Genomic DNA, 57,671 nt, shown 5'->3' with positions numbered 1-57,671 from the left:
AATTTAGATACTGACCAGCTTGAAATTCCACCTTTGATCATTCAGCCTTTTGTAGAAAATGCAATTTGTCACGGTTTGCTCCCAAAAGAATCAAATGGACATTTATCCATAAGCCTTTCTTCACAAGGTGATAGTCTGGAAATAATAATAGCTGATAATGGAATAGGAAGGGCAAAAGCGGATTCTTATAAAAGTACAAGTTCTCCAACGAGGAAATCCATGGGAATGAAGCTTACCGAGGAAAGGCTTAAATTAGCTGCCGAGAATTTAGAAAAAGCAGGATCTCAGAAAATTATAGATTTGTTTGACGAACAGGAAATCCTTCTGGAACAAAAGTAGTATTAACGATACCAATATAGAATCATGATTCAGGCGCTTATTATTGATGATGAAAGGAATTGCATTGAAATGCTTGAATGGCTTTTACAAACCTACTGTCCCGACGTAGCTATTCTTGCAACTTGTAACTCAGGCGAATCTGGAATTGAAGCGATAAGCAGGTTGCGTCCCCAATTGGTGTTTCTGGATATCGAAATGCCTAAAATGAACGGATTTGATGTGCTTGAACATTTAAAGGAAATTTCTTTTGAAGTTGTGTTTACCACAGCTTACGACAATTTGCAGTGCGGGCTTTTAAATATGCGGCTTTAAATTATTTACTCAAGCCTATAGATCCTGAAGACTTGCAAGGCGACGATCAAGCGACTTCAGGAAAAACTTACGATGCCCTCCAAAGAACAAATGGATCTGTTATTTCAGAATTTGTTAAATCCCAAAACACAAGTGGAGCGGATTGCCTTATCAACTGATGACGGCCTGGTTTTTGTCCAAACTTCAAAATTACCTATTGCAAGGCAGAAAGCAATTATACATACGTAGCGATGTCTGATGGAAGAAAATACTCGTTGCTAAAACCCTTAAAGAAATAGACGAGACATTGTCCGGTAAGGATTTTTTCAGAGTGCACAACTCGTATTTGGTGAATGTAAATCACATTTTAAAGTTTGTAAGGGTGATGGGGGTATATTGTGATGCCCGATAAAACCGAGATCACCATTTCAAGGAGTAAAAGGACGAATTTTTCGACTTTTTGCCAAATTTTAAGTTTCGCACAGCCTTCCACTAAGGAATCCTGTAAACTACTCATAATTTAAGCCATTCACTAATTGATAAGCCGGAAGGCTTGAGGCACCACCCTACCTTTGACTTATGAATTGCAGATATCATATCAAAAGAATAAAGGAGATACTCGGAATTAACCGGTATGACCTGTTTTTCTGGTCACAGTAGTGTTTATTTTGTTTTTGATCCTTTATTTATTTAAATGAAGGTGGACCTTGCTTGGGACCGGAAGCAGCTTCATTTATCCACTTTTATGTGATGCAAAAGTTCTTTAATGCTTTCGAAATTTGTGACGAAATAATTAAATCTAAACTTATAAAAATGATCTTACAATCAAACAATCAAACTCAGAATTTAAATTCACTTACAACTCATGGGCAAACCTGAACCCCGCGGGTATCCAGCCAAAAAAACAAACCAATTGTCGTTTCGCGAGGAAGCATGAGCACGTTCAATATCAAGTTTCCAATAACTGTGCTTTCATCACTTTAAACAGAGCTGAAAAAATGAATAGTTTGCACAGAGGATGTTGGTTCAAATTTCCGCCTACCTCGATCAAGCTGAATTGGATCAGGAGGTAAGGATCATTGTGATCAAGGAAATCAGAAAGCTTTTGTACAGGACAGGATCTTGGAGAATTACTTGATGAAAATCCACCAACTGTTGAGGAGTTATTAAAGAATTACCACGATCCGATCGTACTAAAGATCAGTAAATCCTCAAAACCTGCAATAGCCGCTGTCAACGGAGTAGCTGCAGGTGCCGGAGCCGTTTTTGCAATGGCATGTGATATTGTTGTAGCCAGTGATAAAGCCAGTTTTATTTTTGGTTTTTCTCAAATAGGATTGACATCCGGAAGTGGAAGTTATTTTTTAACGAGAAAAGTCGGACTCAAAAGCAGCAGCATTATTAATGTTAGGTGAAAAATGAATCCACAAGAAGCAGAGAGGTGGTATGATATATAAAGTGATCCCCAGGATACATTTGAAGCAGAACTTGGAGTGATGGTCGCTAAAATGGCGCAATTGCCGGCACTGAGTCTCAACTTACCAAACAACTAATTTCTCATTCATCTCATAACGATTTGGATGCACAAATTCTTTTAGAAAGAGAAGCAAAATGTCGTGCAGGAAATAGCCCAGATTTTGCAGAAGGAGTCAACGCTTATTTTCGGAAACGAAAGCCCGTATTTAATCAGAATAATGGAATCCCTCGTCCTGCGGATTGCATTACAAGAATAAATATTAATACTAATAAGGAATTCCTTAGTAAGCAATCATGTATCACTGGATAAATTCTTATTAATAAGTCAAATTTTATGGTGTCCATTCAATCAACAAATATTTATCCGCAACTTGAAAAGAGCTCTTCTCTGGATTCCTTATCAATAATGGGGATTCTAATAAAAGAGTTGGAAAAATTGTTTGCCTTGTATGGAAGGAATGGAGCGGAGTTCTGAAAAATTGCTTTCCCACTATAATCATTAAAGCGCTCAATAAGCGAATATGTTCAAATGTAATAGACGAAAATATCTCACGAAAAATGCTATGAGATCCCCAGATTCGAAGTTATTTAATATACTTATTGAGAAATTCCCATTTGTTAAATACAGTCAGCAAATTACCAACACAGCTATTGCTAATTTAATTCAGAATGAAAGGGAAGCAACTATTATAGATATAGGATAGGTCAAGGGACTCAGATTCTGAATATTCTTGATTTATTGAAGCATTCTGAAAAACTTGAAAATTTGGTTGTCGTGGGCATTGAGCCTTTTTCTAATGCATTGGCAACAGCGCAAGAGCGCATCATGTCGTTTAGCACTGCACTCTCTTTTGAAGTTGAATTTATAGCAAGACAAGAATACATTGAACAAATGGATTTTGCATCTCTTCACCATTTGCCTGGAATGATTGTTGTCAATGCATCTTTGGCTTTACATCACATTCAGTCTGAAGAACAAAGGCTAAAAACGATTGAGAGCGTAAAGAGCTTAAATCCGGCAGCATTTGTTTTGATCGAACCAAATGTCAACCATTTTGAACCAGATCTGATGAAACGACTCAAACAATGTTTTCATCATTTCACAGCATTTTTAAAGTGATTGATAATTTGGAAATAGAGGAAACAGATAAAAAATGCACTCAAATTATTCTTTGGCAGAGAAATCGAAGATATTTTAGGAAAACAGAAGCTGATCGATACGAAAAGCATGAGAAAGCTACACAGTGGATCGATCGCCTGGTAAAAAGCCAGTTTAATATACCTAAGGATGTTTTAAAACTTCCATTGGAATCGCATTTGGGTGTAAAAATGAAGTACCATCTGGAAGGCTTTTTTGGATTTACCTATGAAGATGAAACGGTCTTAGCAGTCATTTATGCAAACTAAAATTGGATCTGTAATGAAATCATTTTTAACGACTATTTATTAGCAGCAAAACAAGAATTTCTGATGTGAATCAAAAAATAAATTGCTTCTTGATAAAAATGAACAAACTATAGATATCGATTTGCAATGGAAGGAAATGGTTTTGGATGAACTCAGGGCTGCTCATGGAACAGGTATCCGGACGCTGATCATAGCGATATCGAATCAAAATTGCAGATTATTGCGGCCTTAAACGTGAGAATATTGTCCTAAGTCCGGGATCTGCATCTATCATCACGACTTTACTGAACTACTTTGCATTGAGTCAAAAAATATATTTATCACCTAACCATCCTATTCCTTGTTTGATTATCATTGTAAGACTTACAACATTCGATATCAACCATGGTTTCTAACAGATAAATTAAGTATGCTTATGACAGGCTACCTGAGCTTGGAAAAAATTCAGTATTGATTATTACGTCTCCAAATAACCCAGTTGGAAATTCATTTGATATTAATTACCTTGAATTTCTATTGAATTTGTATCCAGAATCCATGATCATTGTTGATGCTGTTTATTGTGAATTTGGAAATGTGGATTATACACCGCTAGTCATGAAATATAAAAATCTGATTGTTCTCCTATAATGAAGATTTGTTCTCAAAACTTGCTGAGAGTCTGGCCTCAAACGGGATTAAAGTATTAAATGCAAACAACTTTTCGATGTTGGAAAATACATTCAGAGTTTCTATAGGCACTCTAAGAAAATCAAATGTTTTTAGAAATTCTGAAAAACATCATTGATAACATAATCCAATCCAAAAGTATTCAAAACCAGATATTGACGGTAAATTGATACTAAAAACTAAAGGTATGTAAGTTCCTAAATAAAAAATCCTATATCAATTATTTTCACCGAATACTGTATATGATTCGAGTAAAAATTTACACAAAACGGTCAACCCTATTTAGGCATTGACACTCCATCATCTATAATCCATAATCCATAATCCATAATCCATACTCCATCCTCCATCATCCAAACTCCATCCTCCAAATTTCCATTCCACTAAATCAACATCAATTTATGCTACCTTTAAGGCATGGCAGAAATACATTACGACTACATCGTAATTGGCTCCAGGCTTTGGAGGTTCAGTAGCGGCTATGCGGCTTTCTGAAAAAGGATATCGCGTGCTTGTATTGAAAAGGGCAAAAGATGGGCAGCCTCCGATTTTCCAAAATCTAATTGGAATTTGAGAAAGTTTTTGTGGATTCCTTTTTCTCAGATGTTTTGGAATTATGCAAATGAGTTTTTAAAAAACTGTTTGTACTAACAGGTGTAGGTGTTGGTGGTGGATCTTTGGTTTATGCTAATGTGCACATGATGCCACCGGATTCATTTTTTGAGGACCCCAGCTGGGGTGTTATCAAAGACTGGAAGTCTGTACTGAAGCCTTTTATGATAAAGCCAGATTTATGCTGGGCAGTACTCGTTATGATAAAGAGCACTATGAAGATGAAATATTGAAACAAGTTGCTCATGACATGTGGAGTTGGACAAACTTATAGGCATGTGGATCGCATTGGTGTCTACCTGGGTGATTCAGATGGTGATCCCTATTTTAATGGTTTGGGGCCCCGTTCGGAAGACCATGCATTGAATGTGCAGGCTGCATGGTGGGTTGCAGGCATGAAGCCAAAAATAGTCTGGATAAAAATTATTTGTGGTTTGCTGAAAAATATTTTTGGCGCAAGCATCATCCCCCGAAATGAAAGTTTTTAAAATTGAACAAGCTGCGGATGGATCATATGTTGTGTATACCAGATCTGCAACAAATGTTTTTCAAAAAATAAAGTATTTCATACCAAGGAATTGTATTAAGTGCCGGCGTTATAGGTACACTGGATTTGTTGTTCCGTCAAAAATTTCAATACAAAACACTAATAAACCTGAGTCCTACTCTTGGAGACCAGCTGCTTACCAATTCAGAAATGATTTCGGGAGTCACTGTATTAGATCAAAAACTAAACCACGGGGTAGCCATCAGTACCATGTTTAATCCTGACCAACATACATTTGTAGAATTGTGCAAATACCCCGATGGTTCCGGTTCCATGTTTAGATTGGCAGGCCCTGTAGCTTCAGATGGGAATAGGTTTCAAAGAATAGGAAGTTTGTTATCTCATTTTATTCGTCGGCCTTTAGCACATTTGAAGGTGATTTTGAATAAGGATCTTGCCCGCCATTCCTTAATTTTCTTGATTATGCAGACTTTACCTTATAGCCTTCAGATGAAATGGCGTAAAACATTATAGGTGCGGGCATGCGACTTATTGATCCGGGACTAAATAAAAATTCGGAATTTATAAAAGTGGGTCAGAAGGCTATGCTAGACTACGCTGCCAAAGTCAAAGGAATTCCTCAAAATGCACTCACTGAAGTCATGTTTGGGATGGCAACAACAGCCCATATCTTGGGTGGTTGTAAAATGGGTAAAAATTCAGTGCAAGGCGTCATCAATGATCGGATGCAATTACATGGTTATGCTAATTTTTATGTATTGGATGGATCGATGATTCAGGCCAATCCGGGTGTGAACCCTTCATTGACCATCACCGCCATGAGCGAATATGCAATGAGTATGATAGACGTCAAGCCCGGACATACACAGAAGACTCTCGAAGAATTAATGTTTAGCCATAATTCCATTTAAAGCTAATGTGAAATTCGGTATAGGCGTACTTGTATATCAAGCATTGGATTATATTTACAAAGCCTAGGGTTGCTGATAAATTGTTTGTTATCCGGAAATGGTAATACTATGGAAATTTTCTTCATTTCATTGATTGCTTTGCAGCTGCGATTTTGACTTTTTTTCCGGTTTTGGTTTGGGAACTTTGCTGACACCTGTATTTTTAATTTACCTTCCCGTAGAAACCGCGGTCGCGTTTACGGCAATCGTACATTTGGAAATAATATTTTCAAGCTCTATTTAACGGGAAGTCAAATAAATAAATCGATTCTCTTATATTTTGGACTGCCCGCTGTTCTCGCTGCCATTTTTGGATCCTGGATACTAATCTCTATTCCTGATAGCCAAGCTTTGTATTCATACACTTTATTCGACAAAAAATTCTTTATTTATCCTTTAAAGTTGATGATCAGTTTCTTGCTTATCATTTTTGCACTCATGGACTTATTACCTGCTGTAAGAAGCTTCAATTTTCAAGTGACAAATTGATTTGGGGCGGATTGATAGTGGATTTTGGCGGATTATCTGGCAATCAGGGTGCCTTGCGCAGTGCATTTCTCATTAAAACGCGGATGCCAAAGGAAACTTTCGTAGCAACCACAGTCGCGATATCAAGTCTTGTAGATGTAAGCCGCTTAAGCGTTTATGCAAGTCAATTTAATGCGATGACCACAAACCTGGATTGGAGCTGGCTTTTGTTTCCTAGCCTTTCAGCTATGTTAGGCGCATTTATTGGCAATAAATTATTGAAGAAAATACTTTAGAGCAGATTCAAACCATAGTTGCCATTATGGTACTTTTGTTGGCTTTGGGTATTGGACTTGGCTGGGTCTAGTGTAGTAATAGCTTTATTTTTTGATCTATTGGTTTCTAAGCAAATTCATCATTTCTTGAAATTATAAATTTCTTTGATCTAAGCTGCTAAAATTTTGAGTTTAATTTGATATTGGACTATTACTGTTTCAAGTTTTGCTTACTTTTTTTTAAATTATTAACTGAATCTGCTCTTATGGTTCAGCTTATTGGAAGTTCCCAAAGTAAAGCATCACTGTAAAGTTCAATATGTGCGCTGTTTTTCCTACCTTCGCTTTTTACTTTACGAAACTCAAAATATGCCCGTTGATGCAATTCTTGGTCTGCAATGGGTGATGAAGGGAAAGGAAAAATCGTCGATTACCTAGCAGATCAATACCAGGCCGTTTGCCGTTTTCCAAAGGCGGACCCAATGCCGGACACACTTTATATATAAATGGACAAAAATTTGTGCTCCATACACTTCCTTCCGGAATATTTAGGCCTAATACTTATAATTTTATCGGAAATGGAGTCGTCATAGATCCAATTACTTTAGCTGCTGAAATTGCTAAAACCATTGGGACGGTAGCTGATTTAAAAGATCGACTACTTATTTCCAAAAGTGCTCATCTTATTGTGCCCAGCCATCGATGGATTGATCTGGCTTCTGAAAATGCAAAGGCAAATCCAAAATTGGATCTACTTTGTAGGTATTGGCCCTTGTTACATGGACAAGACTGGGCGTAATGGTTTGCGTATTGGCGATATACAGTTGCCGGGGTTTCTATCCGCCTACAATTCATTAAAGGAAAAGCATCTGCAATTTTTAAAACAATTTCCTCTTGTGGAATTTGATATCGAAGCAGAGGAAATCAAATGGTTTGAAGCCATTCAAAACATTTCTCAATTACAAACAACCAATGGAGTGTATTGGCTAGATAAGCTTTTATCAAATGGCGCAAATATTCTGGCGGAAGGGCACAAGGCTCCATGTTGGATGTCGATTTTGGTACCTATCCATACGTTACTTCTTCAAATACGATTGCTGCTGGTATTTGCACGGGACTTGTGTTGCACCAAATAAAATTAGAAAGATCATTGGGATTACCAAAGCTTATTGTACCCGGGTTGGATCGGGGCCATTTCCATCTGAATTACTTGATGAAACAGGTGAGCGTCTGAGAAAAGCTGGTAATGAATTTGGATCGACCACTGGTCGCCCAAGGCGCTGTGGCTGGCTTGATTTGGTACAATTGAAATATAGCAATATGATCAATGGAGTGACCGACTTATGCATGACTAAAATTGATGTACTCAATGAATTTGAGACCATTCAATTGGTCAATAGCTATAAAACACCTAACCATCCGGAAGATGTAGAACTTCCTTTTGATCTCAGCACAATTGACAGTATACAACTCAAACAATTTGATGGCTGGATGCAGGATGTCAGTCATTGTAAAAATTTTTCAAACCTGCCTTTACAAATGAAATCGTATTTAAAATTTACAGAACAGTTTTGTCAAACAAAGATCAGCTTACTTTCCAATGGTCCCGGACGAGATGAACTCATTGTGCTTTAAGGATAGCTATAAATTTTTTGCGGTATATTTAAGTTGGACTTAGGTCTTCAGTGGTTTGGTTTCTAATACTAAATTGATTATTGTACGCAGATTATCTGCTGAAATGAAATTCATTGTATAGGTAACAACTTCGCAATCTTTGAAGACTCAAAAGATGTTTATCCTTAACATTGTAATTTCAAATTTTACAAAATTTTAGAGCCCAAAACTACCATCTGTTAGGCTTATTTTAAAAGATAATACCCGTTTGTCAAAGTTTGTGTTTCCATTAATACCTTAGCAGATTCAACTTGAACAAAAGGAAGAGAATTTTTCTTTCCATTTAGATCATGTGATCAATTCTCGAAACCTGCGAGGGATTTTCAAACTTCAGGTAAGCCTAGTCAAAACAAGGATTCGGATATCTTGATCAAATTTTCGATGTTTGGATCTTCATTGGCGACCGCACAATCTTTACCTCTGGTTTGGAAATATAAGGTAAAGGGTTTTGAAAGTTCGTTCAAACAATTCGCGCTTACTTTTGGTTGATATTTACTGCAACTATCGAGAGCATTCAGCTCAGGAATTCTTGAATGCGTTACTCCTTTAACCCAATCATCTTGATACAATTTTTCGATAAGCGTATTCGAATTCGGATGCAGGATGAGAGCTCAAAGAAATTGGGCAGAATTCGTTTTTAATTCTAGGAGGTCCACATTATTTATAGCTGGGCACAATCCTTCGAAATGTAAACGCAATATTCTTCATATTCGCCAAATTCAAGAGGTTGAAAACAAGCCAGGGGAGTGCTGGAAGAAAATTCAGCAAATTTCAGAATCACCCTCATTCGCGTCCAACCCGAACGAGCGTTAGTTGGTATCGTGAGCGAATAATTTATTTGATATTTAAATTGTAAAGTGGGAACTGCATAATTTTCTGCATCATCAAATAAACCGTCCTGGTTCCAGTCAATCCAGGCTGCGGCTACCATAGTACTTGTATCTGATAGATGGCCGGTCTTCAAAAGTAATTTGATATTTTTCGATTTTTCGAATGTCCATTGTTGATTTACTACCTACATAATTACCATAACCTGCATTGTTGCCACTGATAAAGATTCCTGGTCCACTTCGATCGCATGCAGCCACTCAAGTTCTGAAGAAGGTCTGAATCTTCTGCAATAATCCAGATTGGTGCAAGCCTCACATCCGTTCGTAGTAAAATATAAAGTCTCGAAGCGGCACTTAATTTGCCATTGCAATGCGAATAGACGAATAATTCATATGCAGTACAAATCTCAATTGATCGAATTTTAATAAGGATGATCCCGATTGAAATAAAAAGTATCCCATTGTGAAGTTCCCGATTTTGAGCAAAGCTGTATAAAGCGCAACAGCTGTGGGATCTGTAAAACTAAATGAAACAGCTGAACCTGTGTTTTGAAATAATTTTATATTAGAAATCGGATCACAGCAGCCCGCACTTCTGACGATTCTGATATCTGAAAATGCTCAGCATATCGCGGGCATAAATTTTGATTTGCAACTCATAATCGGTACAGGATTCAAGTTTGGTAAAAATGATAGCGTTACCCTGATAAATTATAGTATCCTTCCATAAGGTCTGTCCTAGTTTTCGATACCTGAATTGTATCGGATAAATCGCAGGTTCTCGCCAGCTACATTCCAACTGATCCGTTGCAATGGATTGAATTTGTATTGGACTCGTTTTATTTATTGCGTTGAACACATTTAAAACACCACCGCTGACCGTAATGCCATTTAAGGAAGCGTTGCTTTTTACGGATTGCATGATAATGGATTTGACTTCCAGAGCCGCTTTTGCAGGCTCAGTTAAGGCTAACTCATCAAGATGGCTACAGGGCAAAGAATACAATAAACCAACGGTACCGGTAACCTGAGGAGCTGCAGCACTTGTACCACCGAAAAAGCGATACGAATTATTGATATAAGTGGAATAGGTGGACTCTCCGTATGCTCCTATGTCAATAGACGTTTTTCCATAACCTGCATTTACTTTTTTGACATTTTGGTCAGTGACATTGGTCGTCGCAAGCAAATATTCACTGATGCATGTTGTGGGCATATCGCCCTCAACATCTACATCTATGTTTTGATTCGTTGTGAAGCTATGTTTAGAATGCCTTCTTTGCCAAGACTATCATAAATGGCACACCAAATAGGCGAGTCTTCAGCTTTAACGAGATCAGCGCCCCAGGATGAATTGGTAGCAACCACAAAAGCGCCTTTACTACCCTTGGATTGATTGTAGAGTCTTCTGAAATAGAGCGGGTAGGCATAAGATTCAATGGCATTGGCTTCATCACCGCCTCCGGCAACAAACATCATTTGATTATGCCATGCTATACCACTGATTCCCATAGAATTATTGCCCTTAGCTCCTGCGAGTCCGGCTACCGCAGTGCCATGTTTTTCGCTATCAATTTGGTCATTTTGCTTAAAACTATTCCAACCTAGAAAATCATCAATATATCCATTGCGATCGTCATCTATTCCGTTTCCGGGAATTTCTGCATAATTCCTCCACATATTAGGTGCAATATCTTCATGTTGAATTTCGAGGCCATCGTCAATGATGCAGATGACAATACTGTCCATGTTTTCTGTAAGTCCTCCAGTGCACAAATCCCAGGCTAAATCCGTATCAAAATCGGCATCTGCGACACCTCCCGAAGAAGCGTCATTAAAATGATGCCATTGTAATTGAAATAAAGGATCATTCGGCTTCACGCGATATTGTAGCAGGTGATTTCTCTGAATGTTTAAAACGAAATCATAAGTTGAAATCGATTCCATCAGTTCGGCTGCCGAGTACCTGGTATGGTCAAATTCAAAAAGCCAGATATTCCAAACATTTCGAGTTGCTTTTGAGGGCTTAGTAAAATCCAATCATTTCGTAATCTTTTGTTTAAAGTATTAATATTCAATACATTATAATCAGATTTAAACTGTATAATCAACTCGCCCTGGCGGTGGCGAAGCTCCTGAGAAGAACCGTTTAATATTGGGAAAATCAAGCACAGAAAGCTTGCAAAAAATAGGTTTTTTAAAGAATTTTTCAAGACTGTCATGGAAGGGATATTTCCGGGATTTGTCCCGCAATATCTAAAACGTTTGGAGGAATCAAAAATATATTAATGATTTTTATCATATTTATAATAGATTATAAAAAATCTTTATATATTAGCGCTTTAATAACAAGATTCTATCTATTTTAACCAAAATTCAAAGTATGAAAAAATTATTGATTCTATCAGGTGTGCTCCTATTGTCTCAACTGATTGCTCAGAGCTCATCCCAAAGCAGTACTTTGAAAGAAGCCTTTCTTCATTTTGAGCATAAAAACTACAGTGAGGCCATTCCCGGATTTGAACTTGCGCAAATTAGCGAACCGGCTGATGTGGGTTTGTTGAATGCGCTGGCTTTGTGTTACAAAAGAACAGCTCAATTTGAAAAAGCAGATATTTTGTATTCCCAATTGCTCCAAACTCCGCAGTCGGATCCCGATGTTTTTTACGAATATGCAGATATGCTAAGAGGGCAGGGAGATTTTATGAAAGCGAAAAAATATTTTCTGGAATACGCCAAGCATAATCCTGTGATTGGAAATTATTTTGCGGAAACTTGCGATTATGCTTACCAACAGCTCCACAAACCTAACAATTGTAAGTTGACAAATCTGGAAAGTAATACTTCTCATGCAGATTTTGCGCCCGTAATCGTAAACGAGCAACTGGTTTTTGTTTCCGGACAAAAAAATGATTTTAACATTAAATCCGGTGAAGCAAAGACAATACAAACCGGACTAGCGGACTTATTATCCAGAGAAGCAAGGGGTTTTGGAAATATTTCTGTTACAGAGGATAATAGCTTTTGTGTGTTTAGCAAAGCCGGAGATTACGAATTGCAGCGCATTTTGATGCATGATATCAAATTGGAAATACATATGGCTGATATTAATGCAGCGGGATCCTGGACCAACATTCGTCCTTTCACATTCAACGTGGCCGGTTATTCCGTTGGTTTTCCATGTCTAACAGAAAAAGGAAGAGTACTCTATTTTGCTTCCAACAAACCCGGCGGTTATGGCGGATATGACATTTATGTTTCCTTCTTAAGTGAAGAAAACAACTGGACCGAACCTGCAAATTTAGGTGCTGTTATCAATTCTGGTGGAAATGAATTGTCTCCTTTCTTCAAAAACGGCACTTTATATTTTTCATCAGATTGGCACACAGGTTTTGGTGGTTTAGATGTTTTTAAAGCGCAACTTTCAGAAGGCAATGCAGGTCTTGTAGAAAATATGGGTTCTTGTGTGAATTCATCTATGGACGAATATTATTTTATTTTAGATAAGGAAAATGAAGGGTATTTTACTTCCAATAGATATGGCGGCAAAGGTGCGGATGATATTTATCATAGCTTTCAATTAAAACAAAATCAGGATCAAAAAGCTCCTGTAATAAAAACTATAGAAACAAAGGAACGTGCAATTATTGAAAATCCTGCCCGCATTACAGAGGAGAATTTAGTCTCTCAAGAAACGCTTGTTGCAGAGGAACAAGTGACGCAGACTAAAAAACTGGCCCAAAATCCGAAGTTATATTTTATTCAAATCACTTCTTTAACGAAGTATAACTCCAGAATGGATGAGCGTTTTGTAAAATTTGCAGCGTATGGGGATGTCTATAAAGTAAAAGTGGACGAGGTTATGAAAATTCGCATAGGCGGTTTTGCTGATATTAATGAAGCCATAGCTGCGATGAAAATTGTAAAAGCCAATGGTGCGAAAGATGCCTTTATCGTAGCTGATATTGCCAAGGATGATAGAGCAAGCCTTATTGCTAAGGCCTTGAGTAAATCTGAAGCTCCGAAAATAGGTGTACAAAAAGAATCTGAAAAGACGATTCCGGTTGAAGAGGAAGAAGAAGCCGGAAAATACAAAATTCGCGTATCAGAGTATAAGGCTCCGGATTGGTTTGATGTTAGTAAAATCAGCGATTTGGGCAAAATCGAACATTGGACTAAAAATGGATGGACCATCATCGTTCTGGGAAATTATAAATCAGAACCAGCTGCTAAAGAAGCTTTGGTCAAATTAAAATCACGGGGATTTAAAGAAGCTTATCTTGTAGTAGAAGAAAATGGAAAATTATATCGCTTGTAAGAGTTTTTAACTATCCTAGGAAAACATAAAAAGGCCGGTCTTGCACCGGCTTTTTTTGAGTGATTATTACTTCGTGCAAATATCTGTAATGCAAATCTTCTGACTGTTATTAAATTGTGTTGTACGTTAACTTTATGCAAGGTATAAGAACCCAACCGGCTGTGAAAATTTGGATTGTTTGGTTTTGCATGGAAATGACAATTAGGAATTAGCGCGCTAAGATGACACCATTTACTTCAACGAGACTATCCCGTTCATAGGCTGCAGAAAATTTAACTTGCCCAAGACTATCAAATTTCATTAGCTTACCATGCTTCAATCCATTTTGGAAGTTCATTACCGCAGTTAGATTCCCGTTTTCGTCCCAACTACTATCAGCCTGAACCTGCAATCCTTCACTATAATATTGGACTTCTTTGAGTATCCCGGTATTGTAGTAATAGATATTTCTACCTTCCTGATGATCGTTTGCAAAATTTCGGATTGATTTTATTTTGCCATTGGAGAAATAATCAACCATGGTTCCATGTTTTTTATTGTTTTTGTATTCAGTAGTTCTCGATAATTTTCCATCGGGAAAGTATTGTTTATCTATCTTAATTTCTCGGCAAGAAAATAGGGAGCTGATGAAAATGATCACAGTCAATTCTGTGAGTACCGAAATTGAACATTTGCAAGTTTTCATAGGTATCCTAAATTTAATAAAAAATGTTTATTGGTTTAAAAAACAAAAATACCTCTTTAAGTCTTCACTTAAAGAGGTATTCTAATTGAATAATTTCAGTACTTACTTCCCTAGTATTTATTTGAATTCATCATGAATGAGTAAGTTCATTATTTTTTCCAAGGGAGTGCATTAATTTTACGGCCAATAACAGTCCCATAACGAACGCCTTCGTCACAATCCATTCTCCAGTGTACTCCTAACAAAACTCTTGACCAGGCATTTTCAAGTGCCATTTCATACAAACTTCCAAAAGTTCTTGGGACGCCTTCAAATTCTACACGGCCTTCATGACAACGGTCAGTCATGCTATAGGAATATCCAAAAACGCTGGCTAAAGCTTCTGCACCAGCGGCTCCCATGGTTGAGTGACCTGAAGGATAAGCGGGGAAAGGTGGCGTAAATCCTACATCTCCAGTAAGTGGATTGTCCAAATTTGGTTTGTAGTTTGGATCAATCACTTTTTAATATAGGTGTCAGGTCTTTCAATATTGTAATAATACTTTGAGTTCCAACAACCCACCGCAGCATCATTCAATGCCATCCCGCATTTTGCATAGGCTTCAATTGCCGTTTCTAAATTTGATTTTTCAATGTTGATGATTTGATTAGCGACAGCAATCCATCTTGGTCCTGGACTAAAAGTTAAATTTAATAAATCGTCGCTCCAGTATTCCCCGATCCATTCAACAAGGTAACTTGATGCAGCATTTTTAGTATAAACCTGTAAAGCCTGAGAATAATATTCGGACTTTGGGTCTTCACTATATTGCATATAATATGCACTTGGCGGCAAACAGATTTTATCTGTTTCAGTAATAGCAAAGGTTCTCACTTTGCCATATACCGCTCCCATTGGCTTGTCTGGTCCAGGTTCTGTAGGTTTCCAGTTACCCGGACCTTTAAAATTAGCTTGCCAGCTGTAGGTTCCAAAAGGATCTTTGTAATGATCATGGCCCACGGCATCTGTTGTTGACCAATCCCACATTTCAAGTCCAACAGTCTGACCAAATTTATAGGATCTGTTATACAATTCTTCGCCAGCCTCAGCCAGGTACTTACTGTTTAAAGAACTAATAAGTCCGCTTACTCTGCTCGAAACACTCGAGTGAATATTGGGAAAGAAGCGCGGAATCATGGTTGAATAAATAGCATGAACAACAGTTGGCCAATGGTACTCGGTATCGGCTTCAGCCTTGGTAATTGTCAAACCTGAATATCTGCTTGCTATGGAGTTGTAATCAGGCATTCCAGAAATGCACGCTTCATAAGTAGCAAGACCCATAAGACCCAAAGCTCTTGGAGCTGGCCCTGGTCTGTAGCCGGCGGCAAATCGTTCAATTTCGAGGAACATTTTGTTCCATTCTACAGCAACTTCAGCAGGATATCCTGATACGAGGTTTTCATTTATCTTATCATCTGGTACCTTATCGTCGGTATCTTTGCTACACGATGCTATGAAAAGTGATGAAAAGGCAGTTAAACAAAATAAGTAACGTTTTAAATAGGGATTCATAATTTAACTTGATTTGATGAAATATAAAAAATTACATAGGCAAAGGTAGAGTGGGGCTGTGGCTGCGCTGTCTCCTTAGAACAATTCTAATATTAAAATTTGCTTAGAATTGACGAAACTGCCTTAGTTGATGATGAAAACAGTTGAATAATCTGTAATTATACAGCCTCTATGAAAATACTATTAATTGAAGATGAAATAAAAGCTGTTGAAACACTTAAAAGGGATTTGTAGAAAATCAATTTCAAGTGGATGTTGCTTATGATGGTGAAGTTGGATTTAATCTCGCAACGTCAGCAGAATACGATGTGATTGTTTCAGATGTCGTGATTCCAAAACTTAACGGTTTTGATTTGGTAAGAAAGATTAGGGATACAGGCAATTCCATTCCTATATTGCTATTAACAGCTTTGATTGGCACTGACAATACAGTCGTTGGATTGGACTGTGGGGCGGATGATTATTTGACCAAGCCATTTGAATTTAAAGAACTTATGGCAAGAGTTAAAGCGCTGGCCAGAAGAAGTCAGTCGGGAAAGAGACAGCCAGCGGTTTTAACATATGCAGACATCATCATGGATGTTGATTCGAAAAAAGTGATGCGAGCTGGTATAAAAATTGAACTTACTCCAAAGGAATTTGCCCTATTGATGTATTTTATCAACAACCAGGCTAGGGTTATTCCTAAATCGGAAATCACAGAAAAAGTTTGGGATATAGATTTTGATATCAGCACCAATGTGATTGAAGTTTATATTAATTATTTGAGAAATAAAATTGATAGACCCTTTGCGAATAAATTAATTCACACCGTATTCGGTTCAGGGTATATCTTTAAAGAGGAAAAGTAATTTCAGACCAGTACGTGTTATCCTAGTTTATGCAAATCAGAAGCCGATTAACCATGCAGTTTATATTGATCGTGGCGGTCATAATGGTCTTTGCCTTGGTTTTTATATACTATGAATTCAGTTTGAAAGTTAACAATGAATTTTACGGCAATCTGAAATCCAAAGCCATTATGACTGCAGACATGGTTATAAGCTCTGGCTTGGTCATTCAAAAGAGCAAGCATGTTTTGGATAGTATTAATGATATTCCTCTTTATACTGAAAATATTTCAGTTTATAATGATGAGTATAAGCGGGTATATAGCTTTAATCCATTGCCTGATGATATCCCAGTTCAAATTTTAGAGCAAATTAAAGAGTCAAAAGATCTTCGGTTTGAACATAAACATTACAAGGCATTGGGAATGTTATACAAAAACAGACAGGATACCCAATATACTATCATAGCTGAGGCTGTTTTTACTTCCGAAAGCTTGCAATTTTTACAGCGCATTTTGTGGATCGTTTTCTTTATTCTCATAGCGTTAGTAGCCTTAGGTGGTTGGATTTTTGCCGGTCAGGCTCTTGCTCCGATCAATAATATCATGAATCAAGTGGACGCAATTTTGCCGGCAAACATGAATCAACGATTGAGTTTATCCAATCAAAAAGATGAATTATCGAGATTGGTTGATACGTTCAATAATTTGTTATCCAGAATTGAAAAAGCGTTTTCAAATCAAAAAATGTTCATTTCACATTTGTCGCATGAGTTGAAAAATCCAATCAGCGTTATCGCTAGTCAGGTGGAAGTAACTTTGCAAAAAGAGAGAGAAAAAGCGGACTATGTGCAAACTTTAAAATCTATTTTGGACGATACAAAAGGCTTGAATGATGTAACTAATAATTTGATGCAATTATCAAGAATTACCCTTGAAAACAATGATGTTGAATTTAAATTTCTTAGGATTGATGAAATGATTTGGCAGGCAAAGAAGAATTACTTAAAAATCACCCGGAATATAAAATTGTAGTTGAAATAGAAAATTTACCTGAAGATGAAAATGAGTTATTGATTGTGGGTAATGAATCACTTTTAAAAACGGCTTTTAAAAATCTTATGGATAATGGATGTAAGTATAGTATGGATAAGTTAGTGGAATTGAGAATGAAATATCAAGAAAAGAATGTTTTTGCAGTAGATATTGAAAATCGGGGAACAGGAATCACAAGTGATGAAGCAATACATATTTTTAAACCATTTTACAGGAGTCCACAACATGCTTCCATAAATGGGTTCGGTATAGGTTTGTCTCTAGTCCATCAAATTTTGGATTTGCATAAAGTTAAAATCAGCATTGATCAATCATTTGAAAATAAAACAAGATTCAGGTTGATCTTTGATTCATCCCAAAGGCAATCCCAGAGTTTGGTAAATATTAATTTTAATTGATTTAAATTTTTGAATAAAATAGGAGATTACTTCATAAATGAAATTGAATATATCATTTCTTAAAATTGTTCCATTAAATGTGATAAGTCTAAGGATGGGTATGATTGTTGGAGTCATTATCCTAGTTTTAGGTTTTTTCATATTCAATTCAAATGGAATTAAAAAAATAAGCCCATGGGAGAAACAGGCAAATGAATTGCTTTTGGATTGGGTGGGTTTATTTTTGGAAGCGGATAGATTTACAGAAGGGTATAGGGCGCCTATTTCAGCAAGAACTTTCGCTTATATATCACTTGCCGCATATGAGGTCGGTATGCCAACGATGAAGCAAACACATCAAAGTTTGGCAATGCAGTATGGATTGAAAATCCCATCCTATCCGATCAGTGGCGATTATAATCTTTCAGCAGCTTTAAATGTGACTTTCAAATCCTTATTGGACCGTTATTTTGTAACCGCACCGGTTTTTATTAAAAACAAAATAAATCAATTGTACGAAAATAAACGGCATCTGTTAAGCAAACAGTTTAACCATGAACTGATTGATAAGTCAGAAAGTTTCGGGCTTGAGATCGCAAACATGGTCTATAATTACTCCGCATCTGATACCATTGGACATATGGCCTTTCTTCAAATCTATGATTTAAATTATAAAATACCTCGCGGACATGGCAAATGGATACCATCTGAAGAACACCCATTGCCACCCTTGTTGCCTTATTGGGGTAAGGTCAGACCATTTGTAATTGATGTTTCAAAATTGCATTCAAAGCCTTTACCAGAATACAAATACGATGCAAGTTCTATTTTTTATACGGACGCTTTAGAGGTGATGACCGTGAGCTCACCACTAACATCTGAAAACAAATGGATCGCCGAATTTTGGAGTGATGATCACCAGGGATTAACTTTTGCACCATCTTCCAGGTGGATTTCCATTACCAATCAGATCATTAATTTGGAAATGCCCGAAACTGCAATTGTTTTGGAGACCTACCTTAAAGTAAGTTTAGCATTGGCAGATGCTGGCATTGTCTGTTGGAATTCAAAGTATATTTATAATCTGGAGCGACCGGAAAATTACATCAAAAAAGTTTTAGATCCCGATTGGAAGCCACTTTTTCCTTCGCCTAATTTTCCAGCATACCCATCAGGTCATTCAACATTTGGTGCTGCAGCAGCTGAAGTATTAACCCAATTGTATGGTCAGGATTATAAGATGAAAGATATGTCACATGCTTCCAGAGATGAGTTTAATGGAAAGCCCAGAAGTTTTAATTCATTTTATGAAATGGCTTTTGAAAATGCATTTTCGAGGATCTATCTAGGGGTGCATTTTCGAACTGATTGTGAGGAAGGTCTGGTTTTAGGATTTCAAGTAGGAAAAAAAATCTCTGCCTTAAATTTACGATCCAAGGATTTTTCTATTAAATAATTCATTATTCAACTGCGAATTTGGCCAAACTGACCAAAATCATGATAAGATATGATGAATGGCAAATTTGTTTCTCATAATATGTTTAACTTTGTCCAAATCCGCGCCAGAAAAAGATGCGTTTAAGTATCTGTTTATTAGCATTTCTAATTGCCTTTTCCGGATCCCGGGAGATTGTGAATATCGTATTTTTTCTATATCATCAAAACACTATTCAAACGACTATTTGCATCAACAAGAAACTCGTTTCCAAAAAATGCAAAGGCAAATGTTATCTCGCGAAACAATTAAAACAAGATCAATCTTCAAAGGATAAAACGATACCCCCTATTGATTCAAAACATAGCTTTGAGTTTTATATGCCAGAGCAGTGCTGGACGGCTGTTCATTTGACTGGTTCTGTGGAGAAACAGAATTTTAACTATTTAGAACCAGAGTCCGGTAATTTTGTTGAAAATCGTTTTATACCTCCGGATGTTTGCGGTTGAGCTTTCGCAAATATATTTTTTATTCAATTAAAATTTTATGAAACGAGGAATATTACTCCTTTACGCAAGTATTGGAGTCCTAAGCGTAGTTGCAGCTTGTGATAAATGTGCATGCAATATGAGTGGGCCATCTGGAGGGATTTCAGATCTGGTTTATAAAAATGGCATGAGCCTTCAGTATGCAAGTGCTTATTACAAATCAAATCATATGGGAAAATCTACGGATGTTTTTCATACATGCCTGCTGGCTGGTAATTATTATTTGAATGAGAATTTAAAATTCAATGCGCAAATACCCTATCAGCTGAATACCAGAAATTCTGAAGTTGGTAATAGTCAAAATCAGGGATTTGGAGATGCCCGGGTAATGTTGCATGCAATTTTAATGAAGGCTAGGGATTTGGGAAAGGGATATTTGGCAGAAGCACAAGTAGGACTTGGCTTTAAACTTCCTACCGGTAAATATTTGACGGATTTACATGCGAGTAATCTTCCTGAGAATTTTAATACCGGGAACGGCGCGTTCGGCATAAATGCACAAGCATCAGTCGCCATATCAAAAGACCAAATGGGAATATATTTAGGATCCTATTACCTTCAGTATCTCAAATCAAAAGATGATTATCATTTTGGAAATCAGCTCAGCTTGAGTTCTTTATTCTTTGTAATTAAAGAATGGAGTAACGGATTCGCCTTAACTCCTCAAACTGGATTTTCATGGGAACATTCATGGAATGATCGGGGCGTAAATGGATTTCAAATTGAAAATACGGGTGGATGGGGTTTATTATGGCCAATAGGTTTGAGCATAAGAAAAGATGCGTTGTTATTAAATTTGCAGTACTCAATTCCACTCGAGCAAAATTACGCCGGAGGGGATAGCCAACTTCGAAACAAAATGGCTATTGACTTACATTATTTTTTTTAAATTAAAATTAAAATCAAAAATTATGAAATGGACTTTATATTTATTAGCATTGATTGTTGTGCCTTTTATAGGTTGCGGTGATGATGATGATCACGGGGATGAATTCGAATATCATGCTCATATTCATTCACCATCTGATAGTGCGTTTTATGATCTAAATCAAAATCTCGAGATTGAAGTTGAGTTTGAAAGTCATACTGGAAATACAGTACATCACATCAATATCCAGATCATTGACCTAAGTTCAAATGCCGTAATTTATAACAAACCTGATGACGCACATGTACACGAAACATCAGGTAATTATAATTATTTAGCAACGCTGGGTCTATCAGCCGCCAATGGATTCACTGCAGGTAAAAGTTATAAATTTGTAGCAAAAGTTTGGGGTCATGAAGATGGAGAAAGCGAAGAAATCAGCGAAGTAGTGTTTCAAATAAGAAATTAAACTAATGATCTGTTATTTCTAAAGCCGCACAGTTCATTCTTCTGTGCGGCTTTTTTAATGTCCCTAATACCCTCTTTGATTTATGTACTTTCATTTGTTAGAGGCATTATTTATGGGATTATACCTTCCATTCGGAAACATGATTCATCGCATTAAATTTATTGGATATGAAGAAGCTAGACATAATTCAGACAATAGCTGTTATGGTAGCGAGCTCGGATTATTATTGCAGTGAGTAAGGAATGGGGATCAAGGATTATAGCGAAAAGAGTATAGAGTAAGGATTAAAGATTATAGAGTAAGGATTATAGAATAAGGAATAGAGCGTAAAGGCATTGAAGTCTTGACATCATGAAATTATTCAATAAAAAGATGATGATTTTGTCGCCTCGACATGAAGAACTTATTCAATAAAATAGTGATTATTTCGTCTGGAGGAATAAAAAATATGTATACCCTAAAAGCCAAAATAATGAAGATTTCAGTTTGATATTGACTAACAGACTAACAGACTAACAGTCTATAGGACTTTGTTTACAAGCCTACAAGCCTACAAACCTAAATGCCTACATTCCTACATGCCTACATGCCTACATGCCTAAATGCTCAAACCCTACAAAATTACGCTTCCGCCATCACAACCCTCTTCTGCGCTTTTTTGCGCTCATTTTCATCAAGGATGATTTTGCGTAGCCGTATTGATTTTGGAGTTACCTCTACGTACTCATCTTCCTGAATATATTCGAGTGCTTCCTCAAGACTAAATTGAATTTTTGGTACAATTTGAATGGTTCCATCAGAACCTGATGCACGCATGTTTGTGAGCTTTTTACCTTCGACGACATTGACGATAAGGTCACCAGGTCTGATTTGCTCGCCGATGATTTGCCCGATGTATATGTTTTCGCCTGGTTCGATAAAAAATTGACCACGATCTTGTAAATAAGCGATAGAGTAAGCAGTAGCCGAACCAGCAAGTTTTGATATGAGCACTCCGTTGGATCTTGATGGAATATTTCCTTTCCATGCCTGGAATTCTTTAAAACGGTGTGCAACAATAGCCTCACCAGCTGAAGCCGTTAAAAGTACGTTTCTCAAACCGATTAATCCACGGGCAGGAATTTCAAATTCTATATGAATGAGATCACCACGTGTTTCCATGACAGTTAACTCACCTTTACGCATGCTCACTTGCTCGATGATTTTTCCGGAAAAAGCTTCCGGTACATCCACAGTCATGACTTCGATTGGTTCGCATTTTTGCCCTTCAATTTCTTTGATAATAACTCTTGGTTGGCCTACCTGCATTTCATAACCTTCTCTGCGCATGGTTTCTATAAGAACTGATAAGTGAAGTATACCCCTGCCATATACCAAAATGGAATCTGGTGATTCGGTATCTTCTAATCTTAACGCTAGATTTTTTTCCAATTCTTTTTCCAGTCTTTCACGAATGTGTCTGGAAGTCACATATTTTCCTTCTTTTCCAAAGAAAGGTGAATTGTTGATGGTGAATAACATAGAGATGGTGGGTTCATCAACCTGGATAGGAGTCAGACCTTCCGGAGCTTCAAAATCCGCAATTGTGTCACCAATATCAAAATTTTCGAGACCAAATACTGCACAGATATCCCCGGCATCTACTTGTTCCACTTTAATTTTTCCAAGACCTTCAAAGGTGAATAACTCTTTGACTCTTGATTTGACTTGAGAGCCATCCCGCTTCACTAACGTTACCGGTTGATTAATGCGAATTCCCTGACGTAAAATTCTTCCGATCGCAATTCTGCCTATATATGAAGAGTAATCAAGGCTGCTGATCATCATTTGGAGATTGCCCTCAGGTATCTGGGGATTAGGAATATGTTCGATGATCGCATCCAAAAGATAAGTAATATCCGTTGTTGGTTCATTCCAATGTTTGCTCATCCAACCGTGTTTGGAGGAACCGTAAACGGTGGGAAAATTCAATTGCTCTTCTGTAGCTTCAAGGTTGAAAAATAATTCAAATACGGCATCGTGTACATCATCAGGTCTGCAATTCGGTTTATCAACCTTATTGATTACAACAATCGGTTTTTTACCCATATTTAATGCCTTTTGTAAGACAAATCTGGTTTGTGGCATGGGCCCTTCAAAAGCATCAACTAGCAATAATACACCATCGGCCATATTGAGCACCCGCTCTACTTCACCTCCGAAATCAGCGTGACCCGGAGTATCTATAATATTAATTTTCGTGCCTTTATAATTAACGGATACATTTTTGGCCAGGATCGTAATCCCTCTTTCGCGCTCAAGTTCATTGTTGTCGAGAATGAGTTCACCGGTCTGTTGATGATCCCGGAACTGCTTGGTCTGATGTAGGATCTTATCGACCAGGGTAGTTTTTCCGTGATCTACGTGTGCAATGATGGCAATATTTCTAATGGACTGCATAAAGTATTTGAAATGAAGATACAAAATTAAAGGGAAAATCTGGTTGAAATACCTCGTTTTGAATTGATAACATATCATTTACAATTAATAATAAATAATTTATACATTAAAATAATTATAATATGAATATTTCGTATTTCTGTTTTTCGTCAGAGTATCGATCAAAAAAGTGAATAGATCATCATAATCCTAAAATGAAATTCAGATAAATCCATTTGAATATCCAGTAAATGTTGGTAAAAGCACTCCTCACTTAATTTATAAAATAAAAATAAATCAACTAAAAAACTGTAAAACAGTAGAATATATATTATAAAAATATATTTATAAATAAATTTAGACCATCAGGCAGCAACTTGCCGGTTCAGCGTATCTATATTATTGTAGACCGGTTATATAAAAGAGATTGTTTGACTTCAGAATTTTAACCATAGCTATCATTTACTTTTAACAGGTAGTGATAGGTAAGGTTAGCTTCAAGAACCCGGGTTTTGAAGCATTTATCGAAATGCTTGTCTTTTAAAATAATTATACATTACCTACTACTGTCTTACAAACTATCCGCTTGAACGTGCAAGGGATAGTTTTTTTTTAATCAAGAATTTCATCCTGCCAAACTTTTGGATTAACTCCAGGAGTAAAACCCTTTTCGAAAAGCAAAGGACTGCCCATGAGTATTCGTTGAACTCCCGGTTCATGAAGCTATGTAATTGCTTTAATTGGCATAATTCAAAGAGTATTTAATAATATTTGCTCTCAGCCCCCGCCCTTATTGAATCTTAGTTAATATAGCCTTTAAGCTTTTAGCTTTTGGCTTTACGCTTCCATATTTAGCTTGTACCTTTGCCCGCCTTAGTACAATATCAAGATATTTATGGATCGGAATCAGATAATTGGAATAGTACTCATCATTGCAGTACTGTTTGTATGGAATCAATATTTTTTTCAACCAGAGTTGGAAGAACAAAAACAACGTCAGCATGTCCAGGATTCAATAGCACAATTGCAAAATGTAGCTCCTCCTTCAGAGCCCATGAAATCTTTGGATACGATTCAGAAAGTCCAACAAGATTCAAGCAAGCCGATTGTAATTGTAGAAGAAGAAAAATCAGTAACGCTCCAAAATCAAAAACTCAGCCTTCAATTTTCAAATAAGGGCGCTCGGATTACGGCTGCGTTGATCAAAGCTCAGTTCAAATCCTTTGGAATACAGGAAGGGCAGGAATTGCTGGAGCAAGTCAAATTGCTTGAAGACTCTAAGAATGTTTTTGATTACAGATTTAATCATAAAGGCAAAGAATATCAAACGCAAAATTTGTATTTTGACGTGCAGCAACCGGATCCTTTGTCTTTGGTGTTTACGGCGGTCCTTGATGACGGTGTGAAATTTATACAGCGCTATAAACTTGTTGAAGATGACTATACCATTCAATATTCCATTACGGCGGAAGGATTGGATGCTTCCATTCCAATTAAATTACATTGGGAAAATTACCTCGATAAAATTGAAAAAAACTGGGAGTACGAAAGGTATAACAGTACCGTTTATTTTAAAGAAAAAGAAAATGACCCGGACTACTGTTCTTGCCGTTCAGACGATAAGATAGAGAGTCTTGAAAAACGCGTGCAATGGATTTCTCATTCCCATCAATTTTACAATTCAACGCTCATTGCGAATGCAGGTTTTTCTAAAGCAACTTATGAAACCATTTTGCTTGCTGAAACAGATTCTGATTTGAAAAAATTGGTAACGGATGCTGAAATTCCAGGATCGGATGTTTCCGGTAAGGAATATGCTATGTTATGGTTTATTGGTCCGAACGAATATAAAAAACTGGCGGTTTTTAATCAGGACCTCCAATACATCATTCCCTATGGCTGGAGCATTTTCGGGACGGTCAACCGCCATGTCATTCGTCCCATGTTTGTTTTTCTCGAAGATCTTGTAGGAGCTAAAGGCGTGATCATTTTATTGATGACTTTAATAGTAAAGTTGCTTGTTTTTCCATTAGGTTATAAAATGTTGCACTCACAGGCAAAAATGATGGCTTTAAAACCGGAGATCGAAAAAGTAAAGGCCAAGTATAAGGATGACATGCAGAAGCAGCAGATGGAAACGATGAAAATGTACAATGAATTCGGTGTTAATCCACTGGGAGGTTGTTTTCCACTATTGCTCCAAATGCCCATCTGGATTGCCTTGTACCGTTTCTTTCCGGCTACCATAGAATTCCGGCAGGAGTCCTTTTTATGGGCTGCGGATCTGACTTCTTACGATGAGTTCCTCAGACTTCCGTTTGAATTGCCCTTGTTTGGCGATACGATGTCTTTGTTTGCATTTCTTTGGATGGTTTCAACGCTTATTTTTAGTTATTATTCGTCAAAGTCCATGGATTTCTCAGCCAATCCGGCCATGAAATACATGCAGTACCTTATGCCGGTTATCTTCTGGTTTATGTTTAACAAAACAGCTGCGGGCTTGACTTGTTATATGTTTTTCAGCAACATTTTAAATATCTTTCAAACCCTGTTGGGTAAATATTATTTGTTTGATCAGAATAAGATCCGGGCCGAACTTGAATTAAACAAAGCCAAACCAAAAAAGACCGGTGGTTTCCGCGAACGACTCGAACAAATGATGAAAGAACAACAAAAAGCACAACAGGAAAAAGCTAAAAATTTAAAAAAATGATGCTTTCTTATTTTAATTTAAACATACTAACACTCGTTTGTTTTGTAAGCATCTGTTCTTGCAACAGGAAAGCTTCAAACGGTGGCAATGTTAATGGTAAATCTCAGAAACCTGCGCCCGAACTTCCCATTTTTAAAACAACTTTCACGGCTACTGATACTTTAGTGGACAAAGTGGATACGATATTATATTATCAGCGCTCAGCCTGTTTCGGTTTTTGTCCGACATTTCAATATACTGTTTATGAAAATGGTATTGTTAAATACGAAGGACTTCAGCACGTAGATAAATTAGGTTGCCAATATGCATTAGCCACAGATGCCTGGTGGGATGAAGTCAAAAAACAAATCGCAGCTTCCAGATTTTTTGATCTGGCACCCGTTTATCCCGTTGAACCGGAACTCTATATTCCGGACCTTCCCAATACGATCGTCATTGTTAAAGAATTCGGACTTTACAAAAAAGTAACCGACAACCATCATGCTCCTAAACCTTTAAAAGATTTTGAAATATTTCTGGAGAGCCATTTTCAGAAATTGGAATTTAGGAATGCGTATTAAAGAAAGCCTTACGCCTTGAGCTCAAAGCTTAAAAGGGAAAAGACTAAAGGTAATCAGACCTGGAAATTTAACAACCAGCAACTAACAACAAACAATCTAAAGCCTTCAACCTTTTCCCTTTAGACTTTAGCCTTATTAAAACTGCCAACTGAAAACTGCCCACTTCCCCCTCTTCCCAAACTTCCTTTCATTTTCCTACCTTTGTCCTCCCATTCAGTATTACTGTGCCAAAGGAAAAGAAAATAGTAGGAGTTGTAGGCGCAGGCAGTTTCGGTACCACCGTAGCCAGTCTGCTGGCACATAATGTTGATGTGTTGATCTTTTCAAGGCAGCAAGAAGTTGTAGACCGCATCAATACCGTACACGAGAATCTGGGGTATAGACTTGATCCTCGCATACATGCGACCAAATCTTTGGAAGAGATTTGCGAACGCGCTTCTTTGATATTCCCTGTTGTTCCTTCTGAGAATTTTCGGGAAACTTGCGTTTCAATGTCCCCGTACCTGAGTCCGGCACATGTTTTGATCCATGCGACAAAAGGCCTTGATCTGGCAGGTATTAAGGTTAATGATATTGCCCGGGTCAACATTTCCCGTAAGAATATTCATACCATGAGCGAGGTGATCCGCCAGGAGACTTCGGTTTTGAGAGTAGGTTGCTTGGCAGGCCCCAATCTTTACCGAGAGATCATGGCTAATCAACCGGCAGCTTCTGTCATTGCCAGCGAATACGACGAAGTCATCAAAGCCGGATCTGATGTCTTGTCCAGTCGGTTTTTCTTTGTTTTTGGCTCTTATGATCTGCTTGGAGCTGAAATGGCAGGTGCTTTAAAGAATATTATTGCTTTGGGTTCAGGAATGTTATCCGGCAAAGGATTGGGCAAAAACCTCGAAGCCATGTTGATCACCCGAGGATTGAGGGAAATGATCGAGCTGGGTCGCTGCATTGGTTCCTCATCCAAGTCTTTTCTGGGTACAGCTGGGATAGGCGACCTCATAGCTACAGCTACCAGCCCCAATAGCCGCAATTTTAACTTCGGTTACCGTTTGGGCAAAGGTGAACGCCTAAAAGACATCATCAGCAGTCTCGATGAAGTTGTAGAAGGTGTTAGAACCGTCCGAATTGCCAATCAATTAGCCAAACACTACCACCTGCGAGTACCCATCATAGATATGATCTTTAGCGTCGTTTTTGAAGACTTTCCCATTGAAAAGGCGATCCAGTTTCTCATGCGTTATCCCTATTTGCCGGACGTAGACTTCCTGTAGTCGATAAAATCGATTAATTTGACGCTTCTCATAGGCAATTGCCTTACAACACATTAACTTTGACGCCAGTTCACAATCACAGTAATTCATAGTTAATCAAAGTAAATCATATTCAATCATAGTCAATCATATTCAATCATAGTCAATCATAGTCAATGAGTACAATGAACACAGGTCCCGGATTCGATAAGCCAAAAGGCTTCTGGAGCAAACCCGAAGGAGTGACCGGCTCCGTAGTTTTAGGAGGTCTGCTGCTTGGTGGTGGATATCTGCTCTATAAAAACCTTCCCTACATCATAAGCCTTACTTCAAACCTCATTTATTTGGGCGGTATGTTGCTGGTGCTAGGTGCTGTAATTTATATGATCCTAGATCCCAAAATGAGAACGCTCATAGGCTATATGTATAAAAGCATCATGCGGTGGTTTACCGGAATTTTTGTGACCATCGATCCTATTGGTATTCTTAAAAATTATATAGACGACCTGGAAAAGAATTTGTCGACCATGAGCGAACAAATAGGAGTCTTGAAAGGACAAATCCGAAAGCTGCAAACCAATGTAACAGAAAACAGCAAAGAAATTGAACAGCAACTGCGCATGGCACAGGTAGCCCGCACCCAGGATCAGGAATCACAAATGGTTTTAGCAACACGCAAAGCTGCCAGGTTGCAGGATACCAATGAAAAATACCAGCACCTGCTTTCAAAAATGGATATCCTGAGTAAAGTGCTCACAAAAATGTATCAGAATTCAGAGATCCTGCTCGAAGACACCAAAGATCAGGTGAAGTTGAAGGAACAGGAACGCAAAGCCATTCGGGCTTCACACAGCGCCATGAAATCAGCCATGAACGTCATCAGTGGCAATGCGGATCAGCGAATCATGTTCGACCAGGCTTTGGAACATATCGCCGATGACGTAGCCTACAAAGTAGGGGAGATGGAAAGATTTATGGAACTCTCATCCAACTTCATGAGTTCAGTAGATTTACAAAATGGCGTTTTTGAAGAAGAAGGATTGAAGATGCTTCAGCAATACGAAGAAAAAAGTAAACTCTTGTTGATGGGTGGAAAATCAGAAAATTTATTAGAATCCAAACAACCCGAACGACAGACCCTGGAGAAAGGATCTGGAAAAGACAACCATTACGACGGCTTATTTAATAGTTAACGGCCGGAGGCCACATTTAAAATCGACTATGTTTGTTTATTTAGGATATATACTTGTTCTTGCAGGCATTTATTTGTTTGCGAAAACTTTCGGCTGGATTCAAAAAAAGCAAGAACCAGATACAAGACCTGAAGAGGCCCGAAAAATTGATCGAATAATTGCATTAGCACTTGCAACGATTTGTTTGGCAGCGGGTATTTATCTCAGTTTGAATAATGCTGAGACTCCTAAAACGAGTGTTCAGGCACCACAAAAAAAATCAGCTGCTTTTACTGGTGAGAATCTTCAATATTGGGATGCAGAAATGAAATCATTGCTCATTCAACAATGTCTCGAAAACGGAAAACGCACAGCAGAAAAATATCCCGATCTCGTACAGGATTATTGCAAATGCGCAACCGAAAAAATAACCCTTGCATATACGCCCGAGCAATACGGAAAACTCATCACCAAACCGGAAGAAGAACAAAGACAATCCATTGCACCGGTTGTTGAATCCTGTGTTGCCATCATGAGCAAATTGATCGAGCTTAGTCAGGATGTTCAAACGCAGAAATTAGAACAGGTGAAGTAAAAACTTGTAAATCGTCCTGATTTTGTAAGTGTTCAATTTTTTTCAATGCATCCGATCCCCACGCAATTCCAAAGACCGCATGATTTCCGCTTCCTTGTTAAGATACTCCTGCCATCTTTTGCGGACAGTAGTTTAGTTGGCTTATAATTTTATGCGTTTAGTATCCTATTAAATGCAATCGAAGTAAGGACCATATTCTTCATTATTTGGGTTTTTATTTCAAGTTCATTTATGTTCTTGAAGTGTTGATTTTGAAATTATTTATTTAGGAATAGTGAGTAAATTATTTAGAAAGTTTTAAAGTAGATCAAAGACAAAAGAATTTGAGAAATTACTTATTATACGAAGCCCAATGTCTGCATAATTTGGTTAAAATTATGTTAAAATTTACTCTTTGTTATACAGCCTATATAGATATAAATATATTGCAACGGAGGAGGATGATTTAGACATTCCGGATTTTAATAGAAAGGAATGCGTGGAGATTAATTAACCACAAAACCCCCATCGATATGGAGAACACTGAATATATACCACCCGACAAGAGTTGACCGGATGATTCTTATTTTGAATCTAATCTCATTAGAAATTAAAGATATGGATTCTAATTAAAAAATATTGATCAAAAGAATTTCCCGGTCAATGATTTCACTTTCATGCCCTTAATATTTTAAGGAGTAATTGACCATGTTTTTTTATTACAAAACTAAATAAAATGAGACTCAATAATTTGTATTATATTTTAATTTTCACGGTAGGATTTTTCTCCTGTGAAGTAACCAACTCCGAAGACTCCCGTTTTACGGATGAAAAATCGAATACCAATCTTACCTTAAGATCAGATGAATACTGTTTTGACGAAGAGGAACAGGAAGACTGCGTAAAAACGGCAACAGCTGCGGTCCAATTGCTTAATGTAGAAGGCTATTCACCCTGTCAGGTTTATGCGACCTACGATTTATGGAGATGTCAGGATCAAGGCGTTTTATCAAAATTTGTCATAACGAATTTTGAAATTTCTCTTTTGACCAATGGATGCGACTCCCTGTTGGATAGGTGGGACTCCATCGCCGCAGTGCCGGATTATGCCACACTGGTAGCCGAGATGGATTTGTTTTATGCTAAAGCGAAAAAATCCCTGGAAAGATATCTGGTAGGACAATTATTTGCAAATACTGCTTACAGAGACACATTTGCTTGTGGAGGTAATTTTGGTGTTTTTGCAGTGACTTTTACTCAGCACTTTGTTATATTTGGTGCGTAATAGAATATCCAAATGAGGAGCCACCCCGCACAGAATGGAGCCAATTGATCTGTGGTACCGCTTGTTGCAAAAAGGAAACACCCTGGTGTTGGACGGGTACTACTTATCAGGAAGGAACTCCCTCCTTTACTGATTTTGGAGATTGTGCCGAGGATACCCTGGATCCGTGTTATGGTGGTACGGAATACGGCGATTGCGATGACCATAGCTGTCAGTGACAAATGAAATTAGTTTTAATTATAAACGAATTATTATGTACGATTCCAAAGTTAAATATGTAAGTTTTATAGTCCATTTACTTTCATTCACCAGCCTTTTTGGTCAAAGAGATCCATTAGCTGATATTTTTTCAAATAAACAACCGATATGGGCCCATGCTGCCATTGACTCTTCTGCCATTGGGTACAAGGGAAGGACTGGAATGGATTGGTATTGTTGTCTCGCTGAGCGAAAAATACTGATTCATGAAGGTGCATTATATTTGGTTTACTTAAATGAAATTGAAGATATATCCGGAAATTTCATAGAAAAACTGGACTTAAAAACTGGAAAATCATTGTGGAGCAATGCCTATGATTTAAGACACTCTCCTAAACGGGAATACACCAACCGATATTTTATCAATGAAGAAAATCAACTGGAATTGTTGAATTTCCGGTACAATTATGACACAGTTTGGTGGTTATACCCCATCTGGGATAATGGCAAACTCAGCATACGCAAATATGATCTGGATACGGGAAAGGAAATATATAAATACCATTCTCCTATTGAAGATTCAATATTTCCTGCTTTTAAAGTCCATTTATATCAACACTCTTACTTGCATAAAGATAATAATGGTGATTACTTTGTTTATACGATGAGGGAGAAGGTTAGTATCCCTGCATTTGATATGGCAAAAACAAGATTGGATTCTATTGGCAAATACAAGAATTTGGAAAACGTACATACCATGGTTGGTGCGTATAAAAATGTAATACCTTACACTGAAATTCCGATTTTAAATAATCATAGTTTTGACACTATTGTAAGGTTGCTTCACACCTTTAAAAACAATCCATATATAACAGGGGATAGTATGGAGTTTAAAATATTTCTGCTCGACGAAAAATTAAATGAACTGGCTTCATTTGATGTCACTAACCAAATGTCAAACATTAGGGAGTATTATTTGAACAAAGTGGGTGATGGAATCATTGGCGTAATAGGAAGGGAATATACTAAAAATGAATATCCATTGCAACACATTTTTATTTTTGACTTTGAGGGTAATTTAAAGGAAGAAATTATATTGCCAACAAGAATTAATAAAGGTTATGGAATTTGTAATGGTATTTTGAAACTTAAAAATGAACCTGGTGTTTTGTTATCTTGCGATGAAACTGAAGAAAAGACCAAAACGGGATTTGCATTTTATAAATCCGATGGGAATGGAAATATTATACTGCATTCGGAAATCATAACGAAAGACAGTTTTAATACTGGAGGTTATATGAGTATGTATGAAATTGAACCCAATAAAATTTTAACAGGAACCAGATATCGACAAGCACATTTAAAAGTTGGTGAGTATGAGCAAACGGAACGTTTCATTACAGCTCTATGGGATCTTGATGCATTGACAAAAACACAACAAGGAAATGAATTAAAAAAGTCGATGATTCTAATGCCAAATCCAGCAGTTGATTGGATCAAAGTTAAAATTGAGGAAGAGGGCCTTTTCAAATTAAATCTTTATGATTTGAAAGGACAGTTGCTTTTGCAAAAGGACTTATCAATCCAAAACAATATTATAAATATTAAAGAGCTGCCCGAAGCAAGCTATATTGTGGAATTGAGGAATGAATTGAATGTGTTGATTTACGCTGGTAAACTAATCAAGATAAAATGAACAAGGTGGCTCTTATTCTGTCTTCATGTCCTTATCTATTTTTGCTAAATTCTATACAAGCCCAACAATTTCGAAACGGGGATTTTGAAAATGTAAATGCTCAATCATGCGTATTTAATTTGTCGGATAAAGATTTCAATAAACGTATGGCTTATGTGTATGCATTTGGAAAAAACAATACAGGCAGGATGGATCCCGGTCAAATTGATATCCATACGTTTGATTGCTTCGTGGATCCTCAAAGCAATAAGTTTTGTATAGGATTGGCTGGTGAGAGTTATACCGGCCTCACATCGGATGCTGTGGCCCTTGAATTGGACAAAGAGCTGGAGCCGGGTGAAATGTATGCCCTCCGTTTTTATTTATTCGGTAACACTACGAATCACGATACAATTGCCGAAGTTTATATTGGGGAATCTTTATCAGACACATTATTTGGCATATTTATAGATACCGCATTTCCTCAGCGTATGACATGGGTAGAAGTGCATAAAATATTCAAGGCAACGCAGAATTCGAAGTATATAACGATCAAAAACAAAGTAGGCCACCGAAGCTGGAATCAAATTGACAATTTTAGGCTGACCCATATTACAAAAATTGATGATAAAGCAACTCAGAATTCAGATATATATTTGTTTCCCAATCCTGCTCATGGATTGGTTCAGATTAAAAATTTAATTGAACCCCTTCCGGTGAAAATTGAAATATATGATTCAAACGGAAGATTGAAAGTTGTTTATCAAACAATGGATTTCGATATATCTGGTTTGGAAAAGGGAATTTATATTGTTAAAATCTATTCAGAACATAAACTTTATCTAAAGAGATTGATTGTGAATTGACGATCTTATTGTTTATAATTCCCCCTTGCCTTTACACCCGAACAATACGGACAACTCATCACCAAACCGGAAGAAGAACAAAGACAATCCTTTGCTCCAGTAGTCGAATCCTGTGTTGCCATCATGAGCAAATTGATCGAGCTTAGTCAGGATGTTCAGACGCAGAAATTAGAGCAGGTGAAGTAGGGGAGTATAAGTTTTTCTTAAAGTAGCGGTTTTAGAAATAATATAATTCCTTTAGAATCCATTATTTTTAGAAATAAAGGTTTAGCTAAAGTTGATGGAAGAGTAAGCTCAAACTGGGTGGTATGCTTTGTTTCATTTTTTATTGTAGCGCCAGTTAAATCAATAATTTCTAAATAGAACGGTGCTTTGTGATGATCCTGAATCCAAACATTTATTTTTTGATTCACAGGCAAAGGATAAACTACTATGTTTTCGTATTTATCATTGGGATCTGTGAAATTGCGTGTGGAAAATTTAGAAATAAATATTTTATTTATTAGTTCAGAATCTGAAATGTCAGCTGTCCCTGCTAGAATTAAGTTTTGATATTTATCAAATGCCAGTGAATTGACTTCATCACCTTCAGTTCCGACATCCGAATATTTATCCCAAATGAATGTTCCGGTTTTAGAAAATTTACTTAGCAAATACCGACCTCTATGCCCTAACACAAATTCTCCTTCAGTGCCTCCAAGGATAATTTCTTCATTGGGGTTTTCAATTGCGCAATTGTAGCTTTTATAGGAGATGCCATATGGCCAATTAGGTTTGCCAGGAAAGATGTATTTGCTCCACAAAAGATAGCCAATCGCATTGATCCTAAGAATTTTGGTATAAAACATCGAATCCGACTCAATATCATAACATATCAACAAGTCACTAGATTTTGTTTCGTATGCCAATAGTCTATATTGTGGCAATTCTAAGCTATCGATTGATATTGAAAATATTTTATTCTGACCAGAATTTTCGAATTTTTCTAGGATCGTATTTTGATTTTCTGTCCTGGTTGCCAAAATACTACCATCTAATAACCGGGCAATAATGGAATTAAGAGGATATGCTTCGCAAGGTTGATCATAGATTACTGCTCTATGTCGGGTATGGTATTGGATGTGGAAATTGCATTTAGTTTTCAAAAGCTCTCCATATGTGTAAATGACTTCGTTCACCGCAAATGCTTTATCGATACGTGCATTTGGCTCTCGTAAACTGCCAAGAACATTGTAATAACTGCTGTCGACTGTATTTGTTAACTTGTTTATAGATATGAGCTTTCCATTCGCAAAAAGGATGAAAAGGAGACTATCATAAAGCATAGTCTGCAGGACAACTTGTTTAATGTCATATGTATAATTATCCCAATCAAACTGAACCAGTTTTTTACCTTCTTGATTGTATAAATCCGTAAAATTGATACATCCGATTCCCTGTTTGCAAGCACTACCTGACAAAGCAAATGTTTGGTGATCTATTTTTGTCAATAAAGGCTTTTGCGTGGTAATTGGATATTTATGAATCCATAATTCATTTTGACAAAAGACAGGCCAGATAAAATAAAGATTTAGTATCGGGCTTAAACAATAACAAAAGAGTGATTTTTTCAAGGCCTGCGTATAATATGATTAATAAATATATCTAATAGCCATTCATTTGGAGTGGCAGGGTTTGGTTATTTTTATTAAATCCAATTAAAGGATCTTAAAATAATAACGTTGGGGAAACGAATGGGCTGCTTCAGTAGCTTGTTAAAATGAATTCTTATTACAACTATATTGAGATTATGTATTTTATTTTTACTCAATGCATCCTATCTCCACGCAATTCCAATGTCCGCATGATTTCCGCTTCCTTGTCGAGATACTCCTGCCATCTTTCGCGAACTTTTGTTTTGCCGGCATATAATTCCGCAAGTTGTAAAAACATTTTGTAATGGCCTGCTTCGGAGACCATAAAATGGTGATAAAAATCCTGAAGCCCTTCGTCTTTGAGATGGAGCGATAATAAACGGAATCGTTCGCAACTCCGGGCTTCAATTAATGCACAACTTAAAAGGAGTTCGATAAGCCGGGTTTCACGCGAACCACCTTTAATTTGAAATGACAATAAAGCATGTACATATTCATCTTTGCGCTGAAACCCAAGTTTTAAATTTCTCTTGCGCAGTTCCTGGATTACGAGTCGAAAATGCCCCCATTCTTCAGTAACGACAGGTGCTACTTGTTCGACCAATTCCAGTTTGTCAGGATACAGTTGAATTAAAGAAATACATGCGCTTGCTGCTTTTTGTTCGCAATAGGCATGGTCAGTCAAGATGTCCTCCAACGACATTGAGGCAAGATCTACCCACCGAGGATCGGTTGGCAAGTGAAGTCCAAGTTTGCTCAGTTCTTTGTTTTCAGACATGCAAACATATTTTGAAGGACATCCAGGTCTACGATTTCGTATTTATCTGCACCACTGGTCCAAACGAAAGTGAGTGTATCCAGTTCTTCTTCAGACAATCTATGTAGGTCTTCCTTGTCAAGTTTATATTTTACCTGATAGGCAGTTTGCCCTGTTGCAGTTATCGATTGTGCATCTGTAACTGCCAAGGCTTGCAAATAAATAAATGAACCATTTATAAAATCAATCCTGCTGGGTGAAGCTGCATCAATACTGCCAATCATTTTTTCAGCCTGCGGACTATTGAAAATAAATTTGAGTTCGAGAAAATAATCCTTTTCCGATTTGATAAAACGGGCTTTGCATTCCAGGAACTCGGAATCTTTATAATAGGCATCCAGTTTGGGTTCCGTAAATTCAAACAAAGTTTCAAATTCATTGGCCAAAGATTTTCCATCCTTACTTTTCGTTAACTGACAAAAATGATGAATAGGCTGCACATAGACTTCTGTTTTCGTAGCTACGTAATCTTTAGCTGTAATAATTTTTTGTTGTTCGAAATCAGGTAGTTTGTTTTTTTCTAACACCTTTAAATGATCAGAAATACGCCTAAGATCTTGCAAAGCTGTTTTTTCCGTGCGGTATCTTAATTGTCTGATTTCACCAAGCAATTCTCTTAGATAATTTCGATTGCGGAGATGGTCAACATAATGATCGTTCTGAATATTGTGCTTTACTTTGAGGTCGCGATTTTTCGAGGCAGTCATCAAAAATTTCAGGGAATCCAAATTCCTTTGGTCTGAGTTAATCAGAACATCCATTTGCTGTAGCTGATCTTTGATCCGTTCTTCAAGGCGGCTTATGGTGTCTTGTGCAATCCCAAACTGGGGCATTAAGCTAAAGCCGAAAAGCATTAAATACTTGCTGCAGATGTGTATAAAATCTTGGGTTCTCTTATTCATGACTTTCTATCTAAACTGCTTAAAGGAAGCATATATTTAGGTTTCATACCATTCAAGCCTTTTATAACATTAATTTCTCCATTCTGTAAAAAATATACTGAATTAGCCCCAAAACTACATAATTCGAGGGCTATTCAGTAATTTTGGCGCCTGAATTGAAGAAACCCAACTCGCATGAATATAATTCGATACTTTTTATTTTTTACACTACTCATTATGCTTTGGGCATGTAAGAATATGAACACCCAACCAGATAAAGCGGCATTTGATACTAAAATCAACACTTATCCAGATACCCGGATGGATACTGTAATTGATAATTATTTCGGCAATAGCGTTCCCGATCCCTTTAGATGGCTCGAAGATGACCGTTCAGCAGAAACCGGAGAATGGGTCAAGCGCCAAAATGAATTAAGCTTTTCCTATCTCGATAAAATACCTTTCCGTAAGGCTTTGCGCCAACGACTTGAAGTATTGTTTAATTACGAGCGTTGGAGCACTCCGATCAAAAAGTCAGGGCACTATTATTTTTTTAAAAATAACGGCCTTCAAAATCAGGATGTGCTCTATGGTACAGATAGTTTGGGTAAAGAACCAAAGCTGATCATCGATCCCAACGCATTTTCAAAAGATGGTACCAGTTCGCTGAGTTCCTATTCTTTTTCAAAGGATGGAAGATACATGGCCTTTCAGGTGTCTGAAGGGGGTTCTGATTGGAACAATATCCTCGTATTAGATCTCGAAAGCAATGAACATTTGAAAGACACCATACGCTGGGTCAAATTCAGCAATGCAGAGTGGCGGGGAGATGGATTTTATTACAGCCGCTATCCTTCTCCAGAAGGAGGAAATTTGTATTCAGCCAAAAATGAATTTCATTCCGTGTATTTTCACAAATTGGGTACGCCCCAATCTGAAGACAAATTGATTTATGTCGATAAAAAATATCCCCAACGCAATGCCAGTGTTAGTTTGACTGATGATGAGCGTTTTTTAATTTTATCTACGGTCGAATCCACCAGTGGCAATGCCTTTGCCGTCATGGATCTCAAAGCTTCTAAACCGGAATTCAAATCGATTGTTCAGACCTTTGAAAGTGACTACAACATTATCGGCAATATTGGTGATGAAATTTTTGTACACACCAATGCGGGCAGTCCAAATTGGAGGATATGCAGTTTCAATGTGAATCAGGCAGATGTCAAAACCTGGAAGGATATCATAACGGAAGGGCAGGATCGCATCGAAGCTGTAAAATTAATTGGCGGCAAACTGATCGTCACATTTATTCACGATGCATATCATCTGGTTAAAATATTTTCGACTACAGGAGATGTTTTACATGAATTAAAACTTCCTGAATTGGGTACTGTAGGTAGTTTTAGCGGAGATCAAAATGACAACGAAACATTTTATTCCTTCACTTCATTTGTAAGGCCAAACACAGTGTATCGTTTAGATTTGGAAAATTTTAAATCCGAATTATTTTTTGCGCCCAAAATAAATGGATACGATCCGGATTTATACACGACAGAACAAGTTTGGTATAAAAGTAAAGACAGTACTCCGGTGCCAATGTTCCTTACCTATAAAAAAGGATTGTTAGATGAAAAAACGAGCCAAAATCACAATCCAACTATTTTATATGGATATGGAGGCTTCGATATTTCCGTTTTGCCCAATTTTGCTGTTTCACGTTTGATACTTCTGGAGAACAAAGGCATTTTTGCAGTTGCCAACATTCGGGGTGGTGGTGAGTTCGGTCAAAAATGGCATGAGTCCGGCACAAAAGAACAGAAACAAAACGTCTTTGATGATTTTATAGCTGCTGCAGATCACCTTGTAAATAACAACTATACTCAAAAGGATTATTTGGCCATTGAAGGAAGGTCTAATGGCGGATTGCTCGTAGGTGCCTGTATGACCCAGCGGCCGGATCTTTGCAAAGTTGCATTCCCGGGTGTCGGTGTTCTCGATATGCTGCGTTATCATAAATTTACAATCGGCTGGGCATGGGCTACTGATTATGGTACTTCCGAAACGAAAGCGGGTTTTGATTATCTCATCAAATATTCCCCATTACACAATTTAAAACCAGCTTCTTATCCTGCTACAATGGTGATTACGGCCGATCACGACGACCGGGTCGTTCCCGCTCATTCATTTAAGTTCGGAGCTGCTTTGCAAAAGGCCCAGACCGGGGCAAATCCTTGTTTGATCCGCATTGACGTGAGTGCTGGGCATGGAGCTGGCAAACCAACGGGTAAAAGACTGGATGAAAGCGCCGACATGTTAAGTTTTATGTTTTTTAACATGCAAGTTGATCCCATTTTAAAATAAGCCTATCATATTTTCGTTACTTAACATTTAATGCACAAAAACCTTATCAAAATGAATGCAACACAATACCTCGATTCCAATAAACAAAGGTTTCTCGATGAATTACTCGAATTGTTGAGAATCCCTTCTGTAAGCGCTGATTCTACACATAATGCAGACACATTCCGCTGCGCTGAAGCGGTAAAGCAAGCTTTGCTGGACGCCGGTTGCACGCTTGCAGAAATTTGCAAGACCAAAGGACATCCCGTCGTTTATGGGGAGCTCATATTGGATCCCAAACTGCCAACGGTTTTGACTTATGGTCACTATGATGTGCAACCACCCGATCCACTGGATCTATGGACCAGCGGACCCTTTGATCCGGTCGTTAAAGACGGAAAAATTTATGCCAGAGGAGCTTGTGACGATAAGGGTCAGGTGTTTATGCACATCAAAGCCTTGGAATGTATGGTTAAAACAAATTCTTTGCCCTGTAATTTAAAATTCATGATCGAAGGGGAAGAAGAAGTTGGTTCTGCCAATCTTGGAAAATTCTTAAAGGCCAATAAAGAAAAATTAAAAGCAGATATCGTTTTGGTGAGCGATACTTCCATGATTTCTATGGATACCCCATCTCTCGAAACAGGACTTAGAGGACTTGCTTATATGGAAGTTGAAGTGACGGGTCCCAACAGAGACCTGCATTCAGGAGTATATGGTGGCGCAGTTCCAAACCCTATTACCATTCTGGCAAAAATGATTGCATCGCTGCACGATAAAAATAACAAGATTAAAGTCAGAGGTTTTTACAGAGATGTTATTGATCTTACGGAGTCAGAAAGAAAAGATTTGAACAAAGCACCTTTTAACGAAGAAGAATACAAAAAAGATCTCGACATCGATGATGTATGGGGAGAAACGGGCTATACCACCCTCGAACGAACAGGTGTTAGGCCTACACTCGAATTAAATGGTATTTGGGGAGGATATACTGGCGAAGGAGCAAAAACCGTATTGCCTTCAAAAGCTTATGCAAAGATCAGTATGCGTATTGTGCCAAACCAGAATTCTAAAAAAATAGCCAAACAATTTACCAAACATTTCGAACGCATTGCACCTCCGGGAGTAAAAGTTAAAGTTACGGAATTACATGGTGGTGAACCTGTAGTGACACCGACAGACAGTAAGGCCTATAAGGCGGCAGCAAAAGCAATTGAGACGACTTTTGGAAAAAAACCAATACCGACTCGTGGTGGCGGTAGTATACCTATCGTTGCTCTTTTTGAAAAAGTATTGGGTTTAAAAACGGTATTGATGGGCTTTGGTTTGGATTCCGATAATATACATTCGCCTAACGAGCATTATGGGCTGACAAATTATTATAAGGGAATTGAAACCATTCCATATTTCCTGAAGTATTATACTGAAATGAAAAATAAATAAGTACTAAATAAACAAAGAATGAAAAATATTTTCGCAATTATTACATTAACCGCTTTGTGTTTTAACACGATGAACGCACAGCAAAAAGAAATGAAGATGGATACATTGAGTTACAGCATTGGCGTATTGTTTGGCAGCAGTCTGAAACAACAAGGTTTGGATAAAATTAATGCAGCAGACCTTGCAGAAGCATTTGACGCTGTTATGAGTGGGAAAACCACCAAATTGACTAAAGACCAGGCAACCCAAATTTATTCGAAAGCGATGGGTGAATTAACAGCCAAAGCAGGGAATGCAGCTAAAGAAGAAGGGGAGATGTTTCTGAAAAATAATTCTAAAAGAGAAGGTGTCATAAGTTTACCAAGTGGACTTCAATATGAAATTCTTAAAATGGGAGATGGAGCAAAACCGACAGCCACTTCCAAAGTGAAAACACATTACCACGGAACTTTGATCAACGGTAAGGTATTCGATAGCAGTGTTGATAGAGGAGAACCGATTTCATTTCCATTAAATGGAGTGATTAAAGGTTGGACCGAAGCTTTACAGTTAATGCCAGTAGGTTCCAAGTGGAAATTGTATTTACCTTATCACCTGGCTTATGGGGAGAGAGGTGCAGGAGCAGATATTAAACCATACGCTGCTTTGATCTTCGAAGTAGAACTTCTGGGAATAGAAGAATAATTCATTTACCGGACTATAAAATCTGGGTCTATGCATTTTACCATTGTGAGCGTTGTCCCGGAACTCATGAAAAGTCCCTTAGGGCACTCTATCATACAGCGCGCTCAGGAAAGGGGTTTGTTGACGATTGAATGCATAGACTTACGATCGTTCGGTATAGGTTCTTATAAACAGTTAGATGACTATTCGTATGGCGGAGCTGCTGGAATGGTCCTGATGTTGGAGCCTCTGGTCAACTGTGTTGAGTCGCTCAAAAAATCGCGAGTTTATGACGAAGTAATTTATCTAACGCCTGATGGAGAAACCTTCAATCAAGCTTTAGCCAATCAGCTCAGTCTAAAAGAAAATTTACTCATCATCTGTGGGCATTATAAAGGTGTGGATCAGCGATTCAGAGATCATTGGGTGACCATGGAGATTTCCGTTGGTGATTATGTATTATCAGGTGGTGAACTCGCTGCTTGTGTTTTGGTTGATGCCATCGGAAGAATTATTCCCGGCGTATTGAATGATGAAACATCAGCACTTACAGATTCCTTTCAGGATAATCTTTTAGCACCCCCTGTATACACGCGACCAGCAAATTTCAGAGGATATGACGTTCCGGACATTTTACTCAGCGGTCATCAAGCCAAAATAGATGATTGGAATTTTGAACAGTCATTGCAGCGCACCCAACTTAAAAGACCTGACCTTTTGAAGGATTCCCAAGATTAACTTACATTGCAGCGTGGATGCAGACTGGGATCAGTTTATAGGGCAAGTTAGCGGCTTTGAGCGGTTTACCTTGGAGCATTGGCTACCGCTAATTATTTGGATGGTATGCACTTATTACTGGATTCAGTGGGCGAAGAATAAAGATCTTATCCGCAAACATCGCTCGGCATTTTGGTTTTCAATGAGCCTTGCCTTTGCAGTGATCTTATGGATGATCCTTCGATTCGTATTAGAAAAATTTGACATTAAGGAAGACCTTCCTTTTCATTTATGTAACATTCTTGCTATTATTTTTCCTATTGCATTGTATTTCCAGATGAAATGGTTTTTTGGCATTCTTTATTTTTGGGTGTTAGTAGGAACATTGCAGGCCGTCATTACTCCAGATTTGAAAGAACCCTTTCCACATTTTGTTTACTTCAGATATTGGTGGGTTCATTGTGGTCTCATTAGCTTGATTTTATATGGATTAATTATTCTCAAATGGCGGGTAGAGGCTAAGGATATTGGAAACGCCATCATTGGGACCAATGTGTATTTATTTTTCTCATTACTCATCAACTGGATCACTGGTGGTAATTATTTTTTTACCATGCGCAAACCAGATTCCGCAACATTATTGGATTATTTAGGACCCTGGCCCTGGTATTTGATCACCGGTCAATTGGTGATGCTTATTTTTTTTATTGTGTATTTTATTCCTGTGTGGTATTACCAGAAGAAGCTCAAAGCTTAGAGCCTAAAGCCCAAAGCTTAAAGCCTGGAGCTCAAAATTCAAAGCTCTTATACTACCGCAATAAAATTTGCTTTATCCTTTATCTCGATACGCCTTCAGGCTACATTATAGCTGGTAGTCTTCATCCCGCTTTTATTAAATTTCTTGTAATCAATAGAGTATTTCAAAGCGGGATCTGCTAGAGTGTTAGGAAAACTCCGTTTTCCTAACAAATGATAAAGAGTAGGTGTTTTTATTTTGTTGTCGCTCAGCGAAGGGTATAATCTTTACTCTTTACTCCTCCCGAAATAATAATCACTTATTTATTGAATAAGGCCTCCATACTCTTTGCTCTATAATCCATGATCCTTCGTGGTCCTTTGTGTCTTCGTGCCTTTGTGGCAAAAATTTCTCATGATTTTTTGGGTATGACCACTGTATAGTGATATGTGGGTTCTGATGGGGTTTGAGAAATTTTAACATCCGGATTTTGAGTAACTGTATAATTTATATTCATCTGGACAGAGGGGGGAGTAGGTAACTTAAAATGAATATGAAAAGTTTTGAAATAACTCACCTTTACATTTCGTATTTTATCAATATTAAACTTTAATAAAGAAACTACTCTTTGCGCTTCAGCATCACAATCAGGATGTAAAGAAGATATCACTTTTGTTTGAATAATTTTGCCTTCAAAATTAATTTCTCCTTTGATCACTACCGTGCCTTCTATTTTGGTATCGAAAGCGGTTTTGGGATATTTTAAATTCTGGGATATAAAAATAGCCATGGCTTTTGAACCACCTGGATATTCAGGAGAGGGTATAAAATCCTTGTGGCGCTTTTCTTTTTTCAATTATCAGTTTTTGTGATGGCCTATTCTTATTTTACATTTTTCGGCTTGATAAAGTCAAGTTCAGCCTCCCGTATCTTTTGATTAAAGTATCTCAAAGATCCATTTTTAATATCCTCATACAGCTTCAGCTGCTCTTGAATCAATTCATCGGTTTCACTTCTATAAACTTCCGCTTGCGTTGTCGGTGGATAATTACCATGTTCATAAAGGGCTATGAGGTGTGCAAGTTTATTCGTGAGTTTGATCGGGAAATTGATTGGATCTTGATTGCTTTTGCTCTTGGTTTGGTACAATTCGTTTTCAATTTTATTTAAAGTACTATCAATAGCTTCTTTTAAAATAAACAAACTATCTGTTTTAGAATTTTTGTCTAATGCATTGCAAAAATCATTGAGTTGCTTTTTAATATCTCGCATTTCAATAATCGCTTTGTGCGCCTTATCGATACTTTTTCGAATCGCATCTATAAATTGATACTGCTGCTCAACATCTTCATCACTTGTAGGATATTTCTTATTTCGAATGACCCGAATTTCAGTACTATCAAATAGGCCGGGTCCCTGTATATACATTTTATAATTCCCAAGTCGTGGTTTAGCTGCCTGCAATCCTGCCCACCAAAGCACCATTCCATCAAAACTTTTAGCTGGTTTTTTTCTCAAAGAAAATTCGAGTTTATTGCATCCGGATTTCAGTTTGATTTTTTCTGTAAATTCATCTGAAAAACTATTGGACCATCTACCAATCGTATCCTTGTTCGAATCTATGCAGAAAAAAGAAAAGCTGTCTTTCGCCTGAATACTGTCTATATAAAAATATAAAATTGCTCCTGCAGGATGATTGGTTCCTGAAAATTTAGAATCAGTGGAGCCGCCATCAGTTCGTAGCACCGATTTTGGTTGAAACAAAATATGCTTTTTATTTTTGGAGTTAGCTTGATATTGACGCAAAGGGCCCAGATCATCAATGAGCCAAAGGCTTCTACCTTGGGTGGCTGCAATTAGAAAGTCTTCTTTAACCGTCAAATCTGTAATCGGTACAATGGGAAGATTGAGTTGTAACGATTGCCAATTGACGCCATCATTCAAGGATACATAAATTCCATATTCTGTTCCGCTGTATAATAAGCCTGACCTCACAGGATCAGCTCTCAAAACGCGAGTGAAATGCTCTGATGAAATTCCAGTAGTAATTTTTTTCCAGGTCTTTCCATAATCCTTGGTTTTGAAAAGGTAAGGAAGGAAATCACCATTTTTATATCCGGTTGCTGCGAGATAACAGCCTCCATCCTGATGTGGGTCAGGTTCTATGGAATTGATCATCGTCCAGGCAGGTAATTCAATTGGAGTAACATTTGTCCAACTATTGCCTCCATTCATACTTACATGGACCAATCCATCATCTGTGCCTATCCATAATAAATCTTTGATTCTTGGTGACTCCGCAGCGGCAAATATGGTACAATAATATTCAACACTGGTGTTGTCTTTGGTAATGGGTCCACCGGAAGCTTTCATTTTACTGCTGTCATTCCGCGTGAGATCGGGACTAATTGTTCGCCAACTGTTGCCTTCATCTTCGCTCACATGCAAATGATTGGAAGCCGCATACAATCGAGTAGGCTTATGCGGACTAAAAAAAAGTGGAAAATTCCATTGAAAGCGATATTTTAATTTTTCCGCCCCATGACCAAGAGGATTGTCGGGCCACACATTGATGCTTCGACTAATATTTCGTTGGTGATCATATCTGTTTAAATAGCCACCATAACTTCCACCATAAACGATTTCCGGATTCATTGGATCAATAGCGATGTGCCCGGATTCTCCTCCGGCAGTAGGTTCCCAATCGTTTGCACCAATTGAATATCCTTCTGTGCGGTGATGAATGCGAATAGTACTGTTGTCTTGTTGAGCGACATAAATGCGGAAAGGGTGATGATTGTCTGTCGTAACTCTATAAAACTGAGCTGTCGGTTGATTGTTTTGTGGTGACCAGTGTTTGCCATTGTCATCGCTGATTTGTCCACCGCCATCATTAGCAACCGCTATATAATTGGGCTGTTCGGGATTAAACCACATGTCGTGATGATCTGCATGTTGCGTATTGACTGTGTTAAAGGTTTTACCACCATCTGTTGATTTGTGCAAAGAGACATTGAGTGCATAAACTTCATCTGGATTTTTAGGATGGATGCAAATTCTTGAAAAATACCATGCCCTTTGTCTAATTTTTCTTTCAGAGTTTACGAGTTTCCAGGTTTTGCCTGCATCATTCGACCGAAACAGTCCTCCATTTTCATTTTCAATCATGGCATAAATAACATCGTTATTCGATGGAGCAACAGCAACAGTACTAATTCCCCAGATACCCGTTGGCAAGCCTTCATGTGAAGAAATATTTTTCCAATGATCTCCGCCATCTGTGCTAAGCCAAAGTCCGGAACCGGGCCCGCCACTGCTCATTTGATGGGCTGACCTTCTCATATTCCATGTAGTCGCAAAAACAATTCTTGGATTCACCGGATCAAAACACAATTCAGCAGCTCCGGTACTGTCATTTACAAACAAAACCTTTTTCCAGGATTTACCACCGTCTGTGGTTTTGAAAATGCCGCGGTCTGGATGTGATTTAAAAACATTGCCTAGTGCAGCAACCAATACGATATCGGGATTTTTAGGATGGCATTTGATGCGAACGATGTGCCGTGTTTGATCTAATCCCATTTTGACCCAGTTTTTTCCACCATCATCAGATTTCCAGATACCTTTTCCTGGGCTCACATTGCCTCGGATGGTTTGTTCGCCTTCGCCCACCCAAATGATATTGGGATCTGATGATGCAACTTCAATGGCTCCGATACTGCCTCCGAAAAATCCATCGGAAATATTTTCCCAATGTAAACCGGTATCTTTTGTTTTCCAAATACCTCCTCCTGTTGTTCCCATCAAAAAGGTTTCAGGCCTTGAGGATACTCCAATGATAGCGCAAGATCTGCCACCTCTGAAGGGTCCAATATGCCTCCATTCCAGGCCATTGATGTGCTTTGCTGTAAACGCTTCCTGACACAAACTAACAATTGTTTGTATTGAGAAAACAATTGTTAGGAGTATAGTGAATATTGATTTAGTGATATTGAATGACATCTTTTAATATTTCAGGAAAAATAATAAATGTAAACCCATCCCGCTACATAGCCCAATAAAGCTAAAAAACTGATTCTTTTAAAATACCAGGGATAAGTTATTTTTTCAAGTCCCATAGCCGCAACACCGGCTGCAGATCCTATAATGAGGACACTACCACCGGTTCCCGCTGCATAAGCTACTTCATGCCAAAACGAGTGATCCAAAGAATAAGAGTACATTCCCATGGCTCCCGCAACGAGAGGGACGTTATCAATTACAGCAGATAATAAGCCCAGAACAAATGCGATAATTGCAGGATCGCTAATATGTTGATCTAAAAAAACGCCAAGGTTTTTGAGTTGACCCACTTGTTGCAATGCTGATATTGCAAATAGAATTCCAAAGAAAAATAAAATACTTGGAATCTCAATTCGCGAGAGTGCATTTCTTACGGTTGGTTTGGGACTATCTCTGGTTTCCGGAAATTTATAGGGGTGATTAATTTCCGAAATCAACCAGAAAATAGCCATTGCACCCATCATTCCCATAAAAGGCGGAAGGTGAGTCAAGGTTTTAAAGATAGGCACAAAAATGAGTAAAGTTATTCCGGTCCATAAATAAAAGGAAGATGATGGATGAAAGGCTTCCGGTATTTCTGCCTCATCTTTATAATAGCCCCAAAAACGGGTATTTCTGGATGCGATCAAAAGAGGAATGGCAATGCATAATACGGAAGGAATAAACAATTCCTGCACCAAATGTAAGGATGATACTTTATGTGCGATCCATAACATCGTGGTAGTAACATCGCCAATAGGAGACCAGGCACCGCCGGCATTTGCAGCAATTACTACAAAACTTGCAAACCACAAACGGTCTTCATTATGGTGAATGATTTTTCTGATCAGCGAGATCATGACGATCGTGGTGGTGAGATTGTCCAATACTGCCGAAAAGAAAAATGCGATCACAGAAATGAGGATCAGTAAAGTGAATTTTTTCTTGCTTTTGATCCAGCTACTCACCACATGGAATCCCTGATGTAAATCGATTAATTCAACAATGGTCATTGCGCCAATCAGAAAAAACAGAATTGCTGCAATCTCACCTAATACGTGAGATAATTCTAAAACCAAATGATCTGAAGCTTCAACACTATTTTGATTCAATGCAATGACTACCCAACAAGCTACCCCGGTAATCAGAGCAGATACTGCTTTATCAATTTTGATTTGATGTTCAAAAATGATACTCAAATATCCAAGGATAAAGAACGAAGTAATTAATGTAATCATGATTTCAATTAGAATGCGAAAAGTAATGATAAAATTGATGAATTAAAGCCCAATTCGATGAATTGAGCAGTGAATTTATAAAACATAGATTTACAATGAAGTAAGTCAGAGTTTCTAAGCAAGGGCGGTGTTTATGCTGGCATTTATTAACTTTGCCGCGCATGAAGCCTGGTTTAAAAATAGGAACGCTTGAATTGCCGGAGTTTCCAATAATTCTGGCACCTATGGAGGATGTCAGTGATCCGCCATTTCGCATGTTGTGCAAACAACATGCTTGCGACCTTATGTTCACTGAATTTATTTCAGTGGAAGGTCTTATCCGGGATGCAGCCAAATCCGTCCAAAAATTGGATATTTATCCTGAAGAAAGGCCGGTAGGAGTTCAGATTTTTGGAGCAGAATACGACTCTATGATGCGAGCTACAGAAATTGTAGAGCGCGCTCAACCGGAGATCATTGATATAAATTATGGTTGTCCGGTTCAAAAAGTTGTCTGCAAAATGGCGGGTGCGGGAATTCTCCGCGATGTTCCCAAAATGGTAGCACTTACAAAAGCTGTTGTTCAATCAACAAAACTCCCCGTTACTGTAAAAACACGTTTAGGTTGGGACGATAAAACAATATTTATAGAAGAAGTCGCAGAGCGATTACAAGATGTTGGCATTCAAGCACTCACCATTCATGCACGCACGCGATCACAAATGTATAAAGGAGATGCAGATTGGACCTGGATTGCAAAAGTCAAGGAAAATCCAAGAATACACATTCCGATTTTTGGTAATGGAGATATCGATAGCCCGCAAAAAGCATTGGCTTATAAAAACAAATACGGCGTGGATGGGATCATGATTGGCAGGGCAAGTATTGGCTATCCCTGGATCTTTAGAGAAATCAAGCATTTCTTACAAACAGGCAATTTATTGGATCCGCCATCACTTGAAGAACGGATTGTGGCTGTTAAGCAACATTTATTTCATGCTATAAAATGGAAGGGAGAAAAAGTGGGTATCGTGGAAATGAAACGCCATTACACTAATTATTTCAAAGGATATCCCGGAATTAAAGATTTTCGGACACAATTGGTGAGTACTTGCGAATTACAGGAAATTATTTCGATACTTGATAAAATACAACTTTGTTATGCTGACGAAGTTCTAATGGAAGTTTAATGATGGAGCAGTCTTTGTTATTTGATCTGAGTGCTTCAGAGAAAAAAATTCTTTCTATAATTTCTTCTGTTGCCCAAAGAGAAAACTTAGAAGTGTATGCAATAGGTGGATACATTCGAGATAAAATTATTGGTAGAGCATCAAATGATATTGATATCGTTTGTATTGGTGATGCGATTAAACTGGCCGAACTCGTTGCTGATGAATTTAAACCCCGGCCCAATGTGAATTTCTATAGTCGGTTTGGCACAGCAGCTCTTCAACATAAAGATTTACATATTGAATTTGTTGGGGCACGAAAAGAATCTTATAAACACGATTCGCGTAAACCAGTCATTTTTTCGGGAACCCTCGAAGATGATCAGCTGAGAAGAGATTTTACAATCAACGCGATTTCAATAAGTTTAAATGCTTCCAATTACGGAGAACTGATAGATCCATTCGATGGATTGGGTGATATCAAGAAGAAACGCATCAAAACACCTGGCAATCCGGATACTACATTTTCAGATGATCCGCTCCGAATGATGAGAGCCATTCGATTTGCAACACAATTACAATATGTCATAGATCCTGAAACGCTGGAGGGTATTAAAAGCTGCTGCGATCGCATTAAAATCGTTTCGAAGGAACGCATTACTACAGAATTGGATAAAATATTATTATGTCATAAGCCTTCCATCGGACTCGATTTACTTTATAAAACGGGTTTGTTAGAAAATATTCTCCCGGAATTAATTTTACTTGCTGGTGTTGAATACCTGGAAGGTAAAGGTCATAAAGATAATTTTTACCATACGCTGGAAGTTGTTGATAATTTGGCGGCCAAATCAGATAATTTGATGTTGCGATGGTCTGCTCTTTTACATGACATCGCCAAACCTCAAACTAAAAAGTTTGAAAAGGGAATTGGTTGGACTTTTCATGGACACGATGCATTAGGTGCTGCTATGGTGCCGCGTATATTTAAATCAATGCGATTGCCTTTGGATCATAAACTCAAATATGTGCAGAAAATGGTGCGCTTGCATCTGAGACCCATTGCTTTGACCAAAGAAGAAATCTCTGATTCGGCTTTAAGACGGCTTTTGTTTGATGCTGGTGAAGATTTAGAAGATTTGTTGATGTTGTGCGAAGCTGATATAACTTCAAAAAATATTACTAAAGTAAATCGCTATTTGAATAACTATAGTATCGTTAGAGAAAAGTTATATGAACTGGAAGCAAAAGATCGCATCCGCAATTGGCAACCACCTGTTGATGGTGCAGATATTATGGAACTCTTTCAAATCAAACCCGGTAAGGAGGTTGGTATCATCAAAACATGTATTCGAGAAGCCATTTTGGAAGGTACAATTCCGAATGAAAGACAGGCCGCTCTGAAGTTGATGCAGGAAAAGGGCTTGGAATTAGGTCTTGTTGCCGTCAAATCTTTAGAAGAGCTAACAACTGTTAGGAATCCATCAGAGGTCAATTCATAGAAATAATCTTCAATTCTACTCTTTGATTCTTTAAACGACCCGCAGCAGTATCATTACTGGCTATTGGGACGCGTTTGCCATAGCCTTTATATTGAACCTGTGACGAAACGATTCCCTTTTCGATCAAAAAATCAGCAACATTTTTTGCGCGCGTAGTGCTTAATCGGTCACAATATTCATGCGGTGGGATGGAATTCGTGTGCCCACCAATTTCAATGACGACATCCCGGTTATTAATCAAGAAGTCATAAATTTCATTCAATACAGCAAACGAACGATCGTTAATAACAGCAGAGTCAGCATCAAAGAATAATTGGTTGATTTGTAAAGTTTGTCCAACTGTAATTTTTTTTCGATCCAGGTCAGCAATGACTTTAGGTTGATCGATGAGCAGATCGTAATTATGAACGCAGTTGTTTTGGTCCATGATACGCACACCTTGTTTGCCGGCTGCAAGATTGGTATTGTTGAGTCCGGATCTCCCGTTCGACCATAAGATGCGATGCGTTCCGGTTCCACCTCGGATCTCAATCGTAGCTTTCCCATCTTTCCTGTTTACTGCTGATACAGGCGATTTAGAAGTCACGATGACTTCAATGGGTTCCGGTTCTTTGATTTTTACAGTAGCCACATATTCTTCAGCTTCGGCATCGGTGACTGTTATTTGGAAAGTACCCGCACCAAGACTATCCCGTTTGGTTAATTTTTTGACGCCGTCAGACCATTCATAACTATAAGGGGTTTTACCACCTTTAGCAATTACGATCACAGAAGCAGTTTTATCCCCATTACATTTGATGTCTCCTTTGCTATATGCAATAACTTTGAATGCTTCTTCTTCACCATCCAATATATCTATTCGAAAAAGACCCCGATCGGCAGTCCCTACCCATAAATCATCATTTTTATCACAAGCCAGAGAAAGTGTTTGCGATGATACAAAACCATAATCTTCATCGAGTAATAGGGTATTATCGGTGTACGGATCAAATTGCACGAGCAATTCGGATGCTACATAAATGCGACCTTTACTATCTGAAGCCAGGGCGCGTACGGGCCCTTTGCTCAAACCTCTTTTTACGGCTGCATCCTGCCATCGCTCACGGCCATCTTCTTCGTAGACCAGCCACATGCGGTCTTCTGCCAACAACCATGTACCTTCTGTTGAAGATATAGCTCCGTTGAACTTTGAATTTTTTTCATAGATATCCCAATCTTTGTCTTCTATTTTTACAATGCCACCTTCAGTCCCAATCCATAATCGTTGCTTTGGATCTACATAAAGGGAGTTAATGCCCTCCTTGTTCAACTTTGAATTTTTAGAAGTATAATGATTAAGTATCCGGCTTTGATCATCTGATACTCTAAAGAGTCCTTTATCGGTACCTACCCAAATATCTCCTTTATAATAAGCCATACATTGGATGAGCGCACCTTTAATGGCCAAATCTATGGTAAGCATTTTGTCTTCTGTGATGAGTTGTTGAGATCTGTTACCATACCATACCATTTCTTTTTTGTCCTCAGTGATCGCAGCTACTGAATCTGAGCTCATGAGTTCCGCATCATGGTCCATAGAGATCATGCGATAAAGTCCACGATCTGTGCCAAGCCATTTGTAATTTTGCTTATCGATGAGGATTGCACGTACTGCTTCATCGGGAGCCAGTTTTTGATAATTTTCAACCAATGCTTTGTTTTCTGATTGACAGAATATCAAGCAAGAATAGCCAGATAAAAGAATACTCAACAATTTTTTCATCGCATGCAAAATAATGGAAACTTCAGATAAAACGATAAGAGCAGATTTTTTAGTCTGATATAACGCGAATTTGAATTGTAAGTTGTTGATTTCCATAAGCCCTTGTCCAAAATAAATTGCAAATAAATTCTAAATGGAATTTCGCTTATATTAGCCGCTTATTCAACAACAAATGAAAAACCTCTTTAAAGTAAAACCCATTGGCCATCTCCATGCAGAAGCAGCGGATTCCACCAAAGGACTCAACCGAACCTTAACTGCAACGAATCTGGTTTCCCTGGGAATTGGTGCCATCATTGGTACGGGTATATTTGTATTAACAGGTACAGCAGCTGCTGAGCATGCCGGTCCGGCTTTGGTGCTTGCGTTTATTCTGTCTGGAATTGGTTGTGCTTTTGCTGGTCTGTGTTATGCAGAGTACGCAGCAATGATCCCGATCTCCGGAAGCGCATATGCCTACTCTTATTCAACACTGGGTGAATTTGTTGCCTGGATTATTGGTTGGGATTTAATACTTGAATATTTATTTGGTGCAAGTACAGTCGCTGTTGGCTGGTCCGGGTACTTTGTAAGTATCTTGAAAGATTTTGGGGTATACCTTCCTCCGGAGTTAATTGCTTCTTCCGGAACCAAACTGGTTAATATTCCCAATGAAGGTTGGGCAGCCCTCAGCTCAAATGTGTCTGATAAATTAGCCGCTGCAGCCATCGATCCGGCAAGTCTGGAAAGTGTTACGGCTATCTTTAATCTACCAGCTGTATTTATCATCGGCTTACTTACAATATTATTGGTTATAGGAATTAAAGAATCCGCCAATTTCAATAATGTGATCGTTTTGATCAAACTTGCTGTTATCATTTTATTTATAGTGTTTGGATTTAGTTATATATCATCCGAAAACTGGGTTCCATTTATACCTGAACGTATTATAGATGTGGATGGGCGAGGGCACTATGGATGGTTTGGAATTGTGACTGCAGCAGGTGTTATTTTCTTTGCCTACATCGGTTTTGATGCGGTATCAACCCTAGCACAAGAAGCAAAAAATCCTCAAAAAGATATGCCTGTTGGCATCCTCGGATCTCTGGTGGTCTGTACCATTTTATATATTCTCGTTGCTTTGGTCATGACCGGTATCGTTAACTATAAAGATCTGAATGTTCCGGCTCCTATAGCTTTGGCCATAGACAAGGCCGGAAGCGGCCTCGAATGGTTGCGCTTCCCTGTCAAACTTGGGGCTATCGCTGGATTGAGTTCCGTAATTTTAGTAATGCTGATGGGGCAACCGCGAATTTTCTTTTCCATGGCACAAGATGGGTTGCTCCCGCCTGTTTTTGCAAAAGTGCACCATAAATACAAAACGCCTCATGTGACTACCATCCTTACCGGTGTCGTTGCTGCTTTTTTTGCAGGGGTGTTGCCAATTAATATATTAGGTGAGTTGGTATCCATAGGTACTTTATTTGCATTCGTGATTGTATGTATAGGTATCATCGTCTTGAGAAAATCTAAACCCGATCTACCTAGGCCATTTAAAACACCTTTAGTTCCATTAGTCCCCATTTTAGGAGCACTTATTTGTTTTGCTCAAATGTTGGGTTTGCCTATGGATACCTGGCTGCGATTGATCGTCTGGATGATACTAGGTATTTCCATTTATTTCTTTTATGGAATCAAACATAGTAAGGTACAGAAACTTTAAAGAAATTCTCAGTCCCGACATAAGTGCTGTTATTGTTTGCAAAGGTCTTATCGGGGATTAGTTTTTAGTTGACAGTTTGCAGTTGTTTAAGAGGAATAAGTCTAAAGCTTAAAGGCTAAAGGCGATTCACACACTTCCATTCGCACTCATGCCATTCTAAAAATTCTCTAATTCTGAAAATTCTGCTTCAGACAAATAAGAAGTTTTCAGTGGACAGTTTGCAGTTGTTTAAGAGGAATAAGGCTAAAGCTTAAAGGCTAAAGGCGATTCACATACTTTAATTTACACCTATATTCCATTCTGAAAATTCTGCTTCAGACAAAAAGGAAGAAAGAATTCCCCATCACTTCGACCTTTTAGCCTTTAGCCTTTAAACCTATACTCCATTCTGAAAATTCTGCTTCAGACAAAAAGGAAAAAGAATCCCCCCTTTGGCCTTTTCCCTTTAGCCTTTACACCTATACTCCATTCTAAAAATTCTGCTTCAGACAAATAAGAAGCTAAGGGAGTTTGATATTGGGTAATTAATGATCTTTAAAAAGTCTATTTCAATTCATCTTCCGTTTGGAAAACGGAGTTTTCCTATCACTCGAACGGATCCCGCTTTGAAATACGCTATTGATTACAAGAAATTTAAAAAAATCGGGATGAAGATTACGCTTAGCTCTCAAAAAATTATATTTCTATAAACTAACATATGTTAGCAACTGTTGTAGCCTCCAAGTATAAAATCCTCCTCACAGACTATCAGACTATCAGACTTTCAGACTATCAGACTTTTTCCAATAAGCCTAAATTAAGAAGTTTACAGTTTATTGGTTGATCAAGACATTCAGTCTCTCAAACTAACAAACTAACAAACTAACAAACTAACAGACTAACAGACTATTAGACTAACTAGACTAACAGACATCTTCCCACAAGCCTGCACTCTTCCTTCGCTTTTTAAAACGCTCAGCTTTAGGCTGCATTCATTTTCTTCTTCCACATGAAATAGACCGGTATTCCCAATGCAACGATCAATAATCCTGGAAAAGAATACAATGGCTTTTGAATCAAAAGATTGATACAAAATAAACTTGCAAGCAGAATATACAGAGCCGGTACAATAGGATATCCGAAAGCTTTATAAGGCCTGTGTACATCGGGTCTTTTCTTCCGCAACACAAATAATCCTGCAATCGTGATGATCGCGAAAAACATAACAGCAAACATCACGTAATCCAATAAATCTCCGTATTTACCGGAAAGACATAATAGGGATGCCCAAATAAATTGGATCCAAAGTGCATTTCCCGGCACTCCATTGGAATTGTTGTCTTTCATATTTTTGAAAAACAATCCGTCCTGTGCCATTGCCTGATATACACGTGCACTTGCAAAAATGATTCCGTTGTTGCAGCCAAATGTAGAGATCATAATTAAAAGAGCCATGATGATCGTGGCTACTTGTCCAAACATCATAAATGCTGCAGCGCTTCCAATTCTGTTATCATTTGCAAACTGAATACCCCGGGTTAATGTGTCCGTGCCTTCAGGACTCCCGTAAAAAGGAATTAAGAAGAGATACGCAACGTTTGCAAGTATATACAATGTTACTACAATGAGGACACCAAAAAACAAACTCTTGGGGATGTTCTTTTCAGGGTTTTCCATTTCACCGGCGATGAATGTAACATTGTTCCAAGCATCACAGGAGAATAAGGAACCAACTAATGCAACACCAATGGCCGACATTAAAACAGTTCCCGAAAGTTCTTTGGTAATATATTGTCCGGTTTGATCCAGCGTATAACTTGGGCTTAAATTCCAGAATTGATCGAGATTGGCTTGCCAGATCTCCCAGTTTCCAAAAACGAAGATGCCCAGGACAATAAGTCCGAATAAAGAAAATAATTTGGCAAAAGTGAAGACCCGAAGGATAAGTTTCCCATAGTTGAGTCCAAGGCTATTGAGATAGGTCAATAATCCAATGACAGCGATGCCTAACAGTTGTGTGGATTTAATCGACCAGCTCCCAATGCTGAACAAAATATGCCCTTCATGAAAAATCGGCACGAGCTCTCCAAAATAACTGGCAAATGCAACAGCAACAGCGGCAATGGTTCCACATTGAACAACCAAAAAAATAGTCCAGCCATATAAAAATCCCGTTAAGGGATTAAATGCTTCTTTCAAAAAAACATAAGGCCCTCCGGCTTTTGGAAACATACCCGCCAATTCACCAAGACTCAATGCTCCAAGTATAGTGATGACTCCGGCAAGTGCCCATATTAATAAAAGCCATCCGGGTCCACCGACTGTTCGGGCTATATCGGGACTTACTTTGAAAATTCCTGAACCGATCATGGAGCCCGATACGATAAGTATCGCGTCCATTAAGGTGAGTTTTACCTTCATATATTGTATTCTAGCATAAATATAGAAGGATGCTTTAAATATTCTGGAAAAATGATTGCTATTGCAATAATGTCTTTTGAATTGTTAAATTGAAAATGCTCAAATTCAACGCACAAAAGCTTTAAATGAAAAGTGCTTTCGTTTATTGAACAAACGAAATTTGCAAGTAAAATTCTTAATCTGGATTTTCGGTTGCCAGAACCATTTTTACTTTTAAGTTTACCCCAATTTGTAGTACGGCAACGAGATCTTGAACAGATAATCCTTGATCCATTCTGATCACACAAGTAAGGTCGGGTA

The 57,671-nt window shown here is 38.0% G+C and carries 49 protein-coding genes and 5 pseudogenes (2 of these 54 only partly in view); 37 read left to right on the top strand and 17 right to left on the bottom strand.

Translation table 11 applies throughout. The features are described 5' to 3' along the window. The 12 genes and pseudogenes from IPM92_08040 to IPM92_07985 all read left to right on the top strand — a co-directional run. Window positions 1–339, top strand: the 3' end of a protein-coding gene (locus IPM92_08040; protein ID MBK9108313.1) for a histidine kinase. 354 nt of this gene lie to the left of the window's left edge; 339 of the gene's 693 nt are visible here — the last part of the coding sequence; its start codon lies beyond the left edge, outside the window; it ends in the stop codon at window positions 337–339. 24 nt (window positions 340–363) lie between these two features. After that, window positions 364–1,016 (top strand): annotated as a pseudogene (locus IPM92_08035) (response regulator transcription factor). 708 nt (window positions 1,017–1,724) lie between these two features. Next, window positions 1,725–2,045 (top strand): annotated as a pseudogene (locus IPM92_08030) (enoyl-CoA hydratase/isomerase family protein). A gap of 800 nt (window positions 2,046–2,845) precedes the next feature. Next, the gene (locus IPM92_08025) at window positions 2,846–3,226 is read left to right on the top strand and encodes a hypothetical protein (protein ID MBK9108312.1); all 381 of its coding nucleotides are present in this window, start codon (window positions 2,846–2,848) and stop codon (window positions 3,224–3,226) included. After that, on the top strand, window positions 3,193–3,513 hold the full coding sequence (locus IPM92_08020; protein ID MBK9108311.1) for a hypothetical protein: 321 nt from the start codon (window positions 3,193–3,195) through the stop codon (window positions 3,511–3,513). Before IPM92_08025 ends, IPM92_08020 begins: the two co-directional genes overlap by 34 nt. Window positions 3,514–3,595: 82 nt before the next feature. Further along, window positions 3,596–3,745: a hypothetical protein gene (locus IPM92_08015; protein MBK9108310.1), complete on the top strand. Its 150-nt coding sequence runs from the start codon at window positions 3,596–3,598 to the stop codon at window positions 3,743–3,745. A 218-nt stretch (window positions 3,746–3,963) separates the two neighbouring features. Next, window positions 3,964–4,143 carry an aminotransferase class I/II-fold pyridoxal phosphate-dependent enzyme gene (locus IPM92_08010; protein ID MBK9108309.1) on the top strand — a complete coding sequence of 60 codons (180 nt, stop codon included), beginning with the start codon at window positions 3,964–3,966 and terminating at the stop codon, window positions 4,141–4,143. 896 nt (window positions 4,144–5,039) lie between these two features. Continuing rightward, entirely contained in the window at window positions 5,040–5,282 is a 243-nt protein-coding gene (locus IPM92_08005; protein ID MBK9108308.1) for a hypothetical protein, read from the top strand. Between the two features lie 128 nt (window positions 5,283–5,410). Beyond that, the gene (locus IPM92_08000; protein ID MBK9108307.1) at window positions 5,411–5,815 is read left to right on the top strand and encodes a hypothetical protein; all 405 of its coding nucleotides are present in this window, start codon (window positions 5,411–5,413) and stop codon (window positions 5,813–5,815) included. A gap of 8 nt (window positions 5,816–5,823) precedes the next feature. Next, the gene (locus tag IPM92_07995) at window positions 5,824–6,213 is read left to right on the top strand and encodes a hypothetical protein (protein ID MBK9108306.1); all 390 of its coding nucleotides are present in this window, start codon (window positions 5,824–5,826) and stop codon (window positions 6,211–6,213) included. Window positions 6,214–6,321: 108 nt separating this feature from the next. Next, window positions 6,322–7,087 (top strand): annotated as a pseudogene (locus IPM92_07990) (sulfite exporter TauE/SafE family protein). 277 nt (window positions 7,088–7,364) lie between these two features. Continuing rightward, window positions 7,365–8,630 (top strand): annotated as a pseudogene (locus tag IPM92_07985) (adenylosuccinate synthase). Window positions 8,631–9,013: 383 nt separating this feature from the next. Here IPM92_07985 and IPM92_07980 read toward each other — a convergent pair. The 4 genes from IPM92_07980 to IPM92_07965 form a co-directional block, all read right to left on the bottom strand. Continuing rightward, window positions 9,014–9,238, bottom strand: a complete 225-nt coding sequence (locus IPM92_07980; GenBank protein ID MBK9108305.1) for a hypothetical protein — start codon at window positions 9,236–9,238, stop codon at window positions 9,014–9,016. Between the two features lie 92 nt (window positions 9,239–9,330). Then, window positions 9,331–9,633 carry a hypothetical protein gene (locus tag IPM92_07975; GenBank protein ID MBK9108304.1) on the bottom strand — a complete coding sequence of 101 codons (303 nt, stop codon included), beginning with the start codon at window positions 9,631–9,633 and terminating at the stop codon, window positions 9,331–9,333. A gap of 443 nt (window positions 9,634–10,076) precedes the next feature. Further along, window positions 10,077–10,715, bottom strand: a complete 639-nt coding sequence (locus IPM92_07970) for a hypothetical protein (GenBank protein MBK9108303.1) — start codon at window positions 10,713–10,715, stop codon at window positions 10,077–10,079. 20 nt (window positions 10,716–10,735) lie between these two features. Further along, on the bottom strand, window positions 10,736–11,539 hold the full coding sequence (locus IPM92_07965) for a S8 family serine peptidase (GenBank protein MBK9108302.1): 804 nt from the start codon (window positions 11,537–11,539) through the stop codon (window positions 10,736–10,738). A gap of 343 nt (window positions 11,540–11,882) precedes the next feature. Between IPM92_07965 and IPM92_07960 the strand changes: the two genes are divergently transcribed. Then, on the top strand, window positions 11,883–13,817 hold the full coding sequence (locus IPM92_07960; GenBank protein MBK9108301.1) for a PD40 domain-containing protein: 1,935 nt from the start codon (window positions 11,883–11,885) through the stop codon (window positions 13,815–13,817). A gap of 208 nt (window positions 13,818–14,025) precedes the next feature. Here IPM92_07960 and IPM92_07955 read toward each other — a convergent pair whose 3' ends face one another. The 3 genes from IPM92_07955 to IPM92_07945 form a co-directional block, all read right to left on the bottom strand. Further along, window positions 14,026–14,502 (bottom strand): hypothetical protein, encoded by a 477-nt coding sequence (locus IPM92_07955; GenBank protein ID MBK9108300.1) that lies wholly within the window; start codon window positions 14,500–14,502, stop codon window positions 14,026–14,028. A 149-nt stretch (window positions 14,503–14,651) separates the two neighbouring features. Continuing rightward, window positions 14,652–15,002 (bottom strand): phosphatase PAP2 family protein, encoded by a 351-nt coding sequence (locus IPM92_07950; protein MBK9108299.1) that lies wholly within the window; start codon window positions 15,000–15,002, stop codon window positions 14,652–14,654. Next, window positions 14,999–16,057, bottom strand: a complete 1,059-nt coding sequence (locus tag IPM92_07945) for a hypothetical protein (GenBank protein ID MBK9108298.1) — start codon at window positions 16,055–16,057, stop codon at window positions 14,999–15,001. The genes IPM92_07950 and IPM92_07945 overlap by 4 nt, the downstream gene beginning before the upstream one ends. Before the next feature lie 171 nt (window positions 16,058–16,228). Here IPM92_07945 and IPM92_07940 point away from each other — a divergent pair. The 7 genes and pseudogenes from IPM92_07940 (at window position 16,229) to IPM92_07910 (ending at window position 21,639) form a co-directional block, all read left to right on the top strand. Beyond that, window positions 16,229–16,908, top strand: a pseudogene (locus IPM92_07940) (response regulator transcription factor). A gap of 29 nt (window positions 16,909–16,937) precedes the next feature. Next, a complete protein-coding gene (locus IPM92_07935) occupies window positions 16,938–17,921 on the top strand; it encodes a hypothetical protein (GenBank protein ID MBK9108297.1) in 984 nt (327 codons plus the stop codon). Beyond that, window positions 17,870–18,340 (top strand): ATP-binding protein, encoded by a 471-nt coding sequence (locus IPM92_07930; protein MBK9108296.1) that lies wholly within the window; start codon window positions 17,870–17,872, stop codon window positions 18,338–18,340. Before IPM92_07935 ends, IPM92_07930 begins: the two co-directional genes overlap by 52 nt. Window positions 18,341–18,377: 37 nt before the next feature. Beyond that, the gene (locus IPM92_07925; protein MBK9108295.1) at window positions 18,378–19,775 is read left to right on the top strand and encodes a vanadium-dependent haloperoxidase; all 1,398 of its coding nucleotides are present in this window, start codon (window positions 18,378–18,380) and stop codon (window positions 19,773–19,775) included. A gap of 116 nt (window positions 19,776–19,891) precedes the next feature. Then, window positions 19,892–20,263 (top strand): hypothetical protein, encoded by a 372-nt coding sequence (locus IPM92_07920; protein ID MBK9108294.1) that lies wholly within the window; start codon window positions 19,892–19,894, stop codon window positions 20,261–20,263. 37 nt (window positions 20,264–20,300) lie between these two features. After that, window positions 20,301–21,191: a hypothetical protein gene (locus tag IPM92_07915; GenBank protein ID MBK9108293.1), complete on the top strand. Its 891-nt coding sequence runs from the start codon at window positions 20,301–20,303 to the stop codon at window positions 21,189–21,191. A 22-nt stretch (window positions 21,192–21,213) separates the two neighbouring features. Then, on the top strand, window positions 21,214–21,639 hold the full coding sequence (locus IPM92_07910) for a hypothetical protein (GenBank protein MBK9108292.1): 426 nt from the start codon (window positions 21,214–21,216) through the stop codon (window positions 21,637–21,639). 621 nt (window positions 21,640–22,260) lie between these two features. Here IPM92_07910 and typA read toward each other — a convergent pair. Further along, a complete protein-coding gene (typA, locus tag IPM92_07905) occupies window positions 22,261–24,078 on the bottom strand; it encodes a translational GTPase TypA (protein ID MBK9108291.1) in 1,818 nt (605 codons plus the stop codon). Between the two features lie 874 nt (window positions 24,079–24,952). Here typA and yidC point away from each other — a divergent pair. The 9 genes from yidC (at window position 24,953) to IPM92_07860 (ending at window position 34,347) form a co-directional block, all read left to right on the top strand. After that, window positions 24,953–26,770 carry a membrane protein insertase YidC gene (gene yidC, locus IPM92_07900; GenBank protein MBK9108290.1) on the top strand — a complete coding sequence of 606 codons (1,818 nt, stop codon included), beginning with the start codon at window positions 24,953–24,955 and terminating at the stop codon, window positions 26,768–26,770. Then, a complete protein-coding gene (locus tag IPM92_07895; GenBank protein MBK9108289.1) occupies window positions 26,767–27,330 on the top strand; it encodes a hypothetical protein in 564 nt (187 codons plus the stop codon). The genes yidC and IPM92_07895 overlap by 4 nt, the downstream gene beginning before the upstream one ends. 224 nt (window positions 27,331–27,554) lie before the next feature. After that, window positions 27,555–28,598, top strand: coding sequence for an NAD(P)-dependent glycerol-3-phosphate dehydrogenase (locus IPM92_07890; GenBank protein ID MBK9108288.1), 1,044 nt, complete (start codon window positions 27,555–27,557; stop codon window positions 28,596–28,598). 155 nt (window positions 28,599–28,753) lie between these two features. Then, window positions 28,754–29,770 carry a hypothetical protein gene (locus tag IPM92_07885; GenBank protein MBK9108287.1) on the top strand — a complete coding sequence of 339 codons (1,017 nt, stop codon included), beginning with the start codon at window positions 28,754–28,756 and terminating at the stop codon, window positions 29,768–29,770. Between the two features lie 28 nt (window positions 29,771–29,798). After that, window positions 29,799–30,344 carry a hypothetical protein gene (locus tag IPM92_07880; protein MBK9108286.1) on the top strand — a complete coding sequence of 182 codons (546 nt, stop codon included), beginning with the start codon at window positions 29,799–29,801 and terminating at the stop codon, window positions 30,342–30,344. 715 nt (window positions 30,345–31,059) lie between these two features. Then, on the top strand, window positions 31,060–31,608 hold the full coding sequence (locus tag IPM92_07875; protein ID MBK9108285.1) for a hypothetical protein: 549 nt from the start codon (window positions 31,060–31,062) through the stop codon (window positions 31,606–31,608). A 44-nt stretch (window positions 31,609–31,652) separates the two neighbouring features. Further along, window positions 31,653–31,826, top strand: a complete 174-nt coding sequence (locus IPM92_07870) for a hypothetical protein (GenBank protein MBK9108284.1) — start codon at window positions 31,653–31,655, stop codon at window positions 31,824–31,826. Between the two features lie 35 nt (window positions 31,827–31,861). Continuing rightward, on the top strand, window positions 31,862–33,502 hold the full coding sequence (locus tag IPM92_07865) for a T9SS type A sorting domain-containing protein (GenBank protein ID MBK9108283.1): 1,641 nt from the start codon (window positions 31,862–31,864) through the stop codon (window positions 33,500–33,502). After that, window positions 33,499–34,347, top strand: a complete 849-nt coding sequence (locus tag IPM92_07860) for a T9SS type A sorting domain-containing protein (protein ID MBK9108282.1) — start codon at window positions 33,499–33,501, stop codon at window positions 34,345–34,347. The genes IPM92_07865 and IPM92_07860 overlap by 4 nt, the downstream gene beginning before the upstream one ends. Before the next feature lie 203 nt (window positions 34,348–34,550). Here the strand turns inward: IPM92_07860 and IPM92_07855 are convergent, their stop codons facing one another. The 3 genes from IPM92_07855 to IPM92_07845 all read right to left on the bottom strand — a co-directional run bounded on the left by IPM92_07855 (window position 34,551) and on the right by IPM92_07845 (window position 37,700). After that, window positions 34,551–35,960 (bottom strand): hypothetical protein, encoded by a 1,410-nt coding sequence (locus IPM92_07855; protein MBK9108281.1) that lies wholly within the window; start codon window positions 35,958–35,960, stop codon window positions 34,551–34,553. A gap of 193 nt (window positions 35,961–36,153) precedes the next feature. Further along, window positions 36,154–36,759, bottom strand: coding sequence for a tRNA-(ms[2]io[6]A)-hydroxylase (locus IPM92_07850; GenBank protein MBK9108280.1), 606 nt, complete (start codon window positions 36,757–36,759; stop codon window positions 36,154–36,156). Then, complete coding sequence (locus IPM92_07845) at window positions 36,738–37,700, bottom strand: hypothetical protein (GenBank protein MBK9108279.1); 963 nt, start codon at window positions 37,698–37,700, stop codon at window positions 36,738–36,740. The genes IPM92_07850 and IPM92_07845 overlap by 22 nt, the downstream gene beginning before the upstream one ends. Window positions 37,701–37,874: 174 nt before the next feature. On the opposite strand from IPM92_07845, the gene IPM92_07840 reads away from it, so the two are divergent. The 5 genes from IPM92_07840 (at window position 37,875) to IPM92_07820 (ending at window position 43,599) form a co-directional block, all read left to right on the top strand. Then, window positions 37,875–40,040, top strand: coding sequence for a S9 family peptidase (locus IPM92_07840; protein ID MBK9108278.1), 2,166 nt, complete (start codon window positions 37,875–37,877; stop codon window positions 40,038–40,040). Between the two features lie 51 nt (window positions 40,041–40,091). Next, the gene (locus IPM92_07835; protein MBK9108277.1) at window positions 40,092–41,462 is read left to right on the top strand and encodes a dipeptidase; all 1,371 of its coding nucleotides are present in this window, start codon (window positions 40,092–40,094) and stop codon (window positions 41,460–41,462) included. A gap of 96 nt (window positions 41,463–41,558) precedes the next feature. Next, window positions 41,559–42,146 (top strand): FKBP-type peptidyl-prolyl cis-trans isomerase, encoded by a 588-nt coding sequence (locus tag IPM92_07830; GenBank protein ID MBK9108276.1) that lies wholly within the window; start codon window positions 41,559–41,561, stop codon window positions 42,144–42,146. A 30-nt stretch (window positions 42,147–42,176) separates the two neighbouring features. Further along, entirely contained in the window at window positions 42,177–42,863 is a 687-nt protein-coding gene (gene trmD, locus IPM92_07825; protein MBK9108275.1) for a tRNA (guanosine(37)-N1)-methyltransferase TrmD, read from the top strand. Window positions 42,864–42,876: 13 nt separating this feature from the next. Then, window positions 42,877–43,599, top strand: coding sequence for a TIGR02206 family membrane protein (locus IPM92_07820; protein MBK9108274.1), 723 nt, complete (start codon window positions 42,877–42,879; stop codon window positions 43,597–43,599). A 391-nt stretch (window positions 43,600–43,990) separates the two neighbouring features. On the opposite strand, the gene IPM92_07815 is transcribed toward IPM92_07820, so the two are convergent. From IPM92_07815 to nhaD, 3 genes are read right to left on the bottom strand one after another with little or no spacing between them, the layout of a single operon-like run. Then, complete coding sequence (locus IPM92_07815) at window positions 43,991–44,434, bottom strand: TonB family protein (protein ID MBK9108273.1); 444 nt, start codon at window positions 44,432–44,434, stop codon at window positions 43,991–43,993. Between the two features lie 26 nt (window positions 44,435–44,460). Beyond that, the gene (locus tag IPM92_07810) at window positions 44,461–47,580 is read right to left on the bottom strand and encodes a glycosyl hydrolase (protein MBK9108272.1); all 3,120 of its coding nucleotides are present in this window, start codon (window positions 47,578–47,580) and stop codon (window positions 44,461–44,463) included. Between the two features lie 11 nt (window positions 47,581–47,591). Continuing rightward, a complete protein-coding gene (nhaD, locus tag IPM92_07805; GenBank protein ID MBK9108271.1) occupies window positions 47,592–48,857 on the bottom strand; it encodes a sodium:proton antiporter NhaD in 1,266 nt (421 codons plus the stop codon). A gap of 161 nt (window positions 48,858–49,018) precedes the next feature. Here nhaD and dusB point away from each other — a divergent pair, with 161 nt between their 5' ends. Further along, on the top strand, window positions 49,019–50,026 hold the full coding sequence (gene dusB, locus IPM92_07800; protein ID MBK9108270.1) for a tRNA dihydrouridine synthase DusB: 1,008 nt from the start codon (window positions 49,019–49,021) through the stop codon (window positions 50,024–50,026). Between the two features lie 2 nt (window positions 50,027–50,028). Next, window positions 50,029–51,507: an HD domain-containing protein gene (locus tag IPM92_07795; GenBank protein MBK9108269.1), complete on the top strand. Its 1,479-nt coding sequence runs from the start codon at window positions 50,029–50,031 to the stop codon at window positions 51,505–51,507. Here IPM92_07795 and IPM92_07790 read toward each other — a convergent pair. After that, window positions 51,497–53,269, bottom strand: coding sequence for an OmpA family protein (locus tag IPM92_07790; GenBank protein MBK9108268.1), 1,773 nt, complete (start codon window positions 53,267–53,269; stop codon window positions 51,497–51,499). The genes IPM92_07795 and IPM92_07790 overlap by 11 nt on opposite strands. 172 nt (window positions 53,270–53,441) lie before the next feature. Here IPM92_07790 and IPM92_07785 point away from each other — a divergent pair, with 172 nt between their 5' ends. Continuing rightward, entirely contained in the window at window positions 53,442–54,971 is a 1,530-nt protein-coding gene (locus tag IPM92_07785; GenBank protein ID MBK9108267.1) for an amino acid permease, read from the top strand. A gap of 960 nt (window positions 54,972–55,931) precedes the next feature. Here IPM92_07785 and IPM92_07780 read toward each other — a convergent pair. After that, on the bottom strand, window positions 55,932–57,371 hold the full coding sequence (locus IPM92_07780; GenBank protein ID MBK9108266.1) for an amino acid permease: 1,440 nt from the start codon (window positions 57,369–57,371) through the stop codon (window positions 55,932–55,934). A 175-nt stretch (window positions 57,372–57,546) separates the two neighbouring features. Continuing rightward, window positions 57,547–57,671: the 3' portion of a biopolymer transporter ExbD gene (locus IPM92_07775; protein MBK9108265.1), read on the bottom strand. Its footprint extends 274 nt past the window's final position; only the last 125 of its 399 coding nucleotides appear in the window; its start codon lies off the right edge, out of view — the gene reads right to left on this strand; it ends in the stop codon at window positions 57,547–57,549.

The sequence above is a fragment of the Saprospiraceae bacterium genome (assembly GCA_016719615.1).
Classification (GTDB): Bacteria; Bacteroidota; Bacteroidia; order Chitinophagales; family Saprospiraceae; genus Vicinibacter.
This window is presented reverse-complemented; position numbering and strand designations above follow the sequence as displayed.

Coding starts and splice junctions, on each gene's coding strand:
- IPM92_07780 (MBK9108266.1), bottom strand. CDS start 57,371: ATGAAGGTAAAACTCACCTTAATGGACGCGATACTTATCGTATCGGGC.
- IPM92_08020 (MBK9108311.1), top strand. CDS start 3,193: ATGTTTTCATCATTTCACAGCATTTTTAAAGTGATTGATAATTTGGAA.
- IPM92_07865 (MBK9108283.1), top strand. CDS start 31,862: ATGTACGATTCCAAAGTTAAATATGTAAGTTTTATAGTCCATTTACTT.
- trmD (MBK9108275.1), top strand. CDS start 42,177: ATGCATTTTACCATTGTGAGCGTTGTCCCGGAACTCATGAAAAGTCCC.
- IPM92_07840 (MBK9108278.1), top strand. CDS start 37,875: ATGAATATAATTCGATACTTTTTATTTTTTACACTACTCATTATGCTT.
- IPM92_07875 (MBK9108285.1), top strand. CDS start 31,060: ATGAGACTCAATAATTTGTATTATATTTTAATTTTCACGGTAGGATTT.
- IPM92_07880 (MBK9108286.1), top strand. CDS start 29,799: ATGTTTGTTTATTTAGGATATATACTTGTTCTTGCAGGCATTTATTTG.
- nhaD (MBK9108271.1), bottom strand. CDS start 48,857: ATGATTACATTAATTACTTCGTTCTTTATCCTTGGATATTTGAGTATC.
- dusB (MBK9108270.1), top strand. CDS start 49,019: ATGAAGCCTGGTTTAAAAATAGGAACGCTTGAATTGCCGGAGTTTCCA.
- IPM92_07885 (MBK9108287.1), top strand. CDS start 28,754: ATGAGTACAATGAACACAGGTCCCGGATTCGATAAGCCAAAAGGCTTC.
- IPM92_08005 (MBK9108308.1), top strand. CDS start 5,040: ATGACATGTGGAGTTGGACAAACTTATAGGCATGTGGATCGCATTGGT.
- IPM92_07910 (MBK9108292.1), top strand. CDS start 21,214: ATGAAATGGACTTTATATTTATTAGCATTGATTGTTGTGCCTTTTATA.
- IPM92_07810 (MBK9108272.1), bottom strand. CDS start 47,580: ATGTCATTCAATATCACTAAATCAATATTCACTATACTCCTAACAATT.
- IPM92_07935 (MBK9108297.1), top strand. CDS start 16,938: ATGCAAATCAGAAGCCGATTAACCATGCAGTTTATATTGATCGTGGCG.
- IPM92_07995 (MBK9108306.1), top strand. CDS start 5,824: ATGCGACTTATTGATCCGGGACTAAATAAAAATTCGGAATTTATAAAA.
- IPM92_07895 (MBK9108289.1), top strand. CDS start 26,767: ATGATGCTTTCTTATTTTAATTTAAACATACTAACACTCGTTTGTTTT.
- IPM92_07830 (MBK9108276.1), top strand. CDS start 41,559: ATGGATACATTGAGTTACAGCATTGGCGTATTGTTTGGCAGCAGTCTG.
- IPM92_07920 (MBK9108294.1), top strand. CDS start 19,892: ATGCGTTTAAGTATCTGTTTATTAGCATTTCTAATTGCCTTTTCCGGA.
- IPM92_07955 (MBK9108300.1), bottom strand. CDS start 14,502: ATGAAAACTTGCAAATGTTCAATTTCGGTACTCACAGAATTGACTGTG.
- IPM92_07785 (MBK9108267.1), top strand. CDS start 53,442: ATGAAAAACCTCTTTAAAGTAAAACCCATTGGCCATCTCCATGCAGAA.
- typA (MBK9108291.1), bottom strand. CDS start 24,078: ATGCAGTCCATTAGAAATATTGCCATCATTGCACACGTAGATCACGGA.
- IPM92_07945 (MBK9108298.1), bottom strand. CDS start 16,057: ATGAATCCCTATTTAAAACGTTACTTATTTTGTTTAACTGCCTTTTCA.
- IPM92_07790 (MBK9108268.1), bottom strand. CDS start 53,269: ATGAAAAAATTGTTGAGTATTCTTTTATCTGGCTATTCTTGCTTGATA.
- IPM92_07925 (MBK9108295.1), top strand. CDS start 18,378: ATGAAATTGAATATATCATTTCTTAAAATTGTTCCATTAAATGTGATA.
- IPM92_07850 (MBK9108280.1), bottom strand. CDS start 36,759: ATGTCTGAAAACAAAGAACTGAGCAAACTTGGACTTCACTTGCCAACC.
- IPM92_07845 (MBK9108279.1), bottom strand. CDS start 37,700: ATGAATAAGAGAACCCAAGATTTTATACACATCTGCAGCAAGTATTTA.
- IPM92_07970 (MBK9108303.1), bottom strand. CDS start 10,715: ATGCCCACAACATGCATCAGTGAATATTTGCTTGCGACGACCAATGTC.
- yidC (MBK9108290.1), top strand. CDS start 24,953: ATGGATCGGAATCAGATAATTGGAATAGTACTCATCATTGCAGTACTG.
- IPM92_07795 (MBK9108269.1), top strand. CDS start 50,029: ATGGAGCAGTCTTTGTTATTTGATCTGAGTGCTTCAGAGAAAAAAATT.
- IPM92_07835 (MBK9108277.1), top strand. CDS start 40,092: ATGAATGCAACACAATACCTCGATTCCAATAAACAAAGGTTTCTCGAT.
- IPM92_07860 (MBK9108282.1), top strand. CDS start 33,499: ATGAACAAGGTGGCTCTTATTCTGTCTTCATGTCCTTATCTATTTTTG.
- IPM92_07915 (MBK9108293.1), top strand. CDS start 20,301: ATGAAACGAGGAATATTACTCCTTTACGCAAGTATTGGAGTCCTAAGC.
- IPM92_07960 (MBK9108301.1), top strand. CDS start 11,883: ATGAAAAAATTATTGATTCTATCAGGTGTGCTCCTATTGTCTCAACTG.